We start from the raw sequence: 57,671 nt of genomic DNA on the forward strand, positions 1-57,671 counted from the left end.
TGAAGACGCACAAAAGGTGTGGGACGCAATCTTTGAAGCGGGAGCATCATACGGTATTAAGCCCATAGGCTTAGGCGCTCGCGATACCCTGCGTTTGGAGATGGGATTTTGCCTATATGGCAATGATATCGATGACAGCACTTCTCCCCTTGCAGCAGGTTTGGGCTGGGTAACAAAATTTACCAAGGACTTTGTGAACAGCGCCGACCTGAAAGCGGAGAAAGAACGCGGCGTGACGCAGAAATTGGTTGGTTTTGAGATGATCGACCGTGGCATTCCTCGTCACGACTATGAGATCGTCGATGTCGAAGGCAACAAAATCGGCCGTGTTACTTCAGGAACGCAATCGCCTACTTTAAAAAAATCTATCGGTTTAGGCTATGTCGATAGCGCATTTGCTAAAGAGGGTACCGAGATTTTTATCGGTATACGCAATCAGCGTATCAAGGCTATGGTGCGCAAACCACCATTCGTTAAATAATAAATATACAGCATAGAGAGGAGCGGTCATTCAGCTCCTTTTTTTTGCTTTCTTCGTTACGGTGCTATTGGCTTTTGCCGCTGCATTTTTTTTGACAATCTTTAGCAATACTACTTTTAAATAAACCAAAACGACCAGCAAGGCAATGGAAACGAACAGAAAGAGATGATTGCCGGATTGGAAAGACATGATGCCGCTATACACTAAAAAAGCGATAGCAAAGTTAAGAACAACGTTTAAAATGAAATATTTTGTCATGGGTTATCTAGTTTCCGGTCGTATTGATTACCCGCTCGCGGATAAAGAAAAAATAGACAATGCCGGCGATTATATTGCCAAAGATGATAAAAATAATTAACAACAAACGCGCTGTATTCGATAATTTAGTCGATAGCATCACTTCCCGCAGCACCAAAACCGTCCATACCAACGACAGCAGCAAAGCAACACTGATGAGTATATCTGCAAAGGAAAAATGCATCAACTTCATCAGCACAGCCAAGAAGTAAAATCCTATACTGAAATAAAATGCCTGTTTGGTTTGATGTGCTAAATTCCGCATGCTGTAAAAATACGGAAATCATCCCTAAAAACGTGCTGTCTCCAACTCGTTCTGCAAAGAGTTGGAGACAGCACGTTTTTAAAGCGAATCGATCGCGCTTCGGGTGCTTGGCGCCTATGGAAAAATGCCCAACTCTTCGTAAGCAACACCAATTTTGTTGATTGCGCAAATGAAGGCAGCGGTGCGAAGGTCGCCTGCACCTTCCAGCGATTGGTATATTTCTCTGATTTCGCGATAAGAACCAATCATGGTATCTTCCAAGCCAGAGTGTACCAAATCGATTTCGTCGGGACCACGCAGGATTGTTTTTCGCTCTAGATCGGAGACACGTTTGCCTGTCATCGATTCAATGATATCGATGAGTTCTTTGTACATATCATCACTAAATCGTTTCTCCAGCCTGCCGTAACGCACGCGACTTAAGTTTTTCAGCCACTCGAAATAGGATACTGTAACTCCACCCGCATTCAAGTAAACGTCCGGAATGACCAATACGCCACGTTTTGCCAAAATTTCATCTGCTTCGGAGGTTAGTGGCCCATTGGCCGCCTCGCCAACGATCTTCGCCTGTATACGTTCTGCATTATCTTTATGGATCACACTCTCCAATGCTGCTGGAATCAAGATATCGCAAGCTTGCTCTAATCCCTCGGCAGGATCAGAAAAATTGGTTGCTCCCGGAAAGTTCAGAATCCCCCCGGTCGTTTGCCGGTGTGCCTGCACCGCTTGTAAGTCCAGGCCATTCTCGTCATAGATCGCGCCATCGTATTCGATCAGGCCGACAAGTATGGCTCCCGCTTCTTGAAAGTATTTGGCCGTATGGTGACCGACATTTCCTAATCCCTGGATGATCACGCGCTTCCCGACGATGCCCGTTGTTAAACCGAGTTTGGTCATGTCTTCTGCAAACGAACAAGCTTCCCGTACGCCAAAAAACACACCCAAACCTGTTGCTTCGGTACGCCCACGAACACCGCCCTGCGATATGGGTTTTCCTGTTACACAAGCCTGTGCATTGATATCACCTGGATTCAGGGAGGAATAGGTATCAAGGATCCAACTCATCTCGCGTGCACCGGTTCCATAATCTGGAGCTGGAACATCGATGCCCGGTCCAATGAAATTCTTTTTGCAAAGCTCAGAGGTATAGCGTCTGGTTATTTTCTCCAAATCAAAAGCGGAATATTTTTTGGAGTCTATCTTGATCCCGCCTTTCCCGCCGCCGAAGGGAACATTTACGATAGCACATTTGTAGGTCATCAAGGCTGCCAAAGCCATTACTTCCTCCTGATCTACTTCCATGCTAAAGCGAATACCGCCTTTACAGGGTAATTTGTGATGCGAATGCTGCACCCTGTAGGCTTCTATCACTTCTATTTTTTCTCCTATTTTCACTGGAAATTTTACGCGCAGGATAGAATTGCACGCTTTAATCTGGTCTAAGATTCCTTTATCGAATCGCGTCAACTGCGCGGCTTTATCGAAATTGCGCTGTACACTCTCAAAAAAGGTATTGTTTGCTGTCGCCATAACATTGCTGTTTATGTGTTTATGTTTGGTTTTTTACGAAATAAATTTAAGAAACTTTACGCTTGTTGTTGCCTTGTTTAAGCGCCGTACAAAACATTTACCTTTTTTACGTTTGAAACGCAGATTTGTTTTGAGAGAGATAAAAAAAAGGGTTATCTACGATGACATTTTTGAAAAAATGCACATTTCATTAATAAAAAAAAGGAAGCTTTTTTTGGCTTCCTTTTTTGTCTTTACCACTGCGGGCTAATATACGTCCATCTCTGGATCGATTTCCTCTTTCCAAGCTAAGATTCCACCTTTCAGATTGGCCAAATTATCGAAGCCCTGTTGCTCTAGCAGCATCACGGCCTGCGCGCTTCGTTTGCCGCTCCTGCATTGGATAATAACTGGCTTATCCCGATGGATCTTGTCCGCCTCAATGACCACCCCGGCCAAAGGTATATTTAGGCCATTCAGATTGGAAACTTCATATTCGAAGGGTTCGCGAACATCTATTAATTGAAATTCGTCATTGCGATCCAGCATGTCTTTCAATTCTTGGACTGTAACTTCTTTCATATTTTTTTATACTTTTATCCAAATATACTATTTTTAAAAATAGGGTGTTTGTCTTCGTCAGCACTGCTGCAGAAAAAATGACATAACCCTTAAGCATCATATGATCCAAAAACTTAACTCCTATTTGCTCTTGGTATCGTTACTAAGTGCGTCTTTCATACCGTCGGCAATCGCACAGATCACAAGCCGCGCAGATATACAGCGAATCGTCGAGACCTTGTCTGCAGATGAAATGCGGGGCCGAGCGTCCTTCAGTTCAGATATCGCCCGGGCAGCAGATTTTATTGCCGCAGAGTTCCGGGCGGCTGGTCTAAAGCCTTATGCCGAAGAAAACTATCGACAAAGCTTTATGGTAACGAAAGTGATCAATGGCACGCAGGCTGTTCAAGTGAATGGCCAAGCGCTACAAGAAGACGAGTTTATTGTGCTGCATAACGTAAGTAGCCTTTCGTGGGACCAGCAATCGGAGGTGGAAAATCTCGAGATCAAAGCCGGCGAAGACTTTTCTCAACGATTTAGAGCCATCGTACGCGAAAATCCCAATAACGCTATCGTATGGATAGATCCATCTTTTGCTCCCATGCTCGCTCGTTTTAAGAAGATTTTCAACCGCGAGAATGTCGTACCCAAACAAGAAAAAACGGAAGACGGCCCAAGTAAGGTATTTCTATTAAAAAAAGGTGCTATCCGAAGTTTTCAGATCGCAGCAAACGCAACAAAGCAAGATTTCCAGCTGTTTAATGTCGCAGCAATTATTCCCGGAAAATCGAAAGCCGATGAGTTTGTGGTATTTTCAGGGCATTACGATCATATCGGGATTTTAGATGCCGTTGGGCAAGATTCGATTGCCAATGGTGCCGATGACGACGCCTCCGGGACGACCGCCATGATCGCGTTAGCAAAATATTTCCAAAAAGCAGCTATCAATGAACGCACGCTTATTTTCGTGGCTTTTACGGCTGAAGAAATCGGTATGTTCGGTTCAAAATACTTCTCCAATCATATTGATCCGGATAAGGTCGTTGCCATGGTCAACATCGAGATGATCGGCAAAGATTCGAAGTTTGGCCCAAATAGTCTCTATGTAACGGGTTATGAAAACTCAAACTTAGCAAAATTGATGCAAGAGCATGTAAAAGGAACCGCCTTTACCTTCCATCCCGACCCGTATCCGCAACAGAATCTTTTCTACCGCAGCGACAATGCTGTACTTGCAGCTTTAGGTGTTCCCGCCCATACGTTTTCTACCTCGCAGATCGACAGCGATAGCTACTATCATACGGTAAAAGATGAAGTAGAGACTCTGGATATCAACAACATCAAGTCGAGTATAGAAGGTATTGCCAAGGGTATAGAAGGCATAGTGAAAGGCACACAAACCCCAACGCGGGTGGAGAAACTTCGCTGAAGATAACCAGCAGTTGTCCGCCCTGCTCGCTCTTTTTTTGGAGGATCTAAAGAGGTTTCTGCATAACGTAGTCGTCCAAGATATACCCGTAGTAGGGAATATCTACTTCTGCCACCACAGTAAATCCTTGCTTCAGATAAAAATAATAGGCCTTGTTTTTCCTGTTAACGTTGAGTTGCACGAACGGAATGTCTGCTCTTGCGGCTTGTTTCATCGCAAAATTAATCAATCTCTTGCCGTATCCCTTGCCCTGAACTTCCGGTAGCAGGTATATCTTCTCTATCCGTAATACAGCCGACGACTTTGTTTTTAGCCCAATAAATCCCACGGGATTACCATTCGCGAGCGCGAGATAAAAGATACACCCATCATGCATAGCCTCCAACAAGCCAGTTGGGCTATACATCTTATCCAGCATAAATTCTATCTGATTGGATGACAGCACACCGGCATAGCCAGCACGCCAGCTGCGCTGCGCGAGGTTTTCTATAACCGATATGGCCTCTTGCCCAGCCTGTACGATTTCCATCAAAGGCGCTCTCCTACGGCAACAAATTCATCCGTATTGAATCCAAGATAAAAGAAGCCATCCTGTTCCGTTTCGAACACATTGTCGGTTACCTTACGTAAGCCAACAAGAGACTTCAATAGGGTTTCGTCCACATAGATCCGTTCTCCCTTTGCTTTCCACTTTTCATAGGATTGCTGCACGAAAACCATCCGCTTCCCGGCCGCAAAGACAACAATATTAATGACTGATGCATAACGTAGCAAATCGACGGAAAGGCTATCACAGGCAATATTTACAGCCTTGTATTGCTGGTTGATAAGATATTCCAGCGCGTCAACCAAAGCTTTTTCTTTCAGCGGCACACGCTTGATTTGTTCTTGGTTGTAATGGGTCTCCTGCTCCGTAATGACGACATCCACCTTGATTCCTTGCGCAAGCAAAAAGTCGATGTGGTAATCGTCCGTAATGATTGTTGGGCTCCATTCCAGCAGCTGTCCCAAATTTTCGCTATCCAGCGCATCGGTGGAAAGCACGATAAGTGCCGGTTCTTGGTTTTCTTTAACAATATGGTGCGAAGACATCTGTACGGTTATCTAACTTATGAAAAAGGGCTAAGGTTTTACGGCAGGTTAAGCTCCGAGCTGCTTGATGGTCATGTAGGCCATTAGGCCAATGCTCGTCTTTAGGGCTTTCTCATCAATATCGAAGGTCGGCGTGTGCACCGCCGAAGTAATGCCCGCCGCTTTATTACCGGTTCCTAAGCGATAGAAACACGCATTAATTTCTTGTGAATAATAGGAAAAATCCTCCGCAGCTGGCCACACGTCAAGCTCCACCACATTGTCTGCACCTAAATACTCCACGGCGTAGGCTCTGGAGGATTCCGTGATCTGCGTTTCGTTGATCAAAAATGGATAGCCTTTGCGCACTTCAAAATCACAGGTTGCCCCCATACTTTCGGCAATGCCCACCGCCATCTTCACTAAACGTTTATGTGCATCGGCTCGCCAGTTTTCGTCAAATGTGCGGAATGTCCCTTCCAAGTATACCGATTCGGGAATGACATTTGTCGCGCCGTTTCCGATAATCTTTCCCCAAGAGAGTACTGTTGGTGTACGGGGATCCGCATTTCTGCTCACGATCTGCTGCAATGCGGTTATGATTTGTGCTGCTATAGCAATTGGGTCTATGTTTTGATGGGGATGCGCACCGTGTCCGCCTCTTCCTTTGACGGTCATAAAAAGCTCATCGCAGGAAGCCATGTATTTGCCGACACGAAAGCCTACTTTACCCGCTTCGATTAGCGGCATCACGTGTTGACCAATAATACCTACGGGAGCGGGATTTTGCAATACACCTTCTTTAATCATCAACGATGCACCTCCCGGAAGACGCTCTTCGCCGGGTTGGAAAATAAGCTTGACCGTACCGCCAAATTCTGCCTTCAACGATTGTAGGATGGCCGCTACCCCCAAAAGGGATGAGGTATGTACGTCATGGCCACAGGCATGCATTACGCCGGCATTTTGAGATCCATAACTGCGGCCTTCCACTTCTTGAATCGGCAAGGCGTCCATATCGGCACGTAGGGCCAAGACCTTACCCGTCGGCTGGTCGCCATGGATAAGAGCAACAATGCCTGTCCCCGCCATGCTCTCATAAGGAATACCTAGATCGTCCAGCTTTTGCTTCACAAACGCCGCCGTTTGGTACTCTGCAAAGGAAAGCTCCGGAAATTGGTGAAGATGTCTTCTGATACTGACTGTCTCTTCGAAGAAAACCTCCGCAAGTTGCTGTATTTTATCTTTCAACATCATGATGACCTTTCTATTATTCGTATGCCCAAATGTCTTCGGTAAACACAAAAACATTATTATACTGAGAACGTAAAACACGCATGAAACTAGTGGCCTCGGCACGGCTACGGAAATCACCCACCTTCACACGATAGTTTGGTTCGTCATAGCTCACATAACTGCTTATATCTTTATAGGCGTTCTGAAAACGAGACTGTACCGCATAGGCGTCATTTCTGCTCGATCCCGAAAATATCTGCACACGGAACCCCCTTACCTTGACGCGCTTGGCATTCTTTTTATCGATTACTCTAGAGCCCAGACTAACCATACGTGCCGTGGTTGGATTGATGCCATTTTCCGCTCGGAACTCCTGCAAAAGACTGATAAGGGAGTCTTTTTGCACCTCCACGACGCCCGATTGGGCTTTACCGATTTGTACAATTCCGATACACGCAAACGCCAATAGCAATCCTTTATACAACATCTTTGATCTAACTTTTTGTTAACTGTTTTTTCCGTGACAGTTTTTATATTTCAACCCGGACCCGCAAGGGCATTCATCGTTGCGGCCCACCACCTGTTCTTTGCGAATAGGCTGTGTAACCTGCTGCTCCCGCGTATCCCGATCTTCCTCGGTTACGCCTGTTGGGGACGATAATTCCGCCTTGGTGGCCTTCACCTGCGCCGGCTGTGCCGGAACGGGGCGCGCTGCCTGGATATGTTGTGGCTGCTGCTGCTGACCAGGGATTTCTCCCTTGAATAAGAAGCTCACGATTTCTTTGTTCATGGAAGCCAACATACCCTTGAACAAATTATAGGCTTCCATTTTGTAAATGATGATCGGATCCTTCTGTTCATAAACAGCGTTCTGTACAGACTGTTTCAAATCATCCATCTCGCGTAAATGTTCCTTCCAAGCTTCGTCAATAAGCGCCAATACAATTCCCTTTTCGAACGATTTGAAAACTTCTTTACCTTGAGACTCTACCGCCTTGTGCAAATTGGTCGCAACTTGTATGCCACGAATGCCATCGCTGAATGGTACCACAACATTCTCGATCATTCCACCTCGTTCCGCCAACACATTGGTCAACACAGGCAATGTTTGTTCGGCAATATGCAGTGCCTTTTGGTGGTATTGTTCAATAATCTGTTGGAAAAGTTTGTCGGTTAAGTTTACGGCATTGGTTTGCGCAAACTCCTCTGCAGAGATCGCTGGATTAATAGCAAATAAGCGGATCACTTCGATTTGAAAATCTTCATAGCTACCTCCTTCTTTTGCTTCGATCACGACATCTTCCACGACATCAAATATTGTGTTGTTCAAATCCACATCGAGACGTTCGCCGAAAAGAGCATTCTTCCGTTTGGTGTAGATTACGGTACGTTGTGAGTTCATCACGTCGTCATATTCCAACAAGCGTTTACGGATACCAAAGTTATTTTCTTCGACTTTACGTTGTGCTCTTTCGATAGATTTCGTCAGCATGCTATGTTGCATCACCTCTCCGTCTTCTACGCCCATCTTAACCATGATGTTCGAGATACGCTCGGACGCGAATAATCGCATTAAGTTGTCTTCTAGCGACACAAAGAACTGCGAAGATCCGGGATCTCCCTGACGACCGGCGCGACCACGCAACTGCCTGTCGACACGGCGCGACTCGTGACGCTCCGTACCGATGATTGCCAAACCACCTGCCTCGATGACATCAGCTGTCAGCTTGATATCCGTACCACGCCCTGCCATATTGGTAGCGATGGTCACCTGTCCTGGGCGTCCCGCTTCGGCAACAATGTCAGCTTCCTTTTGGTGCAACTTCGCATTCAGTACATTGTGCTTAATACCGCGAAGTTTCAACATCCTGCTCAACAACTCGGATATCTCAACAGACGTGGTACCGACCAACACCGGTCTACCCTCTTCCGTCAAGCGTTGAATTTCTTGGGCTACCGCGTTGTATTTTTCGCGTGCTGTGCGGTAAATAAAGTCTTGGCGATCGTCGCGTTGAATGGCTCGGTTTGTCGGAATCTCGACCACATCCAGCTTGTAGATTTCCCAAAGCTCTCCGGCCTCTGTCGAAGCCGTACCCGTCATCCCGGCAAGCTTATGATACATCCGGAAGTAATTTTGTAAAGTGATCGTTGCATACGTCTGCGTAGCATCTTCTACTTTTACATTTTCTTTCGCTTCAATCGCTTGATGCAAACCATCTGAATAGCGGCGACCCTCCATAATACGGCCGGTTTGCTCATCGACAATTTTAACCTTTCCTTCGTCAACAATATATTGATCGTCAATTTCAAATAAAGTATAGGCTTTCAGCAGTTGGTTAATAGAGTGTATACGCTCTGATTTTATGGAATAATCGCGTAATAGTTCTTCTTTCTGCTGCGCTTTTTCTTCCAGTGAAAGGTCGGATTTTTCGATATCAGCAATTTCAGAACCGACGTCTGGCAAGATGAAGAATGACGGATCTTCGCCCGAGGCGGTAATTAGCTCAATACCTTTCTCGGTAAGTTCTACTTGGTTGTTTTTCTCATCAATCACGAAGAACAATTCCGCATCCACTTTCGGCATGTTCCGGTTTTGTTCGGCCATATAGTAGCCTTCAACCTTTTGCAACAACTGTCGATGGTTGCCTTCCGATAGAAATTTGATCAATGCTTTATTTTTAGGCAAACCGCGGTACGCACGTAAAAGAGACATTCCGCCGCCTTCTGCATCGCTGTTGCCTGCTGCAATCGATTTTTTTGCATCGTTGAATACCGTATTGATGTATGCTTTTTGCGCATTGACCAAACGCTCGATCCGCGGCTTTAGTTGATAGAACTCATGTTGATCACCCCTTGGGATGGGACCAGAAATAATTAACGGTGTACGCGCATCATCAATCAACACCGAATCCACCTCATCAATCATCGCGAAGTGCAATTTGCGCTGTACCATGGCATCCGGGGTTTGCGTCATATTATCCCGCAGGTAGTCGAAGCCAAACTCATTGTTTGTACCGTAGACGATATCGGAAAGATAGGCTTTTCTACGTTGTGGCGAGTTGGGCTGGTGTTTGTCGATACAATCCACACTTAAGCCATGGAATTCAAACAAGGGGCCATTCCATTCCGAGTCACGACGTGCAAGGTAATCATTCACTGTCACGATATGTACACCCTGACCCGACAACGCGTTTAAATAGGTCGGTAACGTTCCGACTAATGTTTTACCTTCACCGGTGGACATCTCGGATATTTTTCCTTGGTGAAGTACGATACCACCAATCAGCTGTACATCATAATGCACCATGTTCCATGTAACTTCTGTACCAGCAGCTAACCACGTGTTTTTCCAAATGGCTTTATCGCCATTGATGCTGACGTTGGGCTTACGACCAGCTAATTCGCGATCAAAATCAGTAGCTGTAACTTCTATTTCTTTATTTTCGGACAACCGACGGGCAGTCTCTTTTACCACCGCAAAACCTTCGGGTAGTATCTCCAATAAAACCTCTTCCAATTTCTTGTCGCGATCCTTTGAAAGCTTATCTACTTTCTCGTAGAGCTCGGTCTTTTTACCCATGTCCACCTCGTCCTGATCCGCTTCTGCTTTCAGAGACGCGATTTCTTCATCTATTTCCGCTAAATACGCTTTGATTCTATTTTTGAAGGCTAATGTTTTGCCACGAAGCTCATCGTTTGACAATGTCGCCAATTTCTCATACTCTTCTTTTATCTTTTCAACAATAGGTTGTATGGATTTAATATCGCGCTCCGACTTACTGCCAAATAATTTACTTAAAAATTTCAACATACTAATTTTTTTATCTCAGGTTACCGCTGTGCAATAATGGCTCCAATCCTTTTTTGCAGACATTTTGGCACTAATCGGGCAAATTTACTTATTACATGTGATAACTAACAGCAATACAAGTTATTTTTTTGCTTTGTTACCCCGTATTTGATCCCTTAAAACATCTCCTTTCCATCGCGCATCGTTACGCCTACCTCATGCCTGAGGTTTCCCTAACAAATGGCTAGGTGGTTAGGAAAAGCGACCGAGGGGCCATCGGTATAATCTTTAGATCCATTGCTTTATCAAACATCTGCTGGATAGCCCGACGACCATCTTCACCCAAATGCTCCGAATAACGGTTTACATAGAGTTCGATATGTTTATACATGACCTCCTCTTCCATCTCTTGTGCATGCGATCGGATATAGTCCGCGCTTGACTTTGGGTTTTGGAAGGCATATTGCACACTCGCGCGAATAAGTTCGTTGATGCGCAGCTTGAGCTGAGGGTCGAGACTGCGTTTGACCACGATCCCGCCCAAAGGAATAGGGCTACCGGTACTGCGTTCCCAATAGTCACCTAGATCTACCACTTTGTGCAGGCCCTTATCCTGGTAGGTAAACCTGTTTTCGTGGATAATGAGCCCTAAATCGATTTGCTCGTCGAGTAGGGCTTGTTCGATATCCGAGAACACCAACGCGACCTTATCTTGTAACGTTGGCAATGCCAAGCTCAGCAGAAAATTGGCCGTCGTATATTTGCCAGGAATACCAACCCTTAACTTGGTGTCATCCGCCTTCCATTCGGCCTTCGCCTCAAGTACGGTTTGCAATCGTGCTGCGAGCTTTTCATCTTTGGCGATCAGCAACGGTCCTACACCGAATCCAAGCGCACTACCAGCGTCCAACAGCTCATAGTCTTTTGTTGCGTAAGCAAACGCATGGTAACTGAGCTTGGTGATGTCTAACTCTGCACGAAAAGCTTTTTCGTTCAACGTTTCCACATCGTGATATTCCGTTTCGAACGCTAGCCCGAGGGTATCGATCTTATGGTGCACCAACGCATCAAAAATAAATGTGTCGTTTGGGCAAGGGGAAAAACCCAATGTTAATTTCATGCTCTTTCTTTTTTCCATATTCAACGATTAGCTGGAGATGCCGAAAAAATAGCTGATCGTTAGCACCCCAACAGCATGCTATTCCAAGCTACAGATTCAGTTTAAAAAAATACAGGATTAACAACAGCCCTAGAAATGTCGTTAATACTATGCCTTTTGCCACCTGATCCCGCGGGATTTCCTTCCGAAAAAACACACGCACCAAGATCAGGTTTATGCCAAAAGCAAGCATATACAATACGATAGGTTTGGTTGGAAAATAATGCGCAACCAAGGCCGTATAATTTGTCAAAAGAAAGGCTATGATCGGGGCAATAGCGCCAATGCCCACCCCTACAATAAAACTATTCGGCATCATCTACGTCAAAAGTCCACGAATTTAGCTCCGTGATCGCATGGTGCGCCGTCATATCAAATTGCGTTGGCACGACGGAAACATACCCCTTACTCAACGCGTAAACATCCGTATCTTCACCTTTATCGAGCAGCTGGAATTTTCCTGTCATCCAGAAATATTCGCGCTGATAGGGATCCAAGCGTTCATCAAATTCTTCAAACCACTTGGCCGTAGCCTGCCTGCATATTTTTATGCCTTTGATATCTTGGCTGATGTGTGGGAAGTTAACATTAAGCAACGTTGCTTTTTGCAACCCGTTTTTAAGTACTTGCTGAGAAATGGCACGTATATAGGGCCTGCAGTGTGAAAAATCCGCGTGATGTGAAAAATCGTCCAACGAAAACCCAATCGATGGGATTCCCTCGATAGCGCCCTCCACAGCCGCAGACATCGTCCCGGAATACAGCACATTAATGGAATAGTTGAGCCCATGGTTTACACCCGAAACACAGAGATCAGGCTTCTTGCCTTTAAATATCTTATTCACAGCCAATTTGACACAATCCACCGGAGTGCCGGAGCATTTATACATTTCGACACCGTCGTACAGGTCGATTTTGTCTAACCGCAAGGGCCTGCCGATCGTAATGGCATGCCCCATTCCAGACTGTGGGCTATCCGGAGCCACAACGACGACATGACCTATTTGCTGCATTTCCTCCAGCAATACTTTGATGCCGGGCGCTGTGATGCCATCATCATTGACCACCAAAATTGTCGGTTTCTTCTTCGTCATATTGCGAATTTATGAAAAAAGCACCATGATTCCCTTAATTACTAAAAGAGTTACAAAGGCTGTATGAAATGGCAACGTTTCCGAAGATTGCGCTAGTGCAACTCAACATTAAGCACTAACTTAGAAAGATTATCAATCTTTGTTTATTAAATACGTATTATGAGTCATACCATTTTCGAAAGTCGTTACGCTATTGGCCCCAACGAAACCAAAACACTGGATACGAAAGGTCTTCGCGAAAATTTTCTTATCGAAAAACTGTTTTCAGCGGATAAGATACACTTTGTTTATACGCACTATGATCGCTATATGGCGGGGGGCGCAATGCCTGTTCAAGGTCGTCTACAACTGGAAACGATCGACGAATTGTTGAAAGAGCCTTACTTTTTGTCGCGACGGGAGCTGGGCATTATCAACGTTGGCGGCGACGGAAAAATTGAGGTGGACGGCACTTCGTTTGACGTCAACCACAAAGAGGCCTTATACATCGGTAAAGGCGCGAAGGAAGTATTCTTTAGCAGCACTGATTCGGCTAATCCGGCTAAATTTTATCTTAATTCTACCCCCGCACACCAGAGCTATCCGACCAGGCGCGTTACGAAAGCCGACGCCAATAAAATTGAACTGGGCTCATTGGAAACCGCAAACCACCGCACCATCAACCAAATGTTGCTGAACAAAGTGGTAGACACCTGCCAGTTGCAAATGGGTATGACGGAACTTAAACCGGGCTCGGTGTGGAATACCATGCCGTCGCATACGCATGATCGACGCATGGAAGTATATTTCTATTTCGAGGTGCCGGAGGCACAAGCGGTTTCCCATTTCATGGGCCCCATTGACGAAACACGACACATTTGGATGCAAAACGAGCAAGCGGTTATCTCGCCCCCCTGGTCGATCCACTCGGGCGCAGGCACCAGCAACTACACCTTTATTTGGGGCATGGCCGGCGAAAACCTGGACTATGACGATATGGATAAATGTGCCATCACCGACTTACGTTAATTACCATACAGCTTTATATACAACATGTCTATACTACATAAATTCGACCTCACGGGTAAAGTAGCCTTGGTTACGGGCTGCAAAAGAGGTATTGGAAAGGCTTTAGCGGAGGCCTTGGCCGAAGCTGGCGCAGATATCATCGCCGTTTCGGCATCATTGGAACTCGAGCATTCCAAAGTAGCGGATTCCGTAAAAGCACTAGGCAGAAACTTCTACCCTTACCAATGCAATTTCTCGGACAGAAAATCCCTGTATGCTTTTATTGAACAGGTGAAGAGAGACCACCCAGTTATCGATATCCTCTTCAACAATGCCGGCAATATCTTGCGTAAACCTGCTGCAGAACATCCAGATGAGATGTGGGATGAGGTCATTGAAATCAATCAGAATGCGCAATTCATACTGACACGCGAAATAGGGAAAGAGATGCTTTCACGCGGAACGGGTAAAATCGTGTTCACGGCTTCGCTATTGACATTCCAAGGCGGTATCAATGTACCGGGCTATGCAGCTTCCAAAGGAGCGATCGGCTCATTGACTAAGGCTTTCGCAAACGAGTGGGCCAGCAAAGGCGTTAATGTCAATGCTATCGCGCCGGGCTATATCGCCACGGACAATACCGAAGCTCTGCGAGACGACCCAGAACGTTCGGCGTCCATTTTATCCCGCATTCCGGCCGCACGCTGGGGCCAACCCGAAGATTTTAAAGGGCCAGCCGTATTTTTGGCGTCTGATGCCTCCGATTATGTACACGGTACCATCCTCACTGTTGATGGTGGATGGATGGGTCGATAAACTAATAAAAGTGGGAGCGTTCTCGTCCCCACTTTTATTTAAGCATACAAGCCCTTCTTATCGATAAAGTCGCGCACCTTATCGACCGTGTAATACCGAATATCCTTTTTCTCTTTAATGCATTTTCGCAGAAAGGTAGATGATAATTCCATCATGGGTGTTTCGGTCATGATAACCGAAGGATGGCTTTTGTATTTTCCTGCATCATAGCCTGGCCGCGGGTACACAATCAACTTATAATCCCGCAAGATCACATCGGCATTCTTCCACTTAGAAAAACCCTGCAGGTTGTCCTCTCCCATAATGAGCATAAATTCCTTGTTGGGGAATCTTTCCCTTAAGTGTGCCAGCGTGTCGATGGTATAGGACGGTTGTGGAAGACTAAACTCAATATCCGAAGCGCGGAGATTATCCTCCCCTTCTAGCGCCAAATTGACCATTTCCAGCCGATCGTACATATTACCTAGGCTTTTTTTTTCTTTAAATGGATTCTGCGGAGAGACGACGAACCAAACCTCGTCGAGCTCTGTAAAGTTGCACATATATTTGGCGATGATCAAATGTCCCACATGAATGGGATTAAAAGAACCAAAAAATAGACCTATCTTCGCCATACCTTATCCATTTTACTTATTCAGAAAATCTACCACCAGTTGTTCTGCTTCATCACAGGCTGTATCCAGGTCAAAATTATTGAGCACGACATCAAACTTATTGGCGTAGCTAAGCTCGGTTTCTGCTTTCGCAAAACGTTCTTGCAACTTCTCTTCCGAATCGGTACCACGGCCTGTCAAACGCTCTTTCAGCACATCCAGTGATGGAGGATTCACGAAAATAGCCAAAGCTTGTTCGGGAAACTTGGATTTCAGGCGCAACCCGCCCACCACATCGATATCGAATATCACCGATTTGCCTTCTGCCCAAATGCGTTCCACTTCCTTTCGCAGTGTGCCATAAAATGTTCCTGCATACACCTCCTCGAACTCGATAAATTCGTGTTTTGCGATTTTATGTAAAAAATCCTCCTTACTTATAAAATAATAGTCCTTGCCGTTGACTTCCGCGCCACGAGGAGCTCGCGTACTGGCGGATATCGAAAAGACAATCTTATCGCCATGTTTCTCCAAAAGTCTTTTAACGATCGTTGTTTTTCCTGCTCCGGATGGCGCGGAAAAGATGATTAATTTGCCGCTCATTCCTATAATACGTTAAGCAGTTGTTCTTTTATTTTTTCCAATTCCTCTTTCATCCGCACCACGATTTGCTGAATGCCAGCATCATTTGCTTTCGAACCCAAGGTATTGATTTCGCGCCCCATCTCTTGGGAAATAAAGCCCAGTTTCTTTCCGTTGGAATCCGAAGCATTTAAGCCATCGATAAAGTAATGGCAATGGCTGCGCAGACGAACCTTCTCTTCGGTGATGTCCAGCTTATCGATATAGAAAATAAGTTCCTGCTCAAAGCGATTCATATCCACATGTTCTTTTCCCACAGCCTCGTCCAAGTAGTGGCTGATGCGTTCGCGGATCAGCGGAATACGAGAACCCTCCGTTCCCTCCACCTGTTTTAGGTAGGAAAGGATCATCTGTACGCGCGATTCTAGATCTTCTTTGAGGATTTGTCCCTCGTCCTGTCTGAATCGATTAAATTGATCTATGGCAATGTGATAAGCATCCATCAGAATTTTTCCTTCCTCCTCATCGACCACATCTTCATTCGAGGTCACCACCTCCGGCATATTCAGTGCCATTTCAAAAAGTGAAGCGTCTTTCGCACCTACTTGAAAAGCGATTTCCTGCAGTTGATTGTAGTATTTGGTCAATAAGCTAGCATTTATGGACGATGCTTTTGCAGTTTGATCAGCATATTCCACGGTCACCATGATATTCACTTTGCCGCGCTCGATCAGCTTACTCGACTCAGATCGTAAAGCAAACTCTTTGTCGGAAACCACCTTCGGCAAGCGAAGGTTCACTTCTAGAAATTTGGAATTCAGGGATTTTATTTCGACGGTATATTTAACCTTCCCATTCTCTTGGAAACCAATACCATACCCTGTCATGGATTTTATCATACGCAAAGGTATGAAAAGTGAAATTAAATTGCAGAAATTGAACGGTAAATGTCAAATATTCGTGTTCCAAGAAAAATACCAATACAGAGGATTATACTCGCTCACAAAAATAATGACGCATGAAGATGCTACAGAAATGATCTGTCACCGATCTTGCAACTCCATGCTACCAATCGTGCTTGGCTATGATCACACTCATATAGGTCTTGTAGGCCGCACCAGCTGGCACCCTTACGAACCCTATCCCAATATCCTGAAGCGATCCATTCCAATCGTCCATGCCGAGTACGTGCTTACGATGCATAAAGCCTGGCGACCCTTTGCCAATAATGAAAGCTTTCATGCCCTCCACTGCTGTGGGATGATTAGCAGCGATGGACTCGAAATTATTAGCTGTCCGTTTCTTCAGCCAGTCGCTGTTCAACGAATAGCCTGCCTGCACAATAATATGGTTTGGGCCAACGCCTTCAGGATTACTGTGATCGAAATAGTTTCGTTCGGCCATGTCCCGCGCTCGCAGCTCGGCGGCCCTGGCTAGTTCCTTGTTCCAACGAAGTCTTACCTTCGAAACCTTTGAGTGATCAAAATGCACCCCCAATGCACGCATCATCGCCTTTGGGTCTTCCCTAAAATCAAGCAAGTATGTATAGGCCTCTTTGGCTGTTGTACGATCAACGGACACCTTCATGCGCTGTCCATACAGCGCGGCGTTAAAGAATAGAAAAACGAGTATAGAGCAAATACGCATACGAGATGTTCTTTACAGAATAGACTAGGAAATCTCTGGAATGTTTAACGTCGGTATTCGACTGATTGGTCGCTAAAGATGCACATCAAAGGATAAGACGTCAGTAATCAGCAGAACATATATTTATAAAAGGAAGCTATTTAAATAACTTCCTTTTTAGCACTTATTTTTTCTTTAATAAGCCCAAATATGATGGGCAGTATAGATACCAAAATAATCCCGATAACTACTTTTTCGAAATTATCGCGTATCCATGGAATATTACCGAGGAAATAACCCGCCAAGGTAATACCTACAACCCATAGTACACCGCCCACAAGATTATAGGTCAAGAAGATGGCATATTTCATTTTTCCGACACCAGCAACGAATGGAGCAAACGTACGGACAATAGGCACAAAACGTGCTATAATAATGGTTTGCGGACCGTGTTTTGCGTAGAATCCATGTGTCTTTACAATATATTCCGGCTTGACCAATTGCTTGCCAAAGAGCCGAAGCTTCACAAATTTATCCCCCGCATATTTACCAATAAGGTAATTGCAGGCATCACCTAGCACAGCGGCAACCAACATTAAGACAATACTGGTCCAAATATCCAACATCCCTTGGGCAGCAAACATCCCCGTAGCAAAAAGAAGGGAATCTCCCGGCAGAAAGGGCATAATGACCAAACCGGTCTCTACGAAAATAATTAGAAACAAGATCAGGTACACCCAATAATGATACTCGGTAATAAGTGTTGCCAAATGATCATCTATATGTAAGATGAAATCAATGACTGCATAAATAACATCCACAATAGGAGGGGTTAGATATTGTTCAACATAACCGGCATAACGAGCATCAAAATATCCTCATTATCTTCTTTGATTGCAGGAATCAATAAACCTGCCCTATTTGGTGTGCTCATTTCGATGACCACTTCGCTAGCGCTCAAGTTATTCAACATCTCTACTAGAAACTTGGCATTAAAACCTATTTCCATATCCTGTCCTTCAAACTGGCAGCTCAAGCGTTCGTGCGCCTCATTGGAGAAATCCAAATCTTCTGCAGAGATATGAAGTTCGCTTCCTGAAATCTTTAACCTTACCTGATGCGTCGTCTTATTTGCAAATATAACCACGCGACGAAGGGTGTTTAGAAACAATAAACGATCTACCGTTAATTTATTTGGATTCACCTGTGGTATAACCGCCTCATAGTCTGGGTAACGCTCGTCGATTAAACGACAGATCAAATGGATATTTGCGAATTGAAAGAATGCGTTGGTATTGTTATACTCGATGGAAACTACGGTATCGTCCGAGGGCAAAGACGATTTCAATAAAGTCAATGCTTTTTTCGGCAGGATCAGCGACGTCGGTTTTTCGGAACTAACATCGGTGCGGCGATAGCGAACTAATTTGTGTGCATCGGTAGATACAAAAGTAATTCCCTGCTCTGCCAGCTGAACCAGTACCCCAGACATGGCCGGACGAAGCTCGTCGTTGCTAACCGCAAAAATTGTTTTATTAATAGCCTCCGAAAGGATAGACGCCCCCAATGTAACGGTAGCGACATTATCCACTACGGGAATTTTCGGAAAGTCATCTGCGTTTTCGCCACTCAATTTATATTTCCCGTCGCCGGCGCTGATTTCAATAGCCAAGGTACTGGTATCGACAGAAAAAGCTACGGGCTGATCAGGAAGAGTCTTCAATGTTTCGATCAATATTTTAGACGGCATAGCTACACGTCCCTCTTCTTTGGCTTCGATCTGTAAGGATGTCACCATACTCGTTTGTAGATCAGTCGCCGAAATCGTTAAGAGATTGTCTTTGATTTCGAACAAGAAATTTTCTAGGATGGGAAGAACCGTACTACTACTCGAAGCCCCGCTAATTGCCTGTAATTGTTTTAATAAAATTGAAGTGGATACAATAAATCTCATTTCCTGAATTTTATAGATTTTTATATGCAATATTACAGAAAAGAATCTACATTTTATAAACACAATGTGTCTTAATTCCTATCACAAATTAATTAATTAGTACATTTGTACAATCAATATATGCAGTTCAAAGAGATCATAGGCCAAGAGGAGGTAAAGAAGCATTTGCTACACACGGTGAAGGACAACCGGGTGAGTCATGCTCAGCTTTTCCTAGGACCTGAAGGCTCGGGAAGCTTGGCGCTTGCAGTAGCTTACGCGCAATTTATTAACTGCGAAAATAAGCAGATCGATGATAGTTGCGGAGTGTGTAGTTCTTGCAACAAATACCAAAAGCTGATTCACCCAGATTTACATTTTTCCTACCCCTTCTTTGCAAAAGGAAAAGAGGATGTCTCAGAAACCTACCTCGAGCTATGGCGGAAAGCTTTTCGTTCCAATCCGTATATGGGGCTTGACTTTTGGCGGCATAACTTGGACGCAGAAAACAAACAGGCGAACATCAACATTGCGGAAGCGCACAATATTATAAAAAAGCTTAGCTTGAAGGCTTTTGAGGCAGATTATAAGGTTCTTATTATGTGGCTTCCGGAATTTTTGGATGTTCAAGGCAATGCATTGCTTAAACTGATCGAAGAACCGCCGGAAAAAACGCTTTTCCTTTTGGTCGCTGAAAATCAGGATCGTATTTTAAATACCATTATTTCCCGGACTCAGCTGGTCAAAGTAGCCAAGCTGGACCACGATAGGGTGAGGGAATACCTCGTCACTCAGCTACAGGTAGATGCCCAACGAGCAAATGAAATTTCGCTTATTGCCGACGGTAACGTACAGGCGGCAATTAATCTGCTGGCGAAAGAGGAAAATCCTTATTTCGAGCTTCTTATCCAGTGGTTGCGGTTCGTTGTCACGGACTCGGGGCTTCATATTATTCGTTTTTGTGAGGAAGACTTTCCAAAATTAGGGCGTGAGAATCAGAAAAATTTCTTACTTTATGCCATTAATATGTTGCGACAAATTATCCTTGTACAGCAAGAGCTGCGGCAGCTCGTTCTTCTGCAGGGGCTGGAGTTGGATTTTGTCGAAAAATTCAGTGCCAATTTTAGTGGTGCGCAGTTGGAAAATGCTGTCGGATTATTGGAAAAAACATATTATAAGGTAGAACGCAATGCAAATCCTAAAATATTATTTTTAGATTTATCTTTGCAATTAGTTTTAATATTTAAATACCAAACGTTCCCAAAAGGGACTCAATATATATAAAAAAAGAAAATATGGGATGTGGCAGTTGCTCATCCGGAGGTGGGTGCGGCAGTAGTACAACAACTGTTGCTGGAAAAACCCCTGCAGGGTGCCAAAATAACGGCTCTTGCATGACTAGCGGATGTAATAAATTAGACGTTTACGATTGGCTTTCCGATATGGATTTGCCATCAAATTATAAACCATTTAATATTGTTGAAGTAAGATTTAAAGGATCGCGTAAAGATTTCTATATCAATACGGATAATCTTTATTTGGAGATGGGCGAGATGGTCGCTGTCGAACCCTCTACCGGCGGTTTCGATATTGGCCACGTTTCGCTTACCGGCGAGCTGGTGCGTTTGCAATTAAAAAAGAGCAACGTAAAAGCAGAAGCCGTGCTGAAAAAGATCTACCGCAAAGCGAATGATGCTGACGTGCAGAAGTATCATGCCGCAAAGGATCTGGAGTGGGAGACCATGCATCGGGCCCGGAACCTCGCGCTAGAACTTGGCTTGTCCATGAAAATATCCGATGTGGATTATCAGGGCGATAAGACCAAGGCCACTTTCTACTACACTGCGGAAGGGCGCGTAGACTTCAGGGAGCTGATAAAACGCATGGCAGAAGCTTTCCGTATCCGTATCGAGATGCGGCAAATCGGAATGCGGCAAGAAGCAAGTCGTTTGGGCGGCATCGGATCCTGTGGACGTGAGCTTTGCTGCTCCACTTGGCTCACCGATTTCAAAACGGTTTCCACTTCCGCTGCACGCTATCAAAACTTGTCGCTCAATACCCTGAAACTTGCTGGGCAATGCGGGAAACTAAAATGCTGCCTCAATTACGAGCTAGATAGCTACATGGACGCTTTGCGAGATATCCCGACAAATGTGGAACGCCTTGATACCGAAGTGGGTATTGCCTACCTGCAGAAAACCGATATCTTTAAAAAGGTGATGTGGTATGCATATCCTGGCGCAGAAAATTGGATACCGCTCGATGTTCGTCAAGTCAAGGAATACGCCGAAATGAACAGAGAGGGACGCAAGTCGCAAGATTTGACAGTAAATTTTGAGCCGGAAGAGGTGCAAAAACCGGTATCTTATGATTATGAAAATGTCGTCGGCCAAGATTCCCTGACACGGCTCGACGATAAAAACAAACGTAAAAAACGCAAGAAACCGAAGGGAAAAAGAGAAACGGCTGCAGAAAACAAGGCCCCAGAGCAAAAACGCGCTGAATCCAAAAAAACGGAAAGTAAGGATGCTCGACCAGCTGCCGCCCCAAAAAGGGTGCCGCAAGCAGACGACGCTGAGGCTGCAAATAAGCCTAAAAGAAAATTCAACCGCAATAAAAACAGAAACAAGAACAGAAGTTCAGAAAACAATAAAAATACAAGTGGCAATTCTTAACTTATACGGGTGCAGTATCTTAAGGGTACTGCACATCTGCTGTGGTTTTTAGTTGTTTGGTCCTAGACATTCATTATGAAAGATCTTTCGGTACGACTTCTTTTTTTATCCATTCTCTTTCTATGTGATGCATGTAACGAGTCTGCTGTTTTTCAGCGCAACGAAAGTATATTAAACCATAGCTGGAGTTATAGTGATATACCGAGATTTGATGTTCATGTAACGGATGCAAGCGCACATTATGATATCTGGGTAAACATCAGGCATGATAACGATTACCGATATGCTAATCTTTTTTTCCTGTTACATGAAAAAGGCCCATTGCTATCCGACACCTCCCACCGGTACGAAATAAAACTTGCTGAACTAGACGGACGATGGACCGGTAAAAGTGCAGGAAGCCTATACGTTAATCAACTTTTGGTAAAGGATGCCTATCAATTTCCGGATACGGGTATTTACCATTTTGCCATTGAGCAAAATATGCGAGAAAATCCCCTTCGGAATATCACCGACGTAGGTATCACGGTTGTTAAAAAGCCATGATCCGATTAATCCGTTGGTTACTGCTGCCGGTATCCTTCCTTTACGCAGGAATGATGTGGTTGCGTAACCGCATGTATGACCTTAATCTGCTGAAAAGTACCTACTTCAAGTTTCCTGTTGTCGTAATCGGTAATTTGGCCGTTGGCGGTACCGGAAAAAGCCCCATGACGGAATATGTTTTGCGTATCGTTTTGCCGCTAAGCAATGTCGGGGTGTTGAGCCGTGGCTATGGCCGTAAAACAAAAGGCTTTCGTGAAGTATCCGTAACTGATGTAGCAGACGAAAGTGGCGATGAGCCGCTACAGATCAAGCGTAAGTTTCCAGAAACAACAGTCGTAGTTTGCGAAAATCGTGTAAAAGGTATACAACAGTTGCTCACACGTTGCGCGGCTATCCTTTTGGATGATGCCTACCAACATCGTGCATTGAAACCGAGCTTCTCCATCTTACTATTTGATTACCGTTCCCTTTTGACAGCGCGCTTTCCACTCCCCACAGGATCTTTTCGGGATGGTTTGCAAGAAAGCAATCGGGCGAATTGTATCGTAGTAACAAAGTGTCCGGAAGATCTGGATCTCGCGATGAAATCTAAGTTGACAGAAAAGCTTCGTGCGTTCTCGCAAGCCGATATTTTCTTTGCCAAAATAGCCTACGACAACGTGATAAATCCTGCCGGTAAAGCCTTTCCGAAGACGTCATTACCGAATACATGCGTGCTCTTAGTTACCGGAATTGCAAATCCGCAGCCGCTAACAGAATATCTCCTCCCAAAAGTGAAAGAGTTGCGTCAAATAAGCTATAACGACCATCATGACTTTTCCGCCAAAGATCTTGATTACATCGGGAAAGAATGGACCAAAATATCCGACGATAAAAAAATCATCATTACCACGGAAAAGGATATGCAACGTTTCCCTTCCAGCTTTTCAGCCCGATATCCAATTTATTTCATTCCTATACAACCCCAAATCCTCTTTGGGGAAGCGCCTATTTTTGAAAACATAGTGAGAAAAGCATTTCGTGTAAGCGAAATGTAAATGAATATTAATAGACGTTAAATTACCCTAAATAAAAACCTAGCTATAAGCAAGTTAACAGTTATTCCATTACTTTTATACAAACAAAGTTGATGAAGGAATGAAAAATCTAAAGAAACTCTTGATTGGCTGCATGCTATTAATCGGCGTGAGCAGCTATGCACAAGAACGACAAGGTCGTGGCAATATGCAAAATATGAATCCAGCAGACCGTGCAAAAAATACCGTAGCGCGATTGACCGAGCAGTTGCAACTGGATAAAGGTCAACAAGACTCTATTTACAAACAGGTATTTGCGCAGGCGCAGCATGAAAAACAACTGTTTAGCGCGGCTGGAAGTGATCGGGAGAAGTTACGCACATCTATGCAGTCCTCACGTGAGCAATACGCGATTAAAATAAAACAATTTCTCAATGAGGACCAAGCAAAGAAATATGATGAATTAAGCCGGCAATGGTCGCAAAGACGACCGAGACAAAACCAATAACATCATACCAATATACTAAAATATCAATTGGCGCAGGAAATTTTCTGCGCTTTTTTGTTTTGCCAAACCGTTTAATACGACCACAGCGTTAATGAATGTTAAATTGTAACATACATGATACAATTCAGACAATAAATGCATACTTATTGCTGTTATTATATCAAAAGGAATAATTATTAATAGTTTAAAAACAAAATTGTATTGTCATGAAAAAGATCATTTTAACAGGTATCGGTTTATTATTTGCAATTACGATGTCTTTTGCACAGAGCAATCCCGAAGAAGCAGCCAAACAAGAAGTAGCAGTTCTCACCGAAAAGTTGACATTAACAGAGGATCAGCAAACCAGCGTTTTACAAATCGTTTGGGAAGGTGCCAAAGCGAAAGCCGCCGTTAAAGAAGATGCTACGTTATCGCCAGAAGTCTTAGTGGAATCCCTTCACAAAATACAGGCAACAACAGATGCACAGGTAGCAGAAAAACTCTCTGACGAGCAGAAACCTGTTTTTGAGAAGTTAATTTCCGAGCGACCTAAGGAGACAGCGCCCATTCCCGTAGAAATCCCAGAACAGCCCACGCAGCCTGAGCTATAAGGTATATTACTACACGTTTACCAGCGCTAGCATTATTAAATCGTAACAATAGTACGCTCAGGTAAACAAAAAAATGCGAAATCGTTTATGATTTCGCATTTTAACATACAAAGATTGAAAGTAAATCTTTAGGAAGTTTTTAATTTCTTTTGGATATCCTGCACGTACGTTTTAAATTTTTTGTCGGTTTCTATTAAATCCTCGACCGTTTGGCAGGCATAAATTACCGTTGAATGATCACGCCCGCCGAAGAAGCTGCCAATAGACTTTAGCGACGACTTCGTATGGTTCTTCGCAAGATACATAGAGATTTGACGAGCCTGGACAATTTCGCGTTTACGCACTTTAGATTTCACCATTTCCACAGGAACTTCAAAATACTCACAAACCAATTTTTGGATATACTCCATGGATATCTCTTTGTGCGTATTCTTCACAAAGTTCTTCAACATAGATTTGGCCAAATTTAAATCGATCTCTTTGCGGTTTAAAGTAGATTGTGCTAAAAGTGAAACCATTGCACCTTCAAGCTCGCGCACACTATTGTCAATTTGTGTTGCGACATATTCCATGACATTCTCTGGCAACTCTATACCATCGGAATACATTTTTTTCTTCAAGATAGCCATTCTGGTTTCTAGATCAGGAATTTGGATATCTGCAGACAAACCCCATTTGAAACGACTCAACAAGCGTTCCTCCAGCCCGGAAAGATCTTTAGGAGCTTTATCCGAAGTGAGGATGATCTGTTTTCCCGATTGATGTAGATGATTAAAGATGTGGAAGAAGATATCTTGCGTTTTTTCTTTGCCCGCAAAATTGTGTACATCGTCCATGATGATGACATCCATTGCTTGGTAAAAGTTTACAAAGTCATTGATCGTGTTGTTCTTTAAAGAATCAACGAATTGCTGACAAAACTTCTCACAAGAAACATAAATCACCAGTTTGTCGGGAAGATTTCTTTTAATTTCATTGCCGATAGCTTGCGCTAAATGGGTTTTTCCCAACCCTACATCACCATAGACCATCAATGGGTTGAAAGATGTTCCACCTGGTTTGTTTGCTACAGCAAAACCTGCCGAACGCGCCAACCGATTACATTCTCCCTCGATAAAGTTGTCGAAAGTGTAATGATGGTTAAGCTGGGGATCGACCTGTAGCTTTTTCAATCCTGGAATAACAAAAGGATTTTTGATATTCTTGTTCAAAGCAACCGGAACAGGAATAGATTGCTTTTTCCCCTCCGCACCATTGCCATTGGAAGGAATATTAGTGGTATAAGGCGTATTGGCAGATGATTTGTCTACAATGATATTGTATTCCAAACGCCCTTGCTCACCTAAAAATTTCTTAATGGTTTTGCGGAGAATACCTACATAATGTTCTTCCAACCATTCGTAGAAAAATACAGAAGGCACCTGAATAGTCAAAACGTTTCCATTAAGACCAACCGCTTTAACGGGTTCAAACCAGGTCTTGAAACTTTGCGCAGGAATATTGTCTTTTATGATTTGTAGACAGCTATTCCAGACACTTGTACACGTTTTTTCCATTCTTAAATTGTTAATAACTTGAAAACCAATATTTGACAAAATTGTTGTTTAAAACTTTCACTTAAGACGAAGATGACAAAAAAAAATGAGCTAAAAAACTAAAATATCAAAAAAACAAAAACAGACTATTAATCAGTAACTTAAGTATATTTCATAGGCATTTTTTTGCTAAAGAAAAGTCTACATATTAGTTTTCAACACAACCTGAACACGGTAAAAAAACGCTGCTTTTGTATGGTCTAAATATAACTTGGCGCTCGTCGATGTGGAAAACTATTGACTGCTCTTCGTTTTTAAATATACGGGTTTTTAAATCGAAAAAAAAAGGAAGATTTGTTAAATCTTCCTGCTATATTTTTTACTTTCAACTGCTTAGGAAACCATCGCGTCCGTTTTGATTGATGTAGCGAGCCGCTTGGAAGCGGATACAATAGAAATGGCGTCATATTGACACAATTTCCAGAGCTCTGCCTGTTCGCCATGTTCTACCACTTCATCGCCTATCCCTAGACGTACAACCTGAGCATTGTAACAATGGTCTGCCATAAATTCCAGGATGGCCGATCCAATTCCACCCATCAGTGCTCCATCTTCTACCGTTATCACTTTGCTGTAATGATTGAACACTTCATGCAATAGCGCTTCATCTAATGGCTTTGCAAAACGTAGGTCGTAGTGTGCCGGATAAATACCATCTTGATTGAGTAATCGTATTGCTTTGGTCACTTCATTGCCTATTGCTCCGAAACTCAAGATTGCTAACTCCTCACCGTCGTGTATCTTTCTTCCCTTTCCAACGGCTATTTCGGTAAAAGGTCTTTTCCAATCAGACATAACCCCGCTACCTCGCGGATAGCGGATAACGAAAGGCCCTTTGTTTGGTAGTTGTGCGGTGTACATCAAATTACGCAACTCTTCTTCATTCATCGGCGCCGATACGACCATATTCGGAATACATCGCATAAAAGCAATATCGTAGGCTCCATGATGTGTAGGTCCGTCTGCACCGACCAAACCTGCCCTATCCAAACAAAGAACTACGTTGAGTTTCTGTAACGCGACGTCGTGGATAACCTGATCGTATGCCCTTTGCATAAAGGATGAATAAATATTGCAGAACGGAACCATCCCTTGCGTGGCTAGCCCTGCACTGAAGGTTACCGCATGCTGTTCAGCAATACCCACATCGAACGCTCTATTGGGCATCGCTTTCATCATAATATTCATGGAAGAGCCAGAAGGCATTGCCGGCGTAACCCCCATAATTTTATCGTTATCCGTAGCCAATTCGACCAAGGTATATCCGAAAACATCTTGATATTTTGGAGGCTGTGGTTTATCAACGACACTCTTTTTTATCTCGCCCGTTATTTTGTCAAACAAACCTGGAGCGTGCCATTTCGTTTGATCCTTTTCTGCCAACGCATATCCTTTTCCTTTTACCGTAACCGCATGCAGCAGTTTAGGTCCGGGAATATGTCTAAGATCTTCGATCGTTTTAGCCAGCTTAACGACATCGTGTCCATCAACAGGCCCGAAGTAGCGAAAATTCAACGATTCGAATAAGTTGGCATTTTTCAATAACGTACCTTTAATACTTTGTTCCAATTTTTTGGCCCATCCATAAGCATCCGGCCCGTTTTTAGATATCTTGGCCAATACGGCGATCAGGTCGTCTCTAAATTTATTATAGCTTTTGGATGTCGTTATACTGGTCAAATATTCTTTCATTGCCCCCACATTGGGGTCTATAGACATGCAGTTATCGTTGAGAATAACCAAGAGATTTGATTTTTCTATTCCCGCATGGTTTAACGCCTCAAAGGCCATTCCTCCTGTTAGCGCACCATCCCCTATGATGGCTACATGCTGTCGATCTTTCTCTCCTTTATATTCAGACGCTACTGCCATTCCCAGTGCAGCAGAGATAGATGTGGAAGAGTGGCCAACGCCAAATGTATCATATTCGCTTTCGCCACGTTTGGGAAATCCCGATATTCCGCCAAAAATGCGGTTGGTATGAAACACCTCGCGCCTTCCGGTAAGGATTTTATGCCCGTAGGCCTGATGCCCTACATCAAAAATTATTTGATCATATGGTGTTTGCAAAGCATAGTGCAAAGCGACTGTCAATTCGACCACGCCCAAACTGGCTGCAAAGTGTCCACCATTGACCGACACCATATCGATGATAAACTGCCTTAACTCATCGCAAACCTTCTCCAATTCTGCGGGTTGCAATTTCCGTAGATCATCGGGATAGTTTATTTGCTGTAACAGTGGGCCTGCCTCTACCTGCATATCTTTTTTTGTCTATAGATAAGTTACAAATTAACAACTTATTCACTAAACTACAGAACAATAAATCCAAATAAAAGTTTAGCGTTGCTTGGGATGTTCAAAAATTATGCCGCCATATTCGTAACCAAATCGTTATTTTTGAACAGAATATGCAGACAGCAGGTTACGAAATAAGGTTAGCGCAATTTGAAGGCCCATTTGACCTTCTTTTGTTCTTTATTGAAAGGGACGAATTGAACATCCATGATATTCCCATTTCTAAAATAACAGATGATTTTCTGGATTTTATAAAAAAAATGCAGTCGCTGAACATCGAGCTGGCCAGCGAATTTATCTTCGTAGCATCGACCTTGATGCGTATTAAAGCGAAAATGTTGCTGCCGCGGCCTGAGCTAGATGAAGCGGAAAACGAAATAGACCTAAAGAAAGAACTTACCCAAAAGCTTATCCTGTATAAACAGTTCAAGGAAATATGCGAAGATTTACGCCGGCTAGAGGAAACCCGTGGTCGCCTGCACCACCGAGGCAATACCACCTTCGATAACAAATTGGCGCGCAACAAGGATAATACAGAAGAACAACTGGACGCCTTTGACCTATACAAACTGATGGTTGTTTACGAAAAACTGATGTTCAACTATAAACACCGTATACAAGAAGTTACGCATACGGTTGTCAAATATCCTTATACCATAGAACAACAGAAACGGGCTATTGCTGAACTGATCGAGATCAACAACAAGCTTGATTTTCAACAGATGCGTAGCCACTCAGAAAACAAGGTGCAATTTGTCTATAATTTCTTGGCCATGCTGGAAATGCTACAGCAGCGGTTGTTGGAAATACAAATTGGGACGGGTTACAATAATTTTTGGATAGAAAAAAGATCCGATCTCAATTAAAAATAATAGCCGATATATCGTACCGTTGCCTTAAAAACAACGCTACTATCTGAGATGCCGTCGCTCCCACACGGCTGTAAGTGTCTGGGACCATATTGATATTTCAGATGGATAAAGTAATGTAAACGATAATGGTATGTTTTTAAATTTTAGAATTATCCCGTAATCTTTCTAAGCAATCTTTCAAGAAAGCAAAATGTTGATCAGCAGGCACAGCTGGAAGTGCTCGCAAGGCTTGGATACCAGTTTTTAATGCCTCCACGTCCACTTCATTGAATCTTGCTTTCAGATCGGTCAATCGTGCATCAGTAAGCAAGTCATCGACTATACCATAGGCCATTGCCTGTTCTACCGAAAAATAGTCTGTATCAAGGCAGAGTTGCAGGACTTTCTTTTCGGGCATTACTTTAAGCAAACCGGCCATCACCTGAAAAGGGAATATGCCTAACGCCAGTTCAGGCAAGCGGAAACGTACTTGGGGCGCAGCCAATACATACGTGCAGCCCAATAGCAATAAAAAAGCGCCGGCAATCACATCACCCTCGACCACGGCGACGGTCGGCTTATGAAAGCTATCCATCACTTCGCCCAAAGATATATTCTTATTCTTGATTGCCGGGTTAAGCGTATCCAATGATGGGTTGTTAAATACCTTGAGATCCATCCCTGCACAAAATACCGGACCTTCCGCCCGAAACAGCACCAATCGTATCTTATGGTCGTTCGCCGCATCAGCCAAGGCATGCGCAATCTCATTGACCATAGTGGGGGTAAAGGCATTCCTCTTTTCTGGACGAGCCAAGGTTAGCGTAAAGACATGGTCGTCAACCGTTGCTTTAATATAGTTATATGTCGACATTTTTAATCAGCTTTTGAAAGTTTTCCTTCAGATCTTGGGTTACAGCATCATCGATCCCCTTAAATCGTCTCAACAGCAGCTCTGTAGGTATATTTCCGACCAAGTCATCCTGCGCGAACGGACATCCACCATAACCCATTACGGCACCTTCAAATATTCTACAACCCACTGAATAAGCAGCATCCACCTTTTCCAAGGCACCCGCTGTTCTACTGTGTAAATGTATGCTCCACTCGATATCCGGATATTCGCGATAAAGCAAGGAAAAAAGTTGCCTGATGCGCTCTGCGGTCGCCGAGGAAGTCGTGTCAGCAATAGAAAATTTACGTATGCCAATACCTACTAATCTTTCTACCCACTCCAATACAATATCTGGATGCCAGTGATCCCCGTAAGGATTTCCGAATGCCATGGATAAGTAGATCATTAGCTCAACAGAACCCTTTGAAAGTATATCCTGGCAAGCCAAAATAGATTCGTAAGCTTCTTCGATGGACCGGTTCGTATTCCGTCGTTGAAAAGTATCCGACATAGAGAAAGGAAAACCCAAATAATCTATTTGACTAAATTCTCGTCCACGCACTGCTCCCTTTTCATTAGCAATGATAGCTATTAATTTTGTACTTCCCTTATTTTCCAGTCCCTCCAAAACCGACGCTGTGTCTGCCAACTGCGGTACAGCTTTTGGCGACACAAAACTCCCGAAATCAATATAACCAAAGAGATCACGCTGAAGCAAGCTGTTGATGTAGGCTATCTTTTTTTCAGTGGGTATAAAAGTCTTAATTCCTTGTATGGCATCCCTAGGACAGTCCACCAATACGGTATTCGGTTCGTTAGGCATCTTTTCTGATCTCCCTGGCTATTACCATTTTCTGTATCGCACTCGTTCCTTCTCCAATGGTGCACAATTTAGCATCGCGGAAAAACTTTTCTGCGGGATAATCCTTTGTAAAACCATAGCCTCCATGTATCTGCACACTTTCGTTAGCCACTTCAACGGCAACTTCCGACGCATAGAGTTTGGCCATCGCACTTTCTTTCGTTACTTTTTTTCCTTCATTCTTCAACTGTCCAGCCTGTCTCACCAAAAGCTCTGAGGCCTCTATTTTAGTTGCCAGATCAGCTATACTGAAACCCACCGCTTGAAAATCATAAATTTTTTGGTTGAACTGCTCGCGCTCATTGGCATAACGAAGTGCCGATAGATAGGCGCCACGCGCTATTCCCAATGAAAGGGCAGCTATAGAAATACGTCCCCCGTCTAGCAACTTGAGGGCTTGGACAAAACCATCACCTTCGTTACCGATAACCTGATCTTGATGCACTTTACAATTGTCAAAAAACAAACTCGCCGTTTCCGAAGCCCGCATACCTAACTTATCCAATTTTTTTCCCGAAGAAAAGCCCGGCGTACCTTTCTCTATGATAAATGCCGTAACACCTTTTTTATCACCTTTAGCTCCCGTACGGACCATAACTACAGCTACGTCTCCGCTAATAGCGTGGGTGATAAACGTTTTGGATCCGTTGATAATATAATAATCGCCCTCTCTAACTGCAGTTGTTGACAAGCCCCCGGCATCTGAACCGGATCCGGTTTCTGTGAGTCCCCAAGCACCAAGCCACTCTGCAGTAGCTAGTTTAGGCAGGTACTTTTCCTTTTGGGCTTCATTTGCAAAAGAAAGAATATGGTTGGTGCACAAAGAATTATGTGCAGCAACAGAAAGACCTATTGATCCGCAAACCTGTGATATTTCATCCAAGATGGTTATGTATTCTTGATACCCAAGACCTGAACCATGGTATTGCTCCGGCACCAATACGCCCATAAACCCGTACTCCCCGAGTTTTTTGAAAAGCTCCAAGGGAAAATACTGCCGTTCATCCCAATCCATCACATACGGTTTGATAAAATCAATCGCAAATTGCCTAGCACTTTCCCGTACCAAAGCTAATTGTTCATTTTCATAGATATGTAACATAATATTTTGTAAGTTTATAGTGGATTTACGAAATGTATAAAATAAATTTGATATTTTAAAATTATAGTAATTTAATTCACGTTAACCTTTTGTAAATTGATAATTTCTTAATTTATAGCCGACTATGCAGGAATTGTTACAGATGCTGAAAAGCAAGACCGAAAAGCTTCATTTAGGTGGAGGCCTAGATAAAATTCAAAAATTAAAAGAAAAAGGAAAATTGACAGCCTGGGAACGCGTGTTTTTGTTGTTGGATCCCGATACGCCATATGTCGAGGTAGGAAAGTTTGCCGGAGAAGGTCTTTATGCCGAACATGGAGGATGTCCAAACGGTGGCGTCGCGGTGGTGATCGGTCATGTTTCTCAAAAATTGTGCGTAATTGTATCCAATGATGCTACCGTGAAAGCCGGTGCCTGGTTTCCTATTACTGCCAAGAAGACGTTGCGTGCGCAGGAAATAGCTATGGAGAATAGAATTCCCATTGTCTATCTTGTAGATTCGGCAGGCGTTTATCTTCCGATGCAGGAAGAGATATTTCCCGATAAGGAACATTTCGGGCGCGTTTTCCGCAACAATGCAAAACTATCATCGATGGGCATACCACAAATTTCGGCTATTATGGGGTCTTGTGTAGCAGGCGGCGCTTATCTACCGATCATGTCTGACTATGCGCTTATCGTTGAAGGCACTGGCTCGGTATTTCTAGCAGGTTCCTACTTGGTAAAGTCGTCAATTGGCGAAGTCATTGACAACGAAACGTTGGGTGGTGCTCAAACACATTGTGAGATATCGGGGGTGACGGATAATAAATATCCCGATGATGAAAGCTGCCTACAAGCGATTCGGAACATTGTGGATAAGTTTGGCGATCAGCCAAAAGCAAACTATTCAAGGATAGCTCCTGTAGAGCCTGCTTACGGACATGATTTTATCCCAACCTACCTGCCTGCTGATCGATTAAAACCGTATGATATGCGGGAAATTCTGAAAGCACTGGTTGATGCTGGATCCATGGAAGAATACAAGAGAGATTACGGGAAAACGATCATTTGTACGTTGGCGCGTATCGATGGTTGGGCTGTAGGCATTGTGGCCAATCAACGGGAGATGGTAAAAGCTAAGAAAGCTGGAAATGCCAATGAAATGCAGATGGGGGGTGTTATTTATTCGGATTCAGCAGACAAGGCTGCCCGCTTCATCATGAACTGTAATCAGCAGCGCATACCCTTGGTTTTCTTGCAAGATGTCACGGGTTTTATGGTTGGTTCCCGGTCGGAGCATGGGGGCATTATCAAGGATGGAGCAAAGATGGTGAATGCTATGGCTAACTCCGTGGTCCCTAAGTTTACCTTCATTGTGGGCAACAGCTATGGTGCCGGAAACTATGCTATGTGCGGGAAAGCGTATGATCCGCGGCTTATCTATGCTTGGCCTACGGCACAGATGGCGGTAATGAGTGGCGCCTCTGCCGGAAAAACGCTGTTACAGATAGATGATGCAGCAATGAAAAGCAAGGGAATAAACCTAGACGACGAAGCACGAAAAAAACGTTTATCTACCATCGAAGAGCAATATAACGCCCAACTTAGTCCGTATTATGCCGCCGCGCGGTTATGGGTAGATGGTGTAATCGATCCACGTGAAACAAGGGGCATTATCTCCTTGGGCATAGAAGCCGCAAATCAAAATCCGGAAATACAACGCTACAATGTAGGCGTGATTCAGGTATAATTTTTTGTACGAAATGCTCAACGTGCAGCAGCAATCCAATTGCTATATAGGCTTGCGAAAGCATGCATACTATCAGGATTTTTCATGATATCGCTGGAAACGACATCCGCCAATGGCTTACCAGAAAATATCTTCTTTACTGGTATTTCAAGCTTTTTGCCACTCAAGGTATAAGGAATTTCGGGTACTTGAAAAAAGAGATCGGGCACATGTCTAGCACTGTATTGTGTTCGAATAGCTTCTTTCACAACACGCTCCACATCGGCTACCATGTACCCTTCTTCCAGCTGTAAAAATAGCAGCATGCGCGAGCCGCCACCTACCTCATCGGTGCTGATCACAAGACTGTCAAGTACGTGCATTACGGTTTGCACAGCATTGTAAATTTCCGCGGTGCCTATGCGTACGCCTCCGCGGTTTAATGTGGCATCAGAACGACCATACATGGTAACAGCTCCCGTAGTATCCTCTATAGCGATCCAATCGCCATGACTCCATTTTCCGGGGCGCAACGCAAAATAACTCTCTCTATACCTACTATGACCGGGATCATTCCAGAAAAATATAGGCATAGAAGGCATGGGCTTGGTTATGGTAAGCTCCCCTACTTCGTTGTATACTTCCTGTCCTTCTTCGTTCAGTGCAACGATAGCAGACCCTAGCGTCCTACACTGAATTTTTCCCGCATACACAGGCAAAACGGGACATCCGGAAAGGAAAGCACTACACACGTCTGTACCACCGCTCAGTGAAATAATCTGAGCATCGGGAAATTTAGCCTGCAAATTTTCGAAAGTGGATATCGGGAGCGGCGATCCGGTAGAACCAATTACTTTAGGCTGGTAGTCCACAATATAGAGATCGTGTATCGCGGAAAAATAAGATGCGCCAGCACCCAGGTGATCCACCCCAACACGCTTGACAAAATTCCAGAAATCAAGATGGTTATTGACGGTGATAGCCCCGTTGAACAAACAAAGGCTCGCTCCGCACAATAGGCTAGACATCGCATAGTTCCACATCATCCATCCGGTCGTTGTATACCATAGGAATTTCTCGCCCGTCTGCACATTCTGGTGAATGGCCAAAGCTTTCAGATGTTCAAGTAAATTTCCACCGGTACGGTGCGTGATAGCCTTTGGTTTTCCGGTGGTACCAGAAGAATACAGTATCCATATTGGAAAATCGAAAGGTACCATCGTGAAGATCAAATCGGTAGGTTGATAGTGTTCGAACAACTGCTGCCAGTCTGTACTGTTCACCAGCATATGGGCTTCCAAACTCGGAACAGCCTGAAGAATGGCATGCAAAGTATCCTCTTTTGTATAATCTTTACCTTGATAACGGTATTCCATTTCCATGAAAAGCAATTTAGGCTCAATAAGTGAAAACCGCTCTGCAATACTTCTATCACCGAAATCCGGTGAACAACAAGACCAAATAGCACCGATGGAGTTAACAGCTAAAAAGATAGCTACGGCTTCCACACTATTGGTCAGCACCGCGGCTACACGATCTCCTTGTTGAATACCATGTTTGCTTAAATATTGCTGCAAAACAGAAACTTTATGCTGCAATTCTAACCAGCTTATTTCCTGATAGCCATACTTTTCATCCGTGTAATACAAGGCTATACCATCCAATGGTTTGTTCTTAAAAATATGCTCGGCATAGCTCAACGAAATACCATCAAACCACGTTACCCGGGTGAAATCTGCGGAGGCTTTATCCCATTGTAGCACTTCGTCATAGCTCCCACTGTAGCGGATATCGAAATATTGTAGCAGGCTTTCCCAAAAATCGCCTAAACAGTTTACAGACCAATCGTACATCGCTGCGTAGGATTGCGTATCCTTTGCAAAGTGCTTTCGGATAAATTTCTGATAGTCAACGAGAATAGAATGCTCCTGATACGATTTGGAGGGACTCCACAAAGGATTTTGCATAGCGCTTACAAATGGTTTACATCAGCTAAAATAATAAAAAAAGATTTAATACGGATCAAACAGTAGCCTCGCGATATCACAAAAAAAATGCCCAATCTCGGTAAGAGATTGGGCGCAACAAAAGTTTATTTTAATATTCAACCATTACCGCCTTCATCCTGCTTAAAAGCATTCCAGCCCTGCGCTTTCAGATTATGCACATGTCCAGATTTTGATATCATTTCGTATCCTGCAGCTTCTTCTGTTATGTATCCAATAATAGAAATATCCAATTGGTTTTTTACCTTATCATATTGATCCTGCGGCACCGTAAATAGCAGTTCGTAATCTTCGCCCCCGCTCAGCGCGCACACCGTTGGATCAAGCCCAAACTCGCGGGCTGTTTCATAGGTCATCGGATCGATTGGTATCTTTTCTTCGTAAAGTTTGCAGCCGACATGGGACGCTTTACAGATATGTAGAATTTCTGAAGCTAAGCCGTCCGATACATCGATCATAGCATGGGGCTGTATACCGTAGGTTTCGAATAACTCTACCACATCTTTACGCGATTCAGGTTTAAGTTGTCGTTCTACAATATAGTCTTTCCCTTCTAGATCGGGCTGTATATTTGGGTTTTCCAGAAAAATTTGCTTCTCGCGTTCCAACAATTGTAGTCCCACATATGCCCCCCCGAGATCACCGCTCACACAAAGAAGATCGCCTTCTTTTGCCCCAGATCGATAGACCACCTTGTCCTTATCTGCATACCCAATACTAGTAACGGATATAACCAAACCTTGTGCAGAAGCTGAAGTATCGCCACCAATCAAATCTACCTTGAACTTCTTACAGGCTATCAAAGCACCTTCATAAATCTCCTCCACCGCTTCCAAAGGAAATTTGGAAGACAAACCTATTGAAAACGTGATCTGAGAAGCTATCCCATTCATGGCATAAATATCACTGAGGTTAACCTGAACAGCCTTGTAGCCCAAATGCTTAAGTGGAACATATCGGAGATCGAAATGTATACCCTCTAGCAATAAATCGGTCGATATGAGCGTTTGTTTGGTAGAAAAATCCAACACGGCTGCATCATCACCAATCCCCTTTATGGTGGTGGGTTCATTTAGTTCAACAGCTTTCGTCAGATAATCAATTAAGCCAAACTCACCTAATTCGCTGATATTTGTTCGTTCCTTATTATCAAACATGCGTTAAAAATTAAAAGTAAAAAAATCAGAAAGCCACAAAATCTAGAGCTTTCACAACCATTGTCGAAAAGGATAAGATTTCCTTCTTTCAACTTTTGGATAGGCACTATAAACCAAAGCGTTCTGAAATCTCCAGCATACGCTCGATAGGTTTTCTAGCCTGTGCTACGACATCTGCTGGCAAGTCGACTTCCGGGAGCTCGTACAGTAAGCAATTATACAGCTTTTCCAAGGTATTCAATTTCATGTGCGGGCAATCGTTACACGCACATACGTTATTTGGCGGCGCCGGTATAAATGTTTTTGTTGGACTAGCTTTCTGCATTTGATGCAATATACCTGACTCCGTCGCTACGATAAACTGTTGGGCCGGGTTTTCTATCGTGTATTTCAACATACCAGAGGTAGAACCAATATAGTCTGCCTGGCTCAAAATATGTTCTTCACATTCTGGATGGGCAATAAATTTGGCATCCGGAAATTGGTTGCGTAGGTTCACGATTTTGTCCTGCGAGAATATTTCGTGTACCATACATGCACCATTCCAAAGAACCAAATCACGACCGGTCTTCTTTTTGACGTAGTCGCCCAAATTACGATCGGGTCCGAATATGATCTTTTGATCTTTGGGCAGACTTTGTACAATTTCTACCGCGTTGCTCGAGGTACACACGATATCTGATAACGCTTTTAACTCCGCTGTGCAGTTTACATAAGTGATCACCAAGTGATCCGGATATTGCTCCTTGAATTTCGCAAAAAGATGTGGCGGGCAACTATCTGAAAGCGAACAGCCAGCTTTTAAGTCGGGTAACAACACTTTTTTTGATGGCGATAATATTTTTGCCGTTTCCGCCATGAAATGAACGCCAGCAAAAACGATCATCGCTGCATCAGTCTTGGCCGCTTGCTGAGACAGTCCTAAACTATCCCCTATATAATCTGCTATATCCTGAATTTCAGCATCTTGGTAATAGTGAGCCAAAATAACCGCATTCTTTTCTCTCTTAAGTCGCTGAATGTCAGCAACAAGATCCAAAGTGGGATCTACTGGCTCGTCGATATAACCTTTTGCCTCTAAATCCCTTTCGAAGGTTGTATTCATTTATCTTTCTTCTCTACAGTTTGATGAGTGCTTCCTTTGACGAAGCAACATCACAAAAGTAAACAAAGAAAATGAAACGAAATCCACATTCCCTTTTTCCAATAAATGATAATGTTTTTTAAAAGAAAGATTCTTGTTGTTTATTAGTCTGTGGAAAATGGGGATAACTGCTCAAAAATTATTTTTGATTCGTTATTTTCTTTAGGTTATCCACAGTTTATCCACAGTTTTAGATGGCTTAAATCCTGATTTCTAAGTTTTTGATTTTTCGGGTTTTTCTCTTTCCATAATTTACTGTTGATTTTTTACTGTTTACAATTTGTTAATATCTCGTTGATTTTATCTTAATTTTTGATAGCAGTATGTTAGCTTTTTGGGGGTCTTGTGGAAACATAATAAGTTTTCAATTTTAGTTAACGCTTTATGTACAGGTTTTCCACATATTTTGTTAATTTGTTTCTTTTAATTAGGATACTGCATAGGATTAGTTACGGATATGGCACATAGAAAGGTTGATTTTTTAATAATAGGTTCTGGAATAGCGGGATTGAGCTTTGCTTTAAAAGCAGCGACCTTAGGCAAAGTGCTGATTATCACGAAGTCTAATGAAGACGAATCGAATACGAAGTATGCACAAGGTGGGGTAGCTGCCGTTGTGGATAAGTCGGATAGCTTTGATAAGCATATCATTGATACAGAGGTTGCTGGTGATGGATTATGTCATCCAAAGATTGTGGAAAACGTGGTGAAAGAGGCACCAGCCCGTATCAGGGAGCTTATAGACTATGGTACGAATTTCGATAAGGTGGATGAAGACCATTATGATTTGGCTAGAGAAGGCGGCCATTCCAAACACCGCATACTTCATTATAAAGACATTACGGGTTACGAAATAGAACGGGCCCTGTTGGAACAGGTACATGCACATCCGAATATTGAGATGCTAACCCATTACTTTGCGGTGGATTTGATAACGCAACATCATCAGGGTGTTCATGTAGATAAGATGACGGCCGATATTACCTGTTTCGGTTTATATGCGTTGGATACGAAAACCAACAAAATCGAAACGTTTTTAAGCAGGATTACCTTGATGGCGTCGGGCGGTGCGGGACATGTCTATGCAAGTACAACCAATCCCACTATCGCTACAGGAGACGGTATTGCCATGGTTTATCGGGCTAAAGGTAAAGTACGGAATATGGAGTTCATACAATTTCACCCCACATCGCTTTATAATCCAAAGGAATCCCCTGCATTTTTGATTTCTGAAGCTGTCCGCGGTTTTGGCGGCGTGTTGCGTCGGGTAGACGGAAATTCTTTCATGGAGGAATATGATCCGCGCGGCTCGTTGGCTTCACGAGATATTGTTGCACGAGCAATTGATAACGAGATGAAAAAGTCAGGGCTTGATTTTGTCTACCTTGACATTACCCACCGAAAGAAGGCCGAGATATTGGCGCACTTTCCAAACATATATGAAAAATGTATGTCTGTTGGGCTCGATATGACGGAGGATTATATCCCCGTGACGCCAGCGGCTCATTACTTATGTGGCGGTATTTTGGTTGATGAAGTGGGGAAGACATCCATACAGCGTCTTTATGCATGTGGTGAATGTTCGTCGACTGGTTTGCATGGTGCGAATAGGTTAGCTTCCAATTCACTATTGGAGGCTGTGGTTTATGCCCATCGTATTTTCCAAGATGCAAAAGAGAGTCTGCCGAATCTAGCTTATGCCGATTCGATTCCTGATTGGGATGAATCTAAGGTAGCGTCGCTCAACGAAGAAATTTTGGTGACCCACAACCTACGCGAAACGCAAAAGCTGATGAGCGATTACGTGGGTATCGTTCGTTCTGACTTTCGCTTAGATCGCGCGATGCGGCGCCTGGGTTTTCTGCACGAGGAGACGGAAAATTTTTATAAGGAAACGAAGCTATCTGTTAAACTATGTGAGCTCCGCAACGTTATTCAAGTAGCTTATTTGATTGTTAAGTCGGCTATGCAGCGGAAGGAAAGTAGAGGATTACACTACACGACGGATTATCCCGATAAATCAACAAATCTAAACGATACAATTTTATAATATGCCAACAATTTTACCGGTAAAGGGTGTGTCACCTACATTCGCTGATGACGTTTACATTGCTGATAACGCTACCGTGGTAGGTGACGTGCAGATCGGTGATCATTGTTCCATTTGGTTTAACGCGGTAGTGCGTGGGGATGTAAATTATATCAGAGTTGGCAATTACAGTAATATCCAAGATGGTGTCGTAATACATTGTACGTATCAAAAAAATGGTACAGATATCGGTAATTACGTGAATGTAGGTCACAATGCAATTGTTCACGGTTGTACAGTCCAGGATTATGTGTTGATCGGAATGGGGGCGATCGTTATGGACCGTGCGGTGGTTCAATCGAACGTGATCATCGCTGCCGGAGCAGTAGTTTTGGAAGATAGTGTGTTAGAAAGTGGGTTTTTGTACGCGGGGGTTCCGGCAAAGAAAATCAAGCCACTGACCGACGAACAGCTGGCCATGCTGAAGCAGCTTCCGCATAACTATGTGCTATATAGTTCGTGGTTTAAACCTCAATAGTGTTGCCGTATCTTGCCGTTAGCCTATCGCCACATTATGGTTTTGGTAGGTTGATGGTTTCGTTTTGATCCCAATTCGCTCGGATACTGAAAGTTTTTTCGAGATACCAGATATTTTCAGCCTGTCGTTTAGCATATACATCCGCAGGATCCCACTTGCCGTTGGCGTTTGCGTCATAAATAACTCGCAAACTATATTTACCACCCGGGAATTTATCGTATACAATGGTGTTTGTACGTTGATCTAATATTCGGCTGTCGAATATTTTCTCTTTTTGTTCGTCAATTAGCTGAACGATATACTGCATGGTGGAATCTACCCCGTTCACGACAAAGGTAATGTTTCCATAGTTGTCGGATTCGTCAAACGTAAACTGGGTCTTCGACTCTTTATTGGTATCGTCGAAAGGACTCTTTAAAGCTCCCTCTTGTATAACCAGTTCATAATTTCGTTTGGCGCGCCAATTGTACCGGATATGGTAGAGATTTAGGTTGCTGCTATCTTGTTGAAGCTGAAAGTTTCTTCGGGACACCGAATCCTCATAAACCATAATTTTAGACTTGTCTACGGATGCCAGTGGCGTAAAGCTAGTTAGCTTGATGTGGCTCGTTCGATCCACTTTGTTATTGATGTTTAGGATAGGTTTTATCTCCCGGTCTTGTTTTACATTTCTGCTCGTGCGTATCAAGATGGTGTCGATGATATCATTTCTGGAACCCAACTGGATTTTAACAGAATCGAGTTCTTTCTGTGGAATGAAAATTCTAGCCGAGTCATTATCTAGACTGTAACGAACGATTTTTTGTGCATCAATTTCTGAAGGGTGCAGGATGCGCATGAACGGCTCGTCTAAAGGTCTGTTGAAGGTAAGCAAAATATTTCCTGTAGGTTCGATTTTCTTTTCCAATGTTCTAAAGTCTCTTGGATATGCTTTCGTAATCTCCAGTTTTATTCCTGTAATATCCTGATTTAAGAAAATACTGTCTTGCAAAAATCCTATCCATTCATCATTTCCATTAAATATACGGTCGTTATTTTGCTCTTTCAGGGCGTAAATACGGTAAGTATTTTCTCTAAGATTATTGAATTTAAAATTACCCGAGGTATCGACATTGGTGAAAATGTTTGCCTTTCGTTTGCCAAATATACTATCCTGACTTGTCGGAATGAGGAGAACTTTGATATTTTCATCTTTTTTCATATCAAAGCTTTTGGTAAAGCCGTTTTTTACCGACCCGCTGATAGACAGTGAGTCCAGTTCGGGGCCGGTAGCAAAAACATAATTATAGTTTATTAACTCGTTTCCTTCGTTATAATCCACTAGACCTTTTCCAAAGTTGATCGTATAGGTTGTGTTGTCCTCTAAGGAATCAGGGAGTTGGATGACTAAATTCTTTTTGCGTACTTTAAAAAGGGGTTGTTCATCGAGGTCAGGGCTTATACTGAACTCTTTAAATTGATTATTCAATTTTATGTACTCGTCGAACGTTAATACTATCTCTTTATCTTTGAAATTTTTAGAGAAGTTATTTGGAGATTCATTCAATACTTTTGGTGGCAACGAATCCTTTGGTCCTCCAGAAGGTCGTTGCACGTTAGCACATCGATTGAAAGACAATACGAATAGTAGCATAAAGCCGATAAGTACAATAATTCGGTAATTTCGCATTTTAAAGCGTTTCAAGATACTTTCGGCATTTTTGGAATGTTCCATCATAAATTTTATAATATTCGCTTACACGGCTTTATTTGAATCGAGTGTATTATTTATATAAATGATTGACTATCAGTATCTTAACTCATGTGTACCATAAGTACGCTAATATCTGATGGTGATACGCCAGAAATTCGAGATGCTTGTCCTAGTGTTCTTGGCTTGACCTTTAGAAGTTTTTCTCTGGCTTCGATAGATAAAGACAAAAGGGCACGGTAGTCAAAGTCTGGATTGATTTCTTTATCTTCCATCTTTTTCATCTTGTTAACGATCTCCATTTCTTTCTCAAAGTAGCTTTCATATTTCACTTTAATTTCAGCCTGTTCAATTGTTTCTTCTGGAAATTTTGAGAGAAATGACGCAAAGTTCGTATCAGATCTTGCCAAGTCTTGAATGGTAACTTGAGGGCGTGTCAATATATTGAACAGTCTGTATTTTTGGTTCAAGGTGCTGGAGCCTAGTTCCTGGAGAATAGGATTGATAGTATCAATATCAGCACTGTGCTGCCTCATGTAAGCAACAATGCGATCTGAATCCCCTATTTTTTGCTGGACTTTAGACAATCTTTCATCACCTACCAAACCTAGTTTATGAGCTAATGGCGTTAGTCTTATATCAGCATTATCCTGCCGAAGCAATAAACGATGTTCTGCTCTTGAAGTAAACATACGATAAGGCTCTTCTGTACCTTTAGTTACAAGATCGTCAATCAATACACCTATGTAAGACTCCGAACGTTTTAGGATAAGTTCGTGCATATCGTTGATACGCTGATGCGCGTTTACGCCTGCAACGAATCCCTGCGCTGCCGCTTCCTCGTAGCCCGTTGTACCGTTTATTTGACCAGCAAAAAATAGATGTTTTATACGTTGGGTTTCTAACGTAAGATCCAGTTGCATAGGTGGAAAATAGTCGTATTCTATCGCATAACCCGGGCGATACATTTTGGCATGCTCAAAGCCTGGAATAAGCTGTAGTGCTTTTAATTGTACATCTTCCGGAAGGGATGTCGAAAAACCGTTTACATAGATTTCAACCGTTCTGAATCCTTCAGGTTCTACAAATATTTGATGTCGATCACGTTCAGCAAACCTATTGATCTTATCTTCTATGGAAGGACAGTATCGAGGGCCAAGTCCCTTTATTCTTCCTGTAAACATTGGTGATTTATCGAATCCGGTTTTAAGCACTTCATGCACTTTTTCGTTAGTGTATGTGATCCAGCAACAACGTTGTTCGGTTGGTATATCTACGTCGCTGTAAGAAAATCTTCCTTTTTTCTCATCCCCCCATTGCTCCTCCATCAGCTGGTAATTTAACGATCTTCCGTCAACCCGAGGTGGAGTACCGGTTTTCATACGACCCGACTCAAAGCCCAAGCTGACTAACTGTTCGGTTAATCCTGTCGCTGCTTTTTCCCCTGTACGACCTCCACCTATTTTCTTTTCGCCGATATGTATAATGCCATTTAAGAATGTCCCGTTTGTCAGTATAACAGCATCCGAGTCAATTCGAACGCCTAGAGAAGTTACGACACCGCACGCTTTACCGTTTTCTACGATCACCTCTTTAACGGTATCTTGCCACATATCCACGTTGGTTAGGGACTCCAGTGTGAGACGCCATTCCTCAGCAAATCGCATACGATCGTTTTGGGTGCGTGGACTCCACATGGCTGGTCCCTTTGAACGATTCAGCATCCGAAATTGAATGGTTGACTTGTCTGCGATGATCCCGGTATACCCTCCCAGCGCATCAATTTCACGTACTATTTGTCCTTTAGCGACTCCCCCAATTGCAGGGTTACAACTCATCTGCGCGATAACCCCCATATTCATGGTGATCAATAATACTGACGAACCCATATTAGCAGCAGCTGCTGCCGCTTCGCAACCTGCATGGCCCGCTCCTACCACGATCACATTATATTTTTTAAACATGTTTCTTTTTAATATGTTTCACGTGAAACTTTCGTGGATAAATGACAATAGATTCATTTTAGCTGTACACTGTTTCACGTGGAACGACTTATATATTTTCCGCCAATTCCATCCAACGCTCCGATTTTCTTTCTAACGTTGATTCGAGTAGTTTTATTTCTTCTGCTATCTTGTGGAGATCTTCATACGCTGTAAAATCTTTCAAATCCTCTTGCTTGCGAGAAATGGACTGCTCTATTTCTGCGATCTCTGCTTCCAATTCTTCGTATTCCTTAAGTTCTTTGTAAGTGAGTTTTTTCTTCTCTGTCTCGGTAGCGGTCCTTACAGGCTCCTTACTCGTTGTTTTTTCCTTTTCTACCTTTGCCCTCTGTTCTTCTTCAGCTTTGTGGTCTGCATAGTTTCCATTATAAATACGTATTGATCCTTCCCCCTCAAATATAAAGAGCTGGTCACTCAAACGGTCAATAAGGTATCTATCATGAGATACCAATATTAAAATGCCGGGATAGTTATCAAGAAATTCTTCCAGTACATTTAATGTATCAATATCTAAGTCATTTGAAGGCTCATCAAGTATAAGGAAGTTTGGACTTTTCATGAGGACGCGCATCAGTTGCAGGCGCTTCTTTTCTCCACCGCTTAGTTTACTGACGTGGTTAAATTGCTTTTCCGGAGGAAAAAGAAACAGCGTTAAAAGCTGCGATGCCGTGAGCGTATCGCCGTTTGCCATCAATATATATTCTGCAACATTTTTTACAACGTCTAGTACTCTATCACTTTCGTGAAAATCTAACCCACCTTGTTGATAGTACCCGAAAACCGTTGTTTCTCCAACATCAATACGTCCAGCATCCGGTTTTATCTGTTGCGTTAACAAGTTAAGAAAAGTAGTTTTTCCAGTACCATTCTTTCCCGCTAAACCTATGCGGTCTCCTTTTTTAAAGGTATAGCTAAAGTCAGCAATGATGTTTTTTTCATCATAAGACTTATATAATTCCTCAATCTCCATGATCTTAGAACCCTGTCTCGACACTTTTACGGATAACTGCACGGTATCCTGCTTACGAGGACCTTTAGATTTTTCTTCTAAGTCATAGAACGCTTCGATGCGCGCTTTTGATTTCGTGCCACGGGCTTGAGGTTGTCGACGCATCCATTCCAGTTCCTTTTTTAATAAATTTCTGGCCTTGTCGGCCATAACAACGTCAATGCTTTCCCGCTCCGCTTTCTTTTCCAGAAAATACGTGTAGTTTCCCTTGTAAAGATATACCTCCCCCCGATCTAGTTCACGTATTTCATTACAAACGTTATCCAGAAAATAACGGTCGTGCGTAACCAACAGCACTGTTTTATTTCCAGTAGTCAAGAGTTTTTCTAACCATTCGATCGTTTCTATATCCAAATGGTTGGTAGGCTCATCTAATATGTAAACATCTGGTTCATCGATCAACAACTTTGCGAGGGACAAGCGTTTTTTTTGGCCGCCCGATAGATCGCTGATGTGTTGCTTAAAGTTGGAAATCTGTAACCTATTTAAAATGGTTTTTATATTATATTCGTATTCCCATGCCTCCATCGCAGATAGCTTGTCCGTCAAATCAGCCAAACGATCGTGATCGATTTCCGGTTCTGCAAGAAGCTCCTCATATGCTTTGATAAGCTGTTGCTGCTCGTTGTCCGCGCTGTATATAAAATCGTTTATTGTTTTTAAGCCATCGAAATTTGGTTCTTGATTAAGAAATCCTATTCGAAGACCTTTTTCTTTGACGACTTTTCCAAAAGTAGGCTGTTCGATACCAGCAAGTATTTTCAATAGGGTAGATTTACCGGTCCCGTTTATACCGACCAAGGCCACCCGATCCCCTTTCTGCAATCCAAAGTGAAGATTTTTGAAAAGCCATTTGTCGTTATAATAATGGCCAACTTGCTCTGTAGATAATATGCTCAAATTTATAAAGTTTTGACAGACAGTAAATTATGTGTATTATAGCTGCACACTGTTTCGTTGATAAACGCTGAAATCCGCTTGTTCACAAGCAAATTGGCGACGCTAACGGACCAACTGGTGTAGTATACTATATTCCAATCACAAAAATAAGTAAATATTTGTGGTATTCGCGATTTTGGATTGCATCGCGTCATTAATTTACAAAGGAATTAAGAATCAATTCAGCTTATAGGAAGCAATTAAATTGAATCTGGGGATATCTACCGAAAAATAGCTCCCATCAAGTTGTTTGACCATTTCGTAATAGCCTTCCATAAAACCGATATCGCTTTTCAGGTTGCAACCGGATGTATAGCGGTGCACCCCTCCAGGCGTTAGAATAGGTTGTTCTCCTACGACCCCTTCCCCGTCAACGCTCTTGTATGCACCATTCGAATCAAATATATCCCAATGGCGACTGATCAACTGGATGGTATAGTCGCTGAGGTTTTCGATTGTAATTTGATAGGAAAACATGAAATGTTGCTTATCTGGATTCGAATATTCTGGCTGATAAACAACGTCTACGGACACCTTGATACCTGCTGTGATCTGTGTAGTCATTTGAAAATAAACTTATTAATCACTACCAAATTATTAAAATATATCGAAAAACACAATTTTCTTTTATGTACTTTTTATAATTACTAACACAGGTGATGTAATATTTAGTAGTTTTGAATATGTCAAAAGGAACGTTGTACTTAATTCCTGTACCTTTATCGGAAGGCGCCGAAGAAGCGTCTTACACGGTTTTTCACAAACAGGTGATTGATCATATTGAGGAGTATATCGTGGAAAATGAGAAGACGGCAAGACGCTTTTTAAAAGCAGCAGGATTTTCTAAGCCTCAAAATACATTGGTGATACATGACTTTGGCAAACATGTGCGAAACGAAGTGAACTATAATGAGTTGTTCCGGTCTATTATGGCCGGGCGTGATATGGGATTAATGTCGGATGCTGGATGTCCAGGAGTGGCTGATCCCGGCGCTGAGGTGGTGGCTGAGGCGCATAAGCGAGGTGTCCGCGTCGTGCCTTTGGTTGGGCCAAGCTCCATCCTTTTGGCATTGATGGCTTCCGGTTTTACGGGGCAAAAATTTGCCTTTCACGGGTATTTGCCTATTGACAAGGTCGAGCGAGGGAGAAAGATAAAAGACTTAGAAAACCAATCGGCCCGCGAAAAGCAAACGCAGTTATTTATTGAAACACCATTTCGGAACAATACGCTGTTTGAGGAATTGCTGAAACATTTGAAAAAGGGAACAAAGCTTTGTATCGCTTGTAATCTTACAGCTCCCGACGAAGTAGTGCAGACGCGGTCAGTTGCTGAGTGGAGCAACCATAAATTGGATTTGCATAAGAAGCCCACGATTTTTTTAATTTATGTCCATTAATTTATAGTTCGATATGTTCGAAATGCTACCAGAGTACGTAACGGAAGAAATGCTGTATGCTGCATTTATCGCAGGCGCGGTTAGGATCGTCATTTGGATCTTTTTCGCATACACGATTTACAGCACGTTGAAACTTGTGAAAAAAGAAAATCAGAATATTTTACCGAGCCAAGCTTGGTTTGTTGCACTGCCTCTATTCAATATTTTTTGGAACTTCGAAGTTGTGCGTCGACTCACGGACTCGTTGAACAATGAATTTTATGATCGGCAGATTGAGGTGGACGAACGTCCAACGCAAAAGTGGGGAATGTGGTTTGCATGGACATTTCTAATTAGTTTTCTACCACTACCGATGTTCATTCTCATAGTCGTGTCTGTCTTGCATTTGGTGTACTTTATCACATATTGGGTGAAAATACACGAGCACAAAGTATTATTGAAGATGCATATCGCGCAGTTTGGTGAAGATTATAATGCAAAAAAAGAAGATGAAGATTAAAGAACTTACGCAATATTTAGAGCAGATTGCTCCATTGGCGTATCAGGAAAGTTATGATAACGCCGGATTGATTGTGGGCCATCCGGATGATGACATTCACAAAGGCCTTATTTCCTTGGACTGTACAGAAGATGTGCTCGATGAAGCAATAGATAAAGGTTGCGATATTATTATTTCACATCACCCGATAGTTTTCAAGGGACTAACGAAGCTCAATGGCAAGAATTACGTGGAAAGGGTCGTCATGAAAGCAATAAAAAACCAGATCGCATTGTATGCCATACACACTAACTTAGATAATGTTTTTGGTGGAGTGAGTAGTAAAATTGCCGAAAAATTGGAACTAGCGTCTTACGCGACGCTGCGTCCAAAAACCGGGCTGTTAAAGAAGCTGGCTGTTTTCGTACCGCGTACCCATGTAGACACCGTACGGGAAGCCCTTTTTTCGGCCGGTGCTGGGGCAATAGGCAATTATGATCAATGCAGCTATAACACGGTTGGTTATGGAACTTTCCGGCCGTTGCCCGGTGCTGAGCCGGCTGTTGGCGATATTGGTCTGCAGGAACGGGTCGAGGAGACGAAGGTGGAAGTTATATATCCAGCTATTAAAGAACGTGCCGTATTGTTGGCGATGTACCATGCCCATCCCTATGAAGAAGTAGCACACGATGTGGTGAGCTTAGCGAATCCTTTGCTTGCAGTAGGTTCAGGAGCAATCGGTAATTTGCCTACGCCGATGCGTGGCGAAGCGTTTTTGGCTTACCTCAAAGAAAAATTGCAGCTTAATGTGATTAGACACACTCGTTTATTGGATAAACCCGTAAGCCGGGTCGCGGTATGCGGTGGAGCAGGTAGCTTTCTGCTGCAGGAGGCCAAGCGGTCGGGAGCTGATATTTTTATTTCGGCAGATTATAAATATCACGAGTTCTTCGATGCAGAAGATGAAATCATCATTGCAGATATCGGACATTATGAAAGTGAACAATTTACACAAGAATTATTATTGGATATTATTCGGAAAAAATTTGCTAACTTTGCTGTCCTATTGACAGAAATAGAGACAAATCCTATAAAATACTACAGTTAATGGAACAAACCGTAGAACAAAAGTTAAAAGCACTTTGGGCCTTGCAGTCCATTCATACGAAAATAGATAAGATTCGTCAGGTACGTGGCGAGTTACCTATTGAGGTAGCCGATCTTGAGGACGAGATTGCGGGTCTTGATACGCGCATCGAGAAAATCAGGACAGATTTAGATGATCTGGAAGATTCGATTGTAACACGTAAAAACATGATCAAGGATGCGCAAGCAGCGATCAAGAAGTACGAAGGGCAATTGAACGAGGTGAAAAACAACCGAGAATATGACGCTATTTCCAAAGAAATAGAGATTCAAGGTTTGGAGATCCAAGTTTGTGAAAAACGTATTCGCGAAGCCGAGTTTGAAATTAAAAACAAAACGGAAGGCTATGAGGGAACGCTTAAAAATCTGGATTACAGCAAGAGCGAATTGGATGTGAAGAAGCAAGAGTTGGAGACGATTACTTCTGAAACCCAAAAAGAGGAAGATACGCTCGTAGAAAAAGCGGATGCTGCCACGAAGCATATCGAAGATCGTTTGTTAAAAGTCTATGATAAACTTCGTAGATCTTTCCGCAATGGCCTTGCCGTCGTGTCTATTGAACGTGATAGCTGCTCGGGCTGTTACAACAAAATACCACCCCAGCTGCAATCTGAAATTCGCCAGCGCAAAAAGATTATTATCTGTGAACACTGCGGTAGGATTATCGTGGATGAAGGCATTGTTTTCGAAGAAGAAAACGGCTAATGCAATAAAAGCAACATGAAAGGGCTACGATCTGATGACGTTAGCCCTTTTTTTTGTGTGATATGCGTACTCTTACTTAGCGAAAAGGAGCAAATAGACAGTAGTAGTGTTATCTTTCATTCCGTTACTGCGGGGTTTTGCAACATATCTGATATATTTACCTAAACACCCTAAATTAAATTACTTTTGAACGAATTAATCAGTCATTTATCTGCATGAACAAAAAGAAATCGATAGTTTGGCAAGCCTTACTATACTCCAGCATTTTATTGTCTGCCGTACAAGCGCAGCAGAAGGAAACGCTACTTCTGAGAAGTCCCAGCATAAGCGATAAGCACATATCGTTTGTGTATGCTGGCGATATCTGGATAGCCGACAAAGATGGCGCTAACCCGCGGCAACTTACTGTAAATCCCGGCGTAGAACAGAATCCAATATTTTCTCCGGATGGGCAACAAGTTGCATTTACCGGAAATTATGATGGCAATAACGACGTTTATGTTGTTTCAATCTATGGGGGCGCGCCCAAGCGCGTAACCTTCCATCCTTCATCCGATGTGCTTCGTGGTTGGTTAAATAACAACGAGGTTTATTTTACGACAACAAGGGAGTTTACTTACTCGTTGGGTTCTAGACTATACAAGTCAGCACTATCCGCAGACGTTTCTACAGCGCTGCCAATGCCAGAAGCCTATCAAGGTAGTCCATCAAAGGATGGACGTTATTGGGCATACATTAAGAATGGGGATCCAACAGAGCGTGACCGAGTAGCTTTTAAACGGTACCGAGGCGGAGGAATGCCTTCCATTTGGATATTTGATACCCAAACAAAAGAGATCGAAGCAATCCCCGGCGGTCGCAGCAACGATGTAAAACCAGTTTGGTTAGGCGATAAGGTATTCTTTTTGTCCGATAGGGATAAGATCGTAAATGTCTATAGCTACGATACCAAAACGAAGAAAGTAGACAAACTGACCCATTATAAAGATTACGACGTGCGCACCTTAACTGGTAACGGAAACGAACTAACCTTTGAATATGATGGACGCCTTCATATTTTAAATACGACGACCAAAAGGGTCAATAGCCTAGCCATACAGGTACATGCGGATGCCATGTACAAACGACCGCATTACATAGACATGGGGGGAGATATCCGCTCGTACGGCATCTCGCCTACTGGACAACGTGCCCTTTTTGAAAACCGTGGTGAGATATTCTCTGTGCCCAAGGAAAAGGGCGATGCTCGAAATATATCTAATTCTCCGGGATCACATGAGCGTTATCCTGCGTGGTCGCCCGATGGAAAATGGATCTCTTTTCTCTCTGACAAAAATGGTAAATACGAATTGGTACTCCGCGACCAGATGGCTAAAGATGAACCTGTGTACATCACACTGGGGCAAACATCGTTTTATTTCCAGCCAACATGGTCACCAGATTCTAAAAAGTTATTTTATAACGATGCACATTTAAACCTGTATTATGTGGATATTGACACGAAGAAAATAACGATGGTGGATAACGACAGGTTAGCATCCATCACGGGCAGGACGTCCAACCATTTCCAACCGGCATGGTCATATGATTCGAACTGGATAGCGTATGTGAAAAGCTTGGGAAATGGCGTACGGACGTTATTTATGTATAATCTGGAAACCAAGCAACAAACTCAAATAACAGATGGGATGAGTGCTGTAAACCAGCCAACCTTCAGTCGTGACGGAAAGTACCTGTTTTTTACGGCGAGTACAAATATAGGACTTACCAACTCTGGTTTGCATATGTCCGCGTATGAGAAAAATGTAAGCTTTAACGTGTACGCATTTTTACTGTCGAAAGAAACGCCGTCTATCTTCAAGAACGAAAGCGATGAAGAGAAGGTTGCAGAAGACAAGAAAGACAGTAAAAAAGAAGAGGCGAAAACGGACAAGAAAAAAGAGGATGAGAAGGATAAGGAAAGCAAGAAAGATACGGACAAAGACAAAAAGGCCGCACAGATAAAAGTGGATTTTGACGATATAAACAACCGGATTGTAGCCTTGCCTTTACAGCCAGGTTATTACAGTTTGGATGGAAGTACGGAAAACATGCTGACCTACATGCGGGGTCGTTCCATCGGTGTTTATGATTTGGTGAAATTGGAAGATAAAACCATTGTTGAAAACGCCAATGGCTTTGAGATCAGTGCCGATGGCAAGAAGATGATTTATAGCAGCAACCGCGAATACTTTATTGTAGCGGCTGGTCAAAAGCCGGCTCCGGGTTCCGGAAAGATCGAGCTTAAAGATATTAAGCAACTTGTTGATCCTGTAGCCGAATGGAAGCAGGTATTCAACGAGGTTTGGAGCATGCAGAAAGAGTTTTTCTATGTAGAGAACATGCATGGTGTAGATTGGGATGGTGTCAAAGCAAAGTATGCGAAGTTTTTGCCTTATGTTGGTCACCGCTCCGACCTAGGCTATCTCCTGAACGAAATGATGGGAGAAATGGTTGTTGGTCACAATTACATCTATCCCGGAGATCAGCCTTCCAGTCCGTCAGTCAATACGGGTACATTAGGGGCAGATTTGGAAGCGTTGCCCAATGGATACAAAATCAATAAGATATATACGCGGCTAGACTGGAACCCTTCTTTCAAAGCTCCCCTCGCTGAGCCGGGACTTCATATAAAAGAAGGCGAGTATATTGTTGCCATCAATGGGGTGCCAGTCAATGCTTCGGTCAATTTGTATCTGCTTTTGGAAAACATGGTGGATAAACAAGTTACCTTGAAGGTAAATAGCTCCCCGTCGCTACATGATGCTAGAGAGGTGGTCGTGAAGCCCATTTCTTTTACGGATGAAATCGCTTTGCGTAGAATGGACTGGGTAGAAGGAAACCGTAAAAAAGTGGACGCAATGAGCGGCGGAAAAATTGCGTATGTATATATGCCAAATACGGGAGGAGATGGATATACGTACTTTAATCGGTACTATTTTTCCCAAATGGATAAAAAAGCGCTGCTGTTGGACGAGCGTAACAATGGTGGTGGTTCAGTGGCCGATTATGTTATCGATCTGCTATCGAGAGAGCTGATCTCTGGCTGGAAGGTTCGCGATGGGAAAAGCTTTACAACACCTGGGAACGGAATTTTCGGTCCGAAGGCAATGATCATCAATGAGAATGCCGGATCCGGAGGGGACATGATGCCTTACATGTTTCGTTTCAAAGGTTTGGGTAAGTTGGTGGGACGTACCACCATGGGCATCCTCGTCGGTATCTCCGGTTATCCACCTTTGTTGGACGGAGGAAGCATCACCTCGCCCAATTTCGGAATTTTTGATTTGAAAGGAAACTATATCATCGAAAACGAAGGGGTTGCACCAGATATCTTTGTGGAGCAGACACCCAAGGATTTGTTGGAAGGTAAGGATCCGCAGCTGGAAAAAACAGTTAATCTATTGTTAGAAGAAATGAAGACCTACCCCTACAAGGAACTTAAGGATCCGAAGGATCCAGTTCGGGTAAAATAAACGTAGAAGGAGCGCATTTTCGCTCCTTCTTTCATTATATTCGTTTTCAAAAATGAATATGACGCATGGACGCTTTGGACAGACAGCTTAAAAACCCTTGGACAGATTTGCTTACGCTTTTTGTATTGCTATTGCTGTGTACAATAGGGATACAATTTTTCTTGCTAGTCGCTGCTTGGGCTTTTGGAAAGGATTTAGTGGATCTCATGCGAACAGTTTCCGAAAACACCGGGGAAGTGAACTATTTCAGTTACCTGGTGCTGGCATCCGGTTCGTTGGGCACATTTTTACTTCCCGCCTATTTTTTTTACCAACGGCGTACAGATGTAAACTTTCTTACGAAAGATAGCTTGACAGGTTGGAGAGCCTATGGCGGTCCCGTTTTATTCCTTTTCGCGTTAGCCCCGATAATGAACCTTATTGGGGAATGGAACATGCAGATGGCGCTTCCCGATAGCTTAGGCGGCGTAGAAGAATGGATGCGCAGACAGGAAGATAATATGGCGCAGTTAACAAGCCAAATCGTCATGACGAAAAGATGGGACAGATTACTGTTAAATATCATCGTAATAGGTTTCCTCCCAGCTATCTGCGAAGAGTTCTTCTTTCGTGGTGCGCTGCAAAACATTTTTAAACGTATCGTAAAAAGCGAGGTGGCGGCGATATGGCTCGTTGGTTTTATTTTCAGCCTCATACATTTCCAGTTCTATGGCTTCTTTCCTCGATTGCTATTAGGGGTGATATTTGGTTACGCCGTGCTTTGGACGAAAAACATATGGACCGCTGTACTGGCCCATTTTGTCAACAACACCACGGTTGTTTTGCTGGCATTCTATTTTGCCCAGCAGGGTAAGGGCTACGATGCGCTTATGGAAGTCGATACTTACCCAATAATTATGTATCTTGGCAGCTTCGTTTTTAGTGCGATGATTGGATTCGTATTTTATCAATACATAAAAAAAGAGCTATATGGAAAACGGTTGGATAAAAATAGCGACCTATTCAAGTGAATTGGACAGCGAAATGGCGAAGCTTTTATTGGAGCAACATGATATCAGGACCGTCATGCTGAACAAACAGGATTCGTCGTTCAAGTTCGGGAAGATCGAGCTTTTTGTACAGGACGAAAACTTCGCAGAGGCAACAGCAATCATGGCCGCTAACGATACGAACAAGGTGGATGAAGACTAGGGCCATAACAGGATTTTTTTTTATAGGCGTACTCATTGCCGCTGTTTTATTGGGACCATTCGTCTTTATTCCTTTTTTTGCATTACTAGGTGTCTATAGCGTATACGAGTTTTATAAAATGGTGCAAGCCATGGATATAAGACCGCTGGTATGGACTGCTATTGCTTGCGCCACTATCGGATTTCTGCTGCTAGGGGCGGTGCTAGTTGGCTTTTTTCCAGAAGGTAGCCTTTTGTGGCTTTTCTCCGCAGCTTTCTTATTGTACATCACGGCGCTTTTTCGCCAATCGACGACGGCGATACAGGACCTTTCCTATACCTTGTTTGGTTTATGTTATGCAGCCATACCTTTCGGTATCTTCATCTGTTTAGGCTTCTTAGAAGGCTCATACGACCCGTATATTCCATTGGGATTTCTTATCCTGCTTTGGACCAATGATACGGGAGCTTATTTGGCAGGAAAGAGTTTTGGTCGCAGAAAGCTGTTCGAGCGGATATCACCCAATAAGACTTGGGAAGGTTTCGTCGGAGGTATGCTCCTTGCTGTTGTAGTGTCGTTCAATTTAGGCCGCTATTTTGACGCGTTATCAAATTGGCAATGGCTTACGCTGGCCCTCATTATCGGCACATTCGGCACTTTGGGCGATTTGGTGGAATCCATGCTAAAGAGAAATACCGGTATGAAGGATTCGGGAAGCCTGCTGCCCGGTCATGGCGGTCTTTTAGACAGATTTGATGGTCTTTTAATGGCTGCACCGCTCGTATACATATTCCTGAAAACCTTCGTGTTTTAACTAAGATGTAGCACGCATTTCGTTTACACCGATGAACATAGAAAAACAAACATTCAGCTTCTTAAAGCAACTGAAGGCTCATAACGACCGGGAATGGTTCCAAGCAAACCGGGATGCCTACGAAGCCGCCTTGGCAAACGTTAAATCGTTTATAGGCGCCCTTATTCATGAGCTTTCTACCTTCGACCCACACATTAATACAGATATTCAAGCGGGGAAATGCCTCTTCCGCATATATCGCGACACACGATTTTCGAAAGATAAAACGCCTTATAAACATTGGTTTGCCGCTGGTATATCGGTCGATGGCCGAAAGCTGGACGGACCAGAGTATTATTTGCATATCGAGCCGGGGAAAAATTTTCTGGCAGCAGGCTATTGGCGCCCGGCCAAGCAGCACTTGGACAGTATACGCCAAGAAATAGATTACAATTTTAACGGGCTGCAACAGGGGCTTCGCCAGGGTGGCTGGGAGATCGGAGATCTCTCTACCGAAGATAAATTAAAGCGGGCACCTGCAGGCTATAGTGAAGACCATCCGCACATCGATCTGTTGAAGCTTAAGAGCTTTATCCTTTACCAATCTTTCGACGACGAACAATTGCAGGGCAAACAAGGACTACGGCTTCTGTCCGATACGGCAAGGCGCATACTACCGTTCAAGAGCTTTATTCACGAAGCATTAGATCAATAGGGAAAAGAAATCTTTCCCATGCATACCGCCGGTGAATCTTTGATGTTTGTTACATTGCTTGCTGTCCCAGCAACCGTTTCGTTGGCTAACATAGCAAATAAGCAGGCTTCCTTCGCATCCGGGTCTAGGCCCAACGCTTGAAACGAAGCTATCTTTGCTTGCGGCATAAGCGTCGCCAGATAGGCCATCAAAAGCGGATTATGTATACCCCCTCCGCTCACATATACGGCCATGCTATCCAAACGGCTTGCCTGCTTGGCGAGACCTTCCGCAATCGTGACGGCCGAAAACATCGTTAGCGTGGCTAATACGGAGGTTGGCGCAAGGGATTCGGTACGAGAAAGTCGTTGCGCATTTTCTAGATACGCCAGGTTGAATAGCTCTGGGCCTGTTGTTTTTGGAAAGGATTCGTGAAAGAAAACGTGCTCCAAAAGGCATGCTAACAAGCTGTCGTTCACATCTCCTTTTTTTGCTTCCCGTGCATCCTCATCCATTTCTTTACCAAAGTGCGCCTTCATATATTGGTTTATAAGGGTATTGCCCGGGCCAAGATCGGTCGCATACGCAAGCTCTTTGCTGCATTTTGGTGGTAGGTAGGTGAAATTTGCGATGCCTCCGATATTAAGAAGAAATCGATGCTCTGTATCGCTGCGGAATAATAGATAATCGCCATATGCAGCAAGCGGGGCCCCTTCCCCATCAGCAGCAAGGTGTTTCTGCCTAAAATCACCGATCGTAATGATACCGGTCCTGACGGCGATATGGTCAGCATCCCCGATCTGTAACGTGCTGTTTGGATAGCTAGCATCCTCCTCCAGTAATCTTGCCGGAGCATGGTATACGGTTTGCCCATGGCTCGCAATAAGATCGATCTCTGACGCATCTATACCCCACAGCGCAAGCGCCTTATTGATGAGTGTAGCGTGCACCTCGCCGATGTAAGGATGCAGGCCACAGAGTAGCTGCTGATCAATTTGCCGTTTGGCAAAGACAGCACGCACCCGCTCTCGAAAGATCGCATCATAGGGCAACGTCATAAACTTCTCCAAGATCAATGTGCTGTCGCTGCCACTATGGGAAACCTTACACACGGCTATATCGAGGCCATCTAGCGATGTTCCAGACATCAGGCCGATAATGCGCCGGCTGGCCTTTG

General features: G+C 43.3%; 54 protein-coding genes (2 of these 54 only partly in view). 23 read left to right on the forward strand and 31 right to left on the reverse strand.

The window, feature by feature from the left end:
- Positions 1 to 481: the final stretch of a glycine cleavage system aminomethyltransferase GcvT gene (gene gcvT, locus IE165_RS05155; RefSeq protein WP_189625667.1), read on the forward strand. Its footprint begins 599 nt before the window's first position; only the last 481 of its 1,080 coding nucleotides appear in the window; its start codon lies off the left edge, out of view; its stop codon occupies positions 479 to 481.
- A gap of 30 nt (positions 482 to 511) precedes the next feature.
- Here gcvT and IE165_RS18620 read toward each other — a convergent pair whose 3' ends face one another.
- The 4 genes from IE165_RS18620 to IE165_RS05170 all read right to left on the reverse strand — a co-directional run bounded on the left by IE165_RS18620 (position 512) and on the right by IE165_RS05170 (position 3,134).
- Entirely contained in the window at positions 512 to 739 is a 228-nt protein-coding gene (locus tag IE165_RS18620; protein WP_373297910.1) for a DUF6358 family protein, read from the reverse strand.
- 7 nt (positions 740 to 746) lie between these two features.
- Positions 747 to 1,043 carry a hypothetical protein gene (locus tag IE165_RS05160; RefSeq protein ID WP_189625529.1) on the reverse strand — a complete coding sequence of 99 codons (297 nt, stop codon included), beginning with the start codon at positions 1,041 to 1,043 and terminating at the stop codon, positions 747 to 749.
- Positions 1,044 to 1,157: 114 nt separating this feature from the next.
- Positions 1,158 to 2,573 (reverse strand): Glu/Leu/Phe/Val family dehydrogenase, encoded by a 1,416-nt coding sequence (locus IE165_RS05165; protein WP_189625530.1) that lies wholly within the window; start codon positions 2,571 to 2,573, stop codon positions 1,158 to 1,160.
- 246 nt (positions 2,574 to 2,819) lie between these two features.
- On the reverse strand, positions 2,820 to 3,134 hold the full coding sequence (locus tag IE165_RS05170) for a rhodanese-like domain-containing protein (protein WP_189625531.1): 315 nt from the start codon (positions 3,132 to 3,134) through the stop codon (positions 2,820 to 2,822).
- 100 nt (positions 3,135 to 3,234) lie between these two features.
- On the opposite strand from IE165_RS05170, the gene IE165_RS05175 reads away from it, so the two are divergent.
- Positions 3,235 to 4,542, forward strand: coding sequence for a M20/M25/M40 family metallo-hydrolase (locus tag IE165_RS05175; protein ID WP_189625532.1), 1,308 nt, complete (start codon positions 3,235 to 3,237; stop codon positions 4,540 to 4,542).
- A gap of 46 nt (positions 4,543 to 4,588) precedes the next feature.
- On the opposite strand, the gene IE165_RS05180 is transcribed toward IE165_RS05175, so the two are convergent.
- From IE165_RS05180 to surE, 8 genes are all read right to left on the reverse strand, one after another.
- The gene (locus tag IE165_RS05180) at positions 4,589 to 5,071 is read right to left on the reverse strand and encodes a GNAT family N-acetyltransferase (RefSeq protein WP_189625533.1); all 483 of its coding nucleotides are present in this window, start codon (positions 5,069 to 5,071) and stop codon (positions 4,589 to 4,591) included.
- Positions 5,071 to 5,634, reverse strand: coding sequence for a thiamine diphosphokinase (locus tag IE165_RS05185; RefSeq protein ID WP_189625534.1), 564 nt, complete (start codon positions 5,632 to 5,634; stop codon positions 5,071 to 5,073). Before IE165_RS05185 ends, IE165_RS05180 begins: the two co-directional genes overlap by 1 nt.
- A 48-nt stretch (positions 5,635 to 5,682) precedes the next feature.
- Positions 5,683 to 6,867 carry a M20 metallopeptidase family protein gene (locus IE165_RS05190; protein WP_189625668.1) on the reverse strand — a complete coding sequence of 395 codons (1,185 nt, stop codon included), beginning with the start codon at positions 6,865 to 6,867 and terminating at the stop codon, positions 5,683 to 5,685.
- 16 nt (positions 6,868 to 6,883) lie between these two features.
- Entirely contained in the window at positions 6,884 to 7,336 is a 453-nt protein-coding gene (locus IE165_RS05195; RefSeq protein WP_189625535.1) for an SPOR domain-containing protein, read from the reverse strand.
- An 18-nt stretch (positions 7,337 to 7,354) separates the two neighbouring features.
- The gene (secA, locus tag IE165_RS05200) at positions 7,355 to 10,660 is read right to left on the reverse strand and encodes a preprotein translocase subunit SecA (protein WP_189625536.1); all 3,306 of its coding nucleotides are present in this window, start codon (positions 10,658 to 10,660) and stop codon (positions 7,355 to 7,357) included.
- Between the two features lie 223 nt (positions 10,661 to 10,883).
- On the reverse strand, positions 10,884 to 11,759 hold the full coding sequence (locus IE165_RS05205; protein ID WP_189625537.1) for a 1,4-dihydroxy-6-naphtoate synthase: 876 nt from the start codon (positions 11,757 to 11,759) through the stop codon (positions 10,884 to 10,886).
- Between the two features lie 88 nt (positions 11,760 to 11,847).
- Positions 11,848 to 12,117, reverse strand: a complete 270-nt coding sequence (locus tag IE165_RS05210; protein WP_189625538.1) for a hypothetical protein — start codon at positions 12,115 to 12,117, stop codon at positions 11,848 to 11,850.
- Positions 12,104 to 12,892 carry a 5'/3'-nucleotidase SurE gene (gene surE, locus IE165_RS05215; protein ID WP_189625539.1) on the reverse strand — a complete coding sequence of 263 codons (789 nt, stop codon included), beginning with the start codon at positions 12,890 to 12,892 and terminating at the stop codon, positions 12,104 to 12,106. The genes IE165_RS05210 and surE overlap by 14 nt, the downstream gene beginning before the upstream one ends.
- Positions 12,893 to 13,051: 159 nt before the next feature.
- Between surE and kduI the strand changes: the two genes are divergently transcribed.
- Both kduI and IE165_RS05225 read left to right on the forward strand, forming a co-directional pair.
- Positions 13,052 to 13,900: a 5-dehydro-4-deoxy-D-glucuronate isomerase gene (gene kduI / locus IE165_RS05220; protein WP_189625540.1), complete on the forward strand. Its 849-nt coding sequence runs from the start codon at positions 13,052 to 13,054 to the stop codon at positions 13,898 to 13,900.
- Between the two features lie 30 nt (positions 13,901 to 13,930).
- Positions 13,931 to 14,695 carry an SDR family oxidoreductase gene (locus IE165_RS05225; protein ID WP_189625669.1) on the forward strand — a complete coding sequence of 255 codons (765 nt, stop codon included), beginning with the start codon at positions 13,931 to 13,933 and terminating at the stop codon, positions 14,693 to 14,695.
- Positions 14,696 to 14,733: 38 nt separating this feature from the next.
- Here the strand turns inward: IE165_RS05225 and nadD are convergent, their stop codons facing one another.
- From nadD to dnaN, 6 genes are all read right to left on the reverse strand, one after another.
- Positions 14,734 to 15,309, reverse strand: coding sequence for a nicotinate (nicotinamide) nucleotide adenylyltransferase (nadD, locus tag IE165_RS05230; RefSeq protein ID WP_189625541.1), 576 nt, complete (start codon positions 15,307 to 15,309; stop codon positions 14,734 to 14,736).
- A 12-nt stretch (positions 15,310 to 15,321) separates the two neighbouring features.
- A complete protein-coding gene (gene gmk / locus IE165_RS05235) occupies positions 15,322 to 15,891 on the reverse strand; it encodes a guanylate kinase (protein WP_189625542.1) in 570 nt (189 codons plus the stop codon).
- Between the two features lie 2 nt (positions 15,892 to 15,893).
- Positions 15,894 to 16,769: a YicC/YloC family endoribonuclease gene (locus tag IE165_RS05240; RefSeq protein ID WP_189625543.1), complete on the reverse strand. Its 876-nt coding sequence runs from the start codon at positions 16,767 to 16,769 to the stop codon at positions 15,894 to 15,896.
- 166 nt (positions 16,770 to 16,935) lie between these two features.
- Positions 16,936 to 17,517, reverse strand: a complete 582-nt coding sequence (locus IE165_RS05245) for a CAP domain-containing protein (RefSeq protein WP_189625544.1) — start codon at positions 17,515 to 17,517, stop codon at positions 16,936 to 16,938.
- A gap of 140 nt (positions 17,518 to 17,657) precedes the next feature.
- The gene (locus tag IE165_RS05250; protein WP_189625545.1) at positions 17,658 to 18,317 is read right to left on the reverse strand and encodes a DedA family protein; all 660 of its coding nucleotides are present in this window, start codon (positions 18,315 to 18,317) and stop codon (positions 17,658 to 17,660) included.
- Between the two features lie 11 nt (positions 18,318 to 18,328).
- Positions 18,329 to 19,450 carry a DNA polymerase III subunit beta gene (dnaN, locus tag IE165_RS05255; protein ID WP_189625546.1) on the reverse strand — a complete coding sequence of 374 codons (1,122 nt, stop codon included), beginning with the start codon at positions 19,448 to 19,450 and terminating at the stop codon, positions 18,329 to 18,331.
- A gap of 120 nt (positions 19,451 to 19,570) precedes the next feature.
- Here dnaN and IE165_RS05260 point away from each other — a divergent pair, with 120 nt between their 5' ends.
- The 6 genes from IE165_RS05260 (at position 19,571) to IE165_RS05285 (ending at position 24,767) form a co-directional block, all read left to right on the forward strand.
- A complete protein-coding gene (locus tag IE165_RS05260) occupies positions 19,571 to 20,713 on the forward strand; it encodes a DNA polymerase III subunit (RefSeq protein WP_189625547.1) in 1,143 nt (380 codons plus the stop codon).
- A 110-nt stretch (positions 20,714 to 20,823) separates the two neighbouring features.
- Positions 20,824 to 22,104, forward strand: a complete 1,281-nt coding sequence (locus IE165_RS05265; RefSeq protein ID WP_229826360.1) for a PSP1 domain-containing protein — start codon at positions 20,824 to 20,826, stop codon at positions 22,102 to 22,104.
- 75 nt (positions 22,105 to 22,179) lie between these two features.
- Entirely contained in the window at positions 22,180 to 22,650 is a 471-nt protein-coding gene (locus tag IE165_RS05270; protein ID WP_189625549.1) for a gliding motility lipoprotein GldH, read from the forward strand.
- Positions 22,647 to 23,687: a tetraacyldisaccharide 4'-kinase gene (lpxK, locus tag IE165_RS05275; RefSeq protein ID WP_229826361.1), complete on the forward strand. Its 1,041-nt coding sequence runs from the start codon at positions 22,647 to 22,649 to the stop codon at positions 23,685 to 23,687. Before IE165_RS05270 ends, lpxK begins: the two co-directional genes overlap by 4 nt.
- A gap of 100 nt (positions 23,688 to 23,787) precedes the next feature.
- The gene (locus IE165_RS05280; RefSeq protein ID WP_189625550.1) at positions 23,788 to 24,174 is read left to right on the forward strand and encodes a hypothetical protein; all 387 of its coding nucleotides are present in this window, start codon (positions 23,788 to 23,790) and stop codon (positions 24,172 to 24,174) included.
- 206 nt (positions 24,175 to 24,380) lie between these two features.
- The gene (locus IE165_RS05285; protein WP_189625551.1) at positions 24,381 to 24,767 is read left to right on the forward strand and encodes a hypothetical protein; all 387 of its coding nucleotides are present in this window, start codon (positions 24,381 to 24,383) and stop codon (positions 24,765 to 24,767) included.
- Between the two features lie 128 nt (positions 24,768 to 24,895).
- Here IE165_RS05285 and dnaA read toward each other — a convergent pair whose 3' ends face one another.
- Together dnaA and dxs are read right to left on the reverse strand one after the other, a co-directional pair.
- Positions 24,896 to 26,323 (reverse strand): chromosomal replication initiator protein DnaA, encoded by a 1,428-nt coding sequence (dnaA, locus tag IE165_RS05290; RefSeq protein ID WP_133639911.1) that lies wholly within the window; start codon positions 26,321 to 26,323, stop codon positions 24,896 to 24,898.
- A gap of 372 nt (positions 26,324 to 26,695) precedes the next feature.
- Positions 26,696 to 28,624 (reverse strand): 1-deoxy-D-xylulose-5-phosphate synthase, encoded by a 1,929-nt coding sequence (gene dxs / locus IE165_RS05295; protein ID WP_189625552.1) that lies wholly within the window; start codon positions 28,622 to 28,624, stop codon positions 26,696 to 26,698.
- Between the two features lie 149 nt (positions 28,625 to 28,773).
- On the opposite strand from dxs, the gene IE165_RS05300 reads away from it, so the two are divergent.
- A complete protein-coding gene (locus tag IE165_RS05300) occupies positions 28,774 to 29,526 on the forward strand; it encodes a segregation and condensation protein A (protein ID WP_189625553.1) in 753 nt (250 codons plus the stop codon).
- 142 nt (positions 29,527 to 29,668) lie between these two features.
- On the opposite strand, the gene IE165_RS05305 is transcribed toward IE165_RS05300, so the two are convergent.
- Genes IE165_RS05305 through IE165_RS05315 form a run of 3 tightly spaced genes read right to left on the reverse strand, consistent with a single transcriptional unit; the run spans position 29,669 to position 32,370 of the window.
- The gene (locus tag IE165_RS05305) at positions 29,669 to 30,385 is read right to left on the reverse strand and encodes an enoyl-CoA hydratase/isomerase family protein (RefSeq protein ID WP_189625554.1); all 717 of its coding nucleotides are present in this window, start codon (positions 30,383 to 30,385) and stop codon (positions 29,669 to 29,671) included.
- Positions 30,372 to 31,229, reverse strand: coding sequence for a hydroxymethylglutaryl-CoA lyase-like TIM-barrel protein (locus IE165_RS05310; RefSeq protein ID WP_189625555.1), 858 nt, complete (start codon positions 31,227 to 31,229; stop codon positions 30,372 to 30,374). Before IE165_RS05310 ends, IE165_RS05305 begins: the two co-directional genes overlap by 14 nt.
- A complete protein-coding gene (locus IE165_RS05315; protein ID WP_189625556.1) occupies positions 31,222 to 32,370 on the reverse strand; it encodes an acyl-CoA dehydrogenase family protein in 1,149 nt (382 codons plus the stop codon). Before IE165_RS05315 ends, IE165_RS05310 begins: the two co-directional genes overlap by 8 nt.
- A gap of 124 nt (positions 32,371 to 32,494) precedes the next feature.
- On the opposite strand from IE165_RS05315, the gene IE165_RS05320 reads away from it, so the two are divergent.
- A complete protein-coding gene (locus tag IE165_RS05320) occupies positions 32,495 to 34,102 on the forward strand; it encodes an acyl-CoA carboxylase subunit beta (protein WP_189625557.1) in 1,608 nt (535 codons plus the stop codon).
- A gap of 17 nt (positions 34,103 to 34,119) precedes the next feature.
- On the opposite strand, the gene IE165_RS05325 is transcribed toward IE165_RS05320, so the two are convergent.
- From IE165_RS05325 to nadA, 3 genes are all read right to left on the reverse strand, one after another.
- Positions 34,120 to 36,048, reverse strand: a complete 1,929-nt coding sequence (locus IE165_RS05325; protein WP_189625558.1) for an acetoacetate--CoA ligase — start codon at positions 36,046 to 36,048, stop codon at positions 34,120 to 34,122.
- A gap of 137 nt (positions 36,049 to 36,185) precedes the next feature.
- Positions 36,186 to 37,244, reverse strand: coding sequence for a thiamine-phosphate kinase (gene thiL, locus IE165_RS05330; RefSeq protein ID WP_189625559.1), 1,059 nt, complete (start codon positions 37,242 to 37,244; stop codon positions 36,186 to 36,188).
- A gap of 106 nt (positions 37,245 to 37,350) precedes the next feature.
- Positions 37,351 to 38,349 (reverse strand): quinolinate synthase NadA, encoded by a 999-nt coding sequence (gene nadA, locus IE165_RS05335; RefSeq protein ID WP_189625560.1) that lies wholly within the window; start codon positions 38,347 to 38,349, stop codon positions 37,351 to 37,353.
- 496 nt (positions 38,350 to 38,845) lie between these two features.
- On the opposite strand from nadA, the gene nadB reads away from it, so the two are divergent.
- Complete coding sequence (nadB, locus tag IE165_RS05340; protein ID WP_189625561.1) at positions 38,846 to 40,438, forward strand: L-aspartate oxidase; 1,593 nt, start codon at positions 38,846 to 38,848, stop codon at positions 40,436 to 40,438.
- Position 40,439: 1 nt separating this feature from the next.
- A complete protein-coding gene (locus IE165_RS05345) occupies positions 40,440 to 40,955 on the forward strand; it encodes a gamma carbonic anhydrase family protein (RefSeq protein WP_189625562.1) in 516 nt (171 codons plus the stop codon).
- 34 nt (positions 40,956 to 40,989) lie between these two features.
- Here IE165_RS05345 and IE165_RS05350 read toward each other — a convergent pair whose 3' ends face one another.
- The 4 genes from IE165_RS05350 to apaG all read right to left on the reverse strand — a co-directional run bounded on the left by IE165_RS05350 (position 40,990) and on the right by apaG (position 47,160).
- Positions 40,990 to 42,672, reverse strand: a complete 1,683-nt coding sequence (locus IE165_RS05350; RefSeq protein WP_189625563.1) for an Ig-like domain-containing domain — start codon at positions 42,670 to 42,672, stop codon at positions 40,990 to 40,992.
- A gap of 77 nt (positions 42,673 to 42,749) precedes the next feature.
- Positions 42,750 to 44,609, reverse strand: coding sequence for a tRNA uridine-5-carboxymethylaminomethyl(34) synthesis enzyme MnmG (gene mnmG, locus IE165_RS05355; RefSeq protein ID WP_189625564.1), 1,860 nt, complete (start codon positions 44,607 to 44,609; stop codon positions 42,750 to 42,752).
- Between the two features lie 88 nt (positions 44,610 to 44,697).
- Positions 44,698 to 46,557, reverse strand: coding sequence for an ABC-F family ATP-binding cassette domain-containing protein (locus IE165_RS05360; protein ID WP_189625565.1), 1,860 nt, complete (start codon positions 46,555 to 46,557; stop codon positions 44,698 to 44,700).
- Between the two features lie 216 nt (positions 46,558 to 46,773).
- The gene (gene apaG / locus IE165_RS05365; protein WP_189625566.1) at positions 46,774 to 47,160 is read right to left on the reverse strand and encodes a Co2+/Mg2+ efflux facilitator ApaG/CorD; all 387 of its coding nucleotides are present in this window, start codon (positions 47,158 to 47,160) and stop codon (positions 46,774 to 46,776) included.
- Positions 47,161 to 47,279: 119 nt separating this feature from the next.
- On the opposite strand from apaG, the gene IE165_RS05370 reads away from it, so the two are divergent.
- The 9 genes from IE165_RS05370 to IE165_RS05410 all read left to right on the forward strand — a co-directional run bounded on the left by IE165_RS05370 (position 47,280) and on the right by IE165_RS05410 (position 56,515).
- Positions 47,280 to 47,993 carry an SAM-dependent methyltransferase gene (locus tag IE165_RS05370; RefSeq protein ID WP_189625567.1) on the forward strand — a complete coding sequence of 238 codons (714 nt, stop codon included), beginning with the start codon at positions 47,280 to 47,282 and terminating at the stop codon, positions 47,991 to 47,993.
- A gap of 13 nt (positions 47,994 to 48,006) precedes the next feature.
- The gene (locus IE165_RS05375; protein WP_189625568.1) at positions 48,007 to 48,492 is read left to right on the forward strand and encodes a hypothetical protein; all 486 of its coding nucleotides are present in this window, start codon (positions 48,007 to 48,009) and stop codon (positions 48,490 to 48,492) included.
- The gene (locus tag IE165_RS05380) at positions 48,482 to 49,579 is read left to right on the forward strand and encodes a Nif3-like dinuclear metal center hexameric protein (RefSeq protein ID WP_189625569.1); all 1,098 of its coding nucleotides are present in this window, start codon (positions 48,482 to 48,484) and stop codon (positions 49,577 to 49,579) included. The genes IE165_RS05375 and IE165_RS05380 overlap by 11 nt, the downstream gene beginning before the upstream one ends.
- Positions 49,579 to 50,322, forward strand: coding sequence for a zinc ribbon domain-containing protein (locus tag IE165_RS05385; protein WP_189625570.1), 744 nt, complete (start codon positions 49,579 to 49,581; stop codon positions 50,320 to 50,322). Before IE165_RS05380 ends, IE165_RS05385 begins: the two co-directional genes overlap by 1 nt.
- Positions 50,323 to 50,537: 215 nt before the next feature.
- Positions 50,538 to 53,837 (forward strand): S41 family peptidase, encoded by a 3,300-nt coding sequence (locus IE165_RS05390; RefSeq protein ID WP_189625571.1) that lies wholly within the window; start codon positions 50,538 to 50,540, stop codon positions 53,835 to 53,837.
- 65 nt (positions 53,838 to 53,902) lie between these two features.
- Positions 53,903 to 54,847 carry a CPBP family intramembrane glutamic endopeptidase gene (locus IE165_RS05395; RefSeq protein WP_189625572.1) on the forward strand — a complete coding sequence of 315 codons (945 nt, stop codon included), beginning with the start codon at positions 53,903 to 53,905 and terminating at the stop codon, positions 54,845 to 54,847.
- The gene (locus tag IE165_RS05400; RefSeq protein WP_189625573.1) at positions 54,807 to 55,028 is read left to right on the forward strand and encodes a putative signal transducing protein; all 222 of its coding nucleotides are present in this window, start codon (positions 54,807 to 54,809) and stop codon (positions 55,026 to 55,028) included. The genes IE165_RS05395 and IE165_RS05400 overlap by 41 nt, the downstream gene beginning before the upstream one ends.
- Positions 55,018 to 55,821 (forward strand): phosphatidate cytidylyltransferase, encoded by an 804-nt coding sequence (locus IE165_RS05405; protein ID WP_189625574.1) that lies wholly within the window; start codon positions 55,018 to 55,020, stop codon positions 55,819 to 55,821. Before IE165_RS05400 ends, IE165_RS05405 begins: the two co-directional genes overlap by 11 nt.
- A 31-nt stretch (positions 55,822 to 55,852) precedes the next feature.
- A complete protein-coding gene (locus tag IE165_RS05410) occupies positions 55,853 to 56,515 on the forward strand; it encodes a DUF2461 domain-containing protein (RefSeq protein WP_189625575.1) in 663 nt (220 codons plus the stop codon).
- Here the strand turns inward: IE165_RS05410 and IE165_RS05415 are convergent.
- Positions 56,509 to 57,671, reverse strand: partial view of an anhydro-N-acetylmuramic acid kinase gene (locus IE165_RS05415; protein WP_189625576.1) — the 3' portion only. The gene runs 37 nt beyond the window's last position; only the last 1,163 of its 1,200 coding nucleotides appear in the window; the start codon falls outside the window, past its right edge — the gene reads right to left on this strand; it ends in the stop codon at positions 56,509 to 56,511. The two genes, IE165_RS05410 and IE165_RS05415, sit on opposite strands and share 7 nt — an antisense overlap.

The organism is Sphingobacterium griseoflavum (assembly GCF_014653155.1).
Taxonomy (GTDB): Bacteria; Bacteroidota; Bacteroidia; order Sphingobacteriales; family Sphingobacteriaceae; genus Sphingobacterium; species Sphingobacterium griseoflavum.

Excerpts from the sequence above, each read along its gene's own strand:
- kduI (WP_189625540.1), top strand. The coding sequence starts at position 13,052 with ATGAGTCATACCATTTTCGAAAGTCGTTACGCTATTGGCCCCAACGAA.
- IE165_RS05175 (WP_189625532.1), top strand. The coding sequence starts at position 3,235 with ATGATCCAAAAACTTAACTCCTATTTGCTCTTGGTATCGTTACTAAGT.
- gmk (WP_189625542.1), bottom strand. The coding sequence starts at position 15,891 with ATGAGCGGCAAATTAATCATCTTTTCCGCGCCATCCGGAGCAGGAAAA.
- IE165_RS05195 (WP_189625535.1), bottom strand. The coding sequence starts at position 7,336 with ATGTTGTATAAAGGATTGCTATTGGCGTTTGCGTGTATCGGAATTGTA.
- IE165_RS05160 (WP_189625529.1), bottom strand. The coding sequence starts at position 1,043 with ATGCGGAATTTAGCACATCAAACCAAACAGGCATTTTATTTCAGTATA.
- IE165_RS05190 (WP_189625668.1), bottom strand. The coding sequence starts at position 6,867 with ATGTTGAAAGATAAAATACAGCAACTTGCGGAGGTTTTCTTCGAAGAG.
- dnaN (WP_189625546.1), bottom strand. The coding sequence starts at position 19,450 with ATGAGATTTATTGTATCCACTTCAATTTTATTAAAACAATTACAGGCA.
- nadB (WP_189625561.1), top strand. The coding sequence starts at position 38,846 with ATGGCACATAGAAAGGTTGATTTTTTAATAATAGGTTCTGGAATAGCG.
- dnaA (WP_133639911.1), bottom strand. The coding sequence starts at position 26,323 with ATGGAAAAAACGTGTACAAGTGTCTGGAATAGCTGTCTACAAATCATA.
- IE165_RS05380 (WP_189625569.1), top strand. The coding sequence starts at position 48,482 with ATGAAGATTAAAGAACTTACGCAATATTTAGAGCAGATTGCTCCATTG.
- surE (WP_189625539.1), bottom strand. The coding sequence starts at position 12,892 with ATGACGAAGAAGAAACCGACAATTTTGGTGGTCAATGATGATGGCATC.
- IE165_RS05345 (WP_189625562.1), top strand. The coding sequence starts at position 40,440 with ATGCCAACAATTTTACCGGTAAAGGGTGTGTCACCTACATTCGCTGAT.
- IE165_RS05165 (WP_189625530.1), bottom strand. The coding sequence starts at position 2,573 with ATGGCGACAGCAAACAATACCTTTTTTGAGAGTGTACAGCGCAATTTC.
- IE165_RS05410 (WP_189625575.1), top strand. The coding sequence starts at position 55,853 with ATGAACATAGAAAAACAAACATTCAGCTTCTTAAAGCAACTGAAGGCT.
- IE165_RS05320 (WP_189625557.1), top strand. The coding sequence starts at position 32,495 with ATGCAGGAATTGTTACAGATGCTGAAAAGCAAGACCGAAAAGCTTCAT.
- IE165_RS05170 (WP_189625531.1), bottom strand. The coding sequence starts at position 3,134 with ATGAAAGAAGTTACAGTCCAAGAATTGAAAGACATGCTGGATCGCAAT.
- IE165_RS05350 (WP_189625563.1), bottom strand. The coding sequence starts at position 42,672 with ATGATGGAACATTCCAAAAATGCCGAAAGTATCTTGAAACGCTTTAAA.
- IE165_RS05325 (WP_189625558.1), bottom strand. The coding sequence starts at position 36,048 with ATGCAAAATCCTTTGTGGAGTCCCTCCAAATCGTATCAGGAGCATTCT.
- thiL (WP_189625559.1), bottom strand. The coding sequence starts at position 37,244 with ATGTTTGATAATAAGGAACGAACAAATATCAGCGAATTAGGTGAGTTT.
- IE165_RS05395 (WP_189625572.1), top strand. The coding sequence starts at position 53,903 with ATGGACGCTTTGGACAGACAGCTTAAAAACCCTTGGACAGATTTGCTT.
- IE165_RS05280 (WP_189625550.1), top strand. The coding sequence starts at position 23,788 with ATGAAAAATCTAAAGAAACTCTTGATTGGCTGCATGCTATTAATCGGC.
- IE165_RS05180 (WP_189625533.1), bottom strand. The coding sequence starts at position 5,071 with ATGGAAATCGTACAGGCTGGGCAAGAGGCCATATCGGTTATAGAAAAC.
- IE165_RS05400 (WP_189625573.1), top strand. The coding sequence starts at position 54,807 with ATGGAAAACGGTTGGATAAAAATAGCGACCTATTCAAGTGAATTGGAC.
- IE165_RS05370 (WP_189625567.1), top strand. The coding sequence starts at position 47,280 with ATGTCAAAAGGAACGTTGTACTTAATTCCTGTACCTTTATCGGAAGGC.
- lpxK (WP_229826361.1), top strand. The coding sequence starts at position 22,647 with ATGATCCGATTAATCCGTTGGTTACTGCTGCCGGTATCCTTCCTTTAC.
- IE165_RS05245 (WP_189625544.1), bottom strand. The coding sequence starts at position 17,517 with ATGCGTATTTGCTCTATACTCGTTTTTCTATTCTTTAACGCCGCGCTG.
- dxs (WP_189625552.1), bottom strand. The coding sequence starts at position 28,624 with ATGCAGGTAGAGGCAGGCCCACTGTTACAGCAAATAAACTATCCCGAT.
- apaG (WP_189625566.1), bottom strand. The coding sequence starts at position 47,160 with ATGACTACACAGATCACAGCAGGTATCAAGGTGTCCGTAGACGTTGTT.
- IE165_RS05310 (WP_189625555.1), bottom strand. The coding sequence starts at position 31,229 with ATGCCTAACGAACCGAATACCGTATTGGTGGACTGTCCTAGGGATGCC.
- IE165_RS05315 (WP_189625556.1), bottom strand. The coding sequence starts at position 32,370 with ATGTTACATATCTATGAAAATGAACAATTAGCTTTGGTACGGGAAAGT.
- IE165_RS05240 (WP_189625543.1), bottom strand. The coding sequence starts at position 16,769 with ATGATAAAATCCATGACAGGGTATGGTATTGGTTTCCAAGAGAATGGG.
- IE165_RS05185 (WP_189625534.1), bottom strand. The coding sequence starts at position 5,634 with ATGTCTTCGCACCATATTGTTAAAGAAAACCAAGAACCGGCACTTATC.
- IE165_RS05260 (WP_189625547.1), top strand. The coding sequence starts at position 19,571 with ATGCAGTTCAAAGAGATCATAGGCCAAGAGGAGGTAAAGAAGCATTTG.
- IE165_RS05265 (WP_229826360.1), top strand. The coding sequence starts at position 20,824 with ATGACTAGCGGATGTAATAAATTAGACGTTTACGATTGGCTTTCCGAT.
- IE165_RS05210 (WP_189625538.1), bottom strand. The coding sequence starts at position 12,117 with ATGATGCCGAATAGTTTTATTGTAGGGGTGGGCATTGGCGCTATTGCC.
- IE165_RS18620 (WP_373297910.1), bottom strand. The coding sequence starts at position 739 with ATGACAAAATATTTCATTTTAAACGTTGTTCTTAACTTTGCTATCGCT.
- IE165_RS05385 (WP_189625570.1), top strand. The coding sequence starts at position 49,579 with ATGGAACAAACCGTAGAACAAAAGTTAAAAGCACTTTGGGCCTTGCAG.
- IE165_RS05285 (WP_189625551.1), top strand. The coding sequence starts at position 24,381 with ATGAAAAAGATCATTTTAACAGGTATCGGTTTATTATTTGCAATTACG.
- IE165_RS05205 (WP_189625537.1), bottom strand. The coding sequence starts at position 11,759 with ATGAAATTAACATTGGGTTTTTCCCCTTGCCCAAACGACACATTTATT.
- secA (WP_189625536.1), bottom strand. The coding sequence starts at position 10,660 with ATGTTGAAATTTTTAAGTAAATTATTTGGCAGTAAGTCGGAGCGCGAT.
- IE165_RS05300 (WP_189625553.1), top strand. The coding sequence starts at position 28,774 with ATGCAGACAGCAGGTTACGAAATAAGGTTAGCGCAATTTGAAGGCCCA.
- nadD (WP_189625541.1), bottom strand. The coding sequence starts at position 15,309 with ATGGCGAAGATAGGTCTATTTTTTGGTTCTTTTAATCCCATTCATGTG.
- nadA (WP_189625560.1), bottom strand. The coding sequence starts at position 38,349 with ATGAATACAACCTTCGAAAGGGATTTAGAGGCAAAAGGTTATATCGAC.
- mnmG (WP_189625564.1), bottom strand. The coding sequence starts at position 44,609 with ATGTTTAAAAAATATAATGTGATCGTGGTAGGAGCGGGCCATGCAGGT.
- IE165_RS05390 (WP_189625571.1), top strand. The coding sequence starts at position 50,538 with ATGAACAAAAAGAAATCGATAGTTTGGCAAGCCTTACTATACTCCAGC.
- IE165_RS05405 (WP_189625574.1), top strand. The coding sequence starts at position 55,018 with ATGAAGACTAGGGCCATAACAGGATTTTTTTTTATAGGCGTACTCATT.
- IE165_RS05305 (WP_189625554.1), bottom strand. The coding sequence starts at position 30,385 with ATGTCGACATATAACTATATTAAAGCAACGGTTGACGACCATGTCTTT.
- IE165_RS05375 (WP_189625568.1), top strand. The coding sequence starts at position 48,007 with ATGTTCGAAATGCTACCAGAGTACGTAACGGAAGAAATGCTGTATGCT.
- IE165_RS05270 (WP_189625549.1), top strand. The coding sequence starts at position 22,180 with ATGAAAGATCTTTCGGTACGACTTCTTTTTTTATCCATTCTCTTTCTA.